This window comes from Psychrobacter sp. CMS30, from assembly GCF_904846565.1.
Lineage (GTDB): Bacteria > Pseudomonadota > Gammaproteobacteria > Pseudomonadales > Moraxellaceae > Psychrobacter > Psychrobacter maritimus.
This window is the reverse complement of sequence record NZ_CAJHBF010000003.1, coordinates 1-57671: the sequence shown is the minus strand read 5'-3', so window position 1 is coordinate 57671 and position 57671 is coordinate 1. Positions and strand designations below refer to the sequence as shown.

Annotated in this window: 47 protein-coding genes, 1 tRNA gene and 2 pseudogenes (1 of these 50 running past the window's edge); 24 read left to right on the top strand and 26 right to left on the bottom strand. The window is 43.7% G+C overall.

Annotated features, from left to right (window positions below; all coding sequences use genetic code 11):
- From JMX94_RS02335 to JMX94_RS02285, 11 genes are all read left to right on the top strand, one after another.
- Positions 1 to 133, top strand: the 3' end of a protein-coding gene (locus tag JMX94_RS02335) for an ABC transporter ATP-binding protein (RefSeq protein WP_201562864.1). It extends 740 nt beyond the left edge of the window; 133 of the gene's 873 nt are visible here — the last part of the coding sequence; the start codon falls outside the window, past its left edge; it ends in the stop codon at positions 131 to 133.
- Positions 134 to 841: 708 nt separating this feature from the next.
- Positions 842 to 1750 (top strand): urease accessory protein UreD, encoded by a 909-nt coding sequence (locus tag JMX94_RS02330; protein ID WP_201562862.1) that lies wholly within the window; start codon positions 842 to 844, stop codon positions 1748 to 1750.
- Between the two features lie 162 nt (positions 1751 to 1912).
- Complete coding sequence (gene ureA / locus JMX94_RS02325; RefSeq protein ID WP_201562860.1) at positions 1913 to 2215, top strand: urease subunit gamma; 303 nt, start codon at positions 1913 to 1915, stop codon at positions 2213 to 2215.
- Positions 2216 to 2226: 11 nt separating this feature from the next.
- On the top strand, positions 2227 to 2574 hold the full coding sequence (locus tag JMX94_RS02320; protein WP_068037174.1) for an urease subunit beta: 348 nt from the start codon (positions 2227 to 2229) through the stop codon (positions 2572 to 2574).
- A complete protein-coding gene (gene ureC / locus JMX94_RS02315) occupies positions 2571 to 4274 on the top strand; it encodes an urease subunit alpha (protein WP_201562859.1) in 1704 nt (567 codons plus the stop codon). The genes JMX94_RS02320 and ureC overlap by 4 nt, the downstream gene beginning before the upstream one ends.
- Before the next feature lie 21 nt (positions 4275 to 4295).
- Positions 4296 to 4856 carry an urease accessory protein UreE gene (gene ureE, locus JMX94_RS02310; RefSeq protein WP_201562857.1) on the top strand — a complete coding sequence of 187 codons (561 nt, stop codon included), beginning with the start codon at positions 4296 to 4298 and terminating at the stop codon, positions 4854 to 4856.
- On the top strand, positions 4831 to 5553 hold the full coding sequence (locus JMX94_RS02305) for an urease accessory protein UreF (protein ID WP_265088920.1): 723 nt from the start codon (positions 4831 to 4833) through the stop codon (positions 5551 to 5553). The genes ureE and JMX94_RS02305 overlap by 26 nt, the downstream gene beginning before the upstream one ends.
- A 100-nt stretch (positions 5554 to 5653) precedes the next feature.
- On the top strand, positions 5654 to 6292 hold the full coding sequence (gene ureG / locus JMX94_RS02300; RefSeq protein WP_068037166.1) for an urease accessory protein UreG: 639 nt from the start codon (positions 5654 to 5656) through the stop codon (positions 6290 to 6292).
- Positions 6293 to 6415: 123 nt separating this feature from the next.
- Positions 6416 to 7015, top strand: a complete 600-nt coding sequence (locus JMX94_RS02295) for a HupE/UreJ family protein (protein WP_201562855.1) — start codon at positions 6416 to 6418, stop codon at positions 7013 to 7015.
- Between the two features lie 155 nt (positions 7016 to 7170).
- Positions 7171 to 8433: a RidA family protein gene (locus tag JMX94_RS02290; RefSeq protein ID WP_201562853.1), complete on the top strand. Its 1263-nt coding sequence runs from the start codon at positions 7171 to 7173 to the stop codon at positions 8431 to 8433.
- Positions 8434 to 9355: 922 nt separating this feature from the next.
- Positions 9356 to 10378, top strand: a complete 1023-nt coding sequence (locus tag JMX94_RS02285) for a D-cysteine desulfhydrase family protein (RefSeq protein ID WP_201562852.1) — start codon at positions 9356 to 9358, stop codon at positions 10376 to 10378.
- Positions 10379 to 10436: 58 nt separating this feature from the next.
- On the opposite strand, the gene modB is transcribed toward JMX94_RS02285, so the two are convergent.
- From modB to JMX94_RS02205, 16 genes are all read right to left on the bottom strand, one after another.
- Positions 10437 to 11138, bottom strand: coding sequence for a molybdate ABC transporter permease subunit (gene modB / locus JMX94_RS02280; protein ID WP_201562850.1), 702 nt, complete (start codon positions 11136 to 11138; stop codon positions 10437 to 10439).
- Positions 11139 to 11274: 136 nt separating this feature from the next.
- Positions 11275 to 12123, bottom strand: a complete 849-nt coding sequence (gene modA / locus JMX94_RS02275; protein ID WP_201562848.1) for a molybdate ABC transporter substrate-binding protein — start codon at positions 12121 to 12123, stop codon at positions 11275 to 11277.
- 94 nt (positions 12124 to 12217) lie between these two features.
- Positions 12218 to 12709 (bottom strand): molybdenum cofactor biosynthesis protein MoaE, encoded by a 492-nt coding sequence (locus JMX94_RS02270; protein ID WP_201562846.1) that lies wholly within the window; start codon positions 12707 to 12709, stop codon positions 12218 to 12220.
- Between the two features lie 135 nt (positions 12710 to 12844).
- On the bottom strand, positions 12845 to 13135 hold the full coding sequence (locus tag JMX94_RS02265) for a MoaD/ThiS family protein (RefSeq protein WP_055125092.1): 291 nt from the start codon (positions 13133 to 13135) through the stop codon (positions 12845 to 12847).
- Between the two features lie 60 nt (positions 13136 to 13195).
- The gene (moaC, locus tag JMX94_RS02260) at positions 13196 to 13741 is read right to left on the bottom strand and encodes a cyclic pyranopterin monophosphate synthase MoaC (protein ID WP_201562844.1); all 546 of its coding nucleotides are present in this window, start codon (positions 13739 to 13741) and stop codon (positions 13196 to 13198) included.
- Between the two features lie 71 nt (positions 13742 to 13812).
- Entirely contained in the window at positions 13813 to 14598 is a 786-nt protein-coding gene (locus JMX94_RS02255) for a molybdenum cofactor guanylyltransferase (protein WP_201562842.1), read from the bottom strand.
- Between the two features lie 3 nt (positions 14599 to 14601).
- Entirely contained in the window at positions 14602 to 15132 is a 531-nt protein-coding gene (gene moaB, locus JMX94_RS02250; RefSeq protein ID WP_087814488.1) for a molybdenum cofactor biosynthesis protein B, read from the bottom strand.
- Between the two features lie 57 nt (positions 15133 to 15189).
- Positions 15190 to 16290 carry a GTP 3',8-cyclase MoaA gene (moaA, locus tag JMX94_RS02245; RefSeq protein WP_201562840.1) on the bottom strand — a complete coding sequence of 367 codons (1101 nt, stop codon included), beginning with the start codon at positions 16288 to 16290 and terminating at the stop codon, positions 15190 to 15192.
- Between the two features lie 334 nt (positions 16291 to 16624).
- Complete coding sequence (gene glp, locus JMX94_RS02240; RefSeq protein ID WP_201562838.1) at positions 16625 to 17920, bottom strand: gephyrin-like molybdotransferase Glp; 1296 nt, start codon at positions 17918 to 17920, stop codon at positions 16625 to 16627.
- 144 nt (positions 17921 to 18064) lie between these two features.
- Positions 18065 to 19075 carry a peptidylprolyl isomerase gene (locus JMX94_RS02235; protein ID WP_201562836.1) on the bottom strand — a complete coding sequence of 337 codons (1011 nt, stop codon included), beginning with the start codon at positions 19073 to 19075 and terminating at the stop codon, positions 18065 to 18067.
- 258 nt (positions 19076 to 19333) lie between these two features.
- Complete coding sequence (locus JMX94_RS02230; protein ID WP_201562834.1) at positions 19334 to 20515, bottom strand: globin domain-containing protein; 1182 nt, start codon at positions 20513 to 20515, stop codon at positions 19334 to 19336.
- 245 nt (positions 20516 to 20760) lie between these two features.
- A complete protein-coding gene (gene narI, locus JMX94_RS02225; protein WP_201562832.1) occupies positions 20761 to 21486 on the bottom strand; it encodes a respiratory nitrate reductase subunit gamma in 726 nt (241 codons plus the stop codon).
- 14 nt (positions 21487 to 21500) lie between these two features.
- Complete coding sequence (narJ, locus tag JMX94_RS02220) at positions 21501 to 22310, bottom strand: nitrate reductase molybdenum cofactor assembly chaperone (RefSeq protein ID WP_227673485.1); 810 nt, start codon at positions 22308 to 22310, stop codon at positions 21501 to 21503.
- Between the two features lie 58 nt (positions 22311 to 22368).
- Positions 22369 to 23907, bottom strand: a complete 1539-nt coding sequence (gene narH, locus JMX94_RS02215; protein WP_144297179.1) for a nitrate reductase subunit beta — start codon at positions 23905 to 23907, stop codon at positions 22369 to 22371.
- Positions 23908 to 24029: 122 nt separating this feature from the next.
- Positions 24030 to 27788: a nitrate reductase subunit alpha gene (locus JMX94_RS02210; protein WP_201562828.1), complete on the bottom strand. Its 3759-nt coding sequence runs from the start codon at positions 27786 to 27788 to the stop codon at positions 24030 to 24032.
- A gap of 407 nt (positions 27789 to 28195) precedes the next feature.
- A complete protein-coding gene (locus tag JMX94_RS02205) occupies positions 28196 to 29575 on the bottom strand; it encodes a NarK family nitrate/nitrite MFS transporter (RefSeq protein ID WP_201562826.1) in 1380 nt (459 codons plus the stop codon).
- Positions 29576 to 30078: 503 nt separating this feature from the next.
- On the opposite strand from JMX94_RS02205, the gene JMX94_RS02200 reads away from it, so the two are divergent.
- Both JMX94_RS02200 and narL read left to right on the top strand, forming a co-directional pair.
- Positions 30079 to 32142 (top strand): histidine kinase, encoded by a 2064-nt coding sequence (locus JMX94_RS02200; RefSeq protein ID WP_227673474.1) that lies wholly within the window; start codon positions 30079 to 30081, stop codon positions 32140 to 32142.
- 195 nt (positions 32143 to 32337) lie between these two features.
- A complete protein-coding gene (gene narL, locus JMX94_RS02195; protein WP_201562822.1) occupies positions 32338 to 32997 on the top strand; it encodes a two-component system response regulator NarL in 660 nt (219 codons plus the stop codon).
- A gap of 106 nt (positions 32998 to 33103) precedes the next feature.
- Here narL and JMX94_RS02190 read toward each other — a convergent pair whose 3' ends face one another.
- Positions 33104 to 34582: an MFS transporter gene (locus JMX94_RS02190; protein ID WP_201562820.1), complete on the bottom strand. Its 1479-nt coding sequence runs from the start codon at positions 34580 to 34582 to the stop codon at positions 33104 to 33106.
- Positions 34583 to 34878: 296 nt separating this feature from the next.
- On the opposite strand from JMX94_RS02190, the gene JMX94_RS02185 reads away from it, so the two are divergent.
- From JMX94_RS02185 to JMX94_RS02165, 5 genes are all read left to right on the top strand, one after another.
- Complete coding sequence (locus JMX94_RS02185; protein ID WP_201562818.1) at positions 34879 to 35328, top strand: DUF1971 domain-containing protein; 450 nt, start codon at positions 34879 to 34881, stop codon at positions 35326 to 35328.
- A gap of 141 nt (positions 35329 to 35469) precedes the next feature.
- A complete protein-coding gene (locus JMX94_RS02180; RefSeq protein ID WP_201562816.1) occupies positions 35470 to 36387 on the top strand; it encodes a CoA ester lyase in 918 nt (305 codons plus the stop codon).
- A gap of 681 nt (positions 36388 to 37068) precedes the next feature.
- On the top strand, positions 37069 to 39342 hold the full coding sequence (locus JMX94_RS02175) for a nitric-oxide reductase large subunit (protein ID WP_201562814.1): 2274 nt from the start codon (positions 37069 to 37071) through the stop codon (positions 39340 to 39342).
- Between the two features lie 409 nt (positions 39343 to 39751).
- Entirely contained in the window at positions 39752 to 40441 is a 690-nt protein-coding gene (locus JMX94_RS02170) for a DUF411 domain-containing protein (RefSeq protein ID WP_201562812.1), read from the top strand.
- 342 nt (positions 40442 to 40783) lie between these two features.
- The gene (locus JMX94_RS02165; RefSeq protein WP_201562810.1) at positions 40784 to 41548 is read left to right on the top strand and encodes a DUF305 domain-containing protein; all 765 of its coding nucleotides are present in this window, start codon (positions 40784 to 40786) and stop codon (positions 41546 to 41548) included.
- 157 nt (positions 41549 to 41705) lie between these two features.
- Here JMX94_RS02165 and JMX94_RS02160 read toward each other — a convergent pair whose 3' ends face one another.
- On the bottom strand, positions 41706 to 42221 hold the full coding sequence (locus JMX94_RS02160) for a hypothetical protein (protein ID WP_201562808.1): 516 nt from the start codon (positions 42219 to 42221) through the stop codon (positions 41706 to 41708).
- A 518-nt stretch (positions 42222 to 42739) separates the two neighbouring features.
- Between JMX94_RS02160 and recJ the strand changes: the two genes are divergently transcribed.
- Positions 42740 to 44593, top strand: a complete 1854-nt coding sequence (recJ, locus tag JMX94_RS02155) for a single-stranded-DNA-specific exonuclease RecJ (protein WP_201562806.1) — start codon at positions 42740 to 42742, stop codon at positions 44591 to 44593.
- A 21-nt stretch (positions 44594 to 44614) separates the two neighbouring features.
- On the opposite strand, the gene JMX94_RS02150 is transcribed toward recJ, so the two are convergent.
- The 7 genes and pseudogenes from JMX94_RS02150 to JMX94_RS02120 all read right to left on the bottom strand — a co-directional run bounded on the left by JMX94_RS02150 (position 44615) and on the right by JMX94_RS02120 (position 50728).
- The gene (locus JMX94_RS02150; RefSeq protein WP_201562804.1) at positions 44615 to 45277 is read right to left on the bottom strand and encodes a trimeric intracellular cation channel family protein; all 663 of its coding nucleotides are present in this window, start codon (positions 45275 to 45277) and stop codon (positions 44615 to 44617) included.
- A 73-nt stretch (positions 45278 to 45350) separates the two neighbouring features.
- On the bottom strand, positions 45351 to 45986 hold the full coding sequence (locus JMX94_RS02145; protein ID WP_201562802.1) for a trimeric intracellular cation channel family protein: 636 nt from the start codon (positions 45984 to 45986) through the stop codon (positions 45351 to 45353).
- Positions 45987 to 46000: 14 nt separating this feature from the next.
- Positions 46001 to 47183 (bottom strand): annotated as a pseudogene (locus tag JMX94_RS02140) (multidrug resistance efflux transporter family protein).
- Positions 47184 to 47299: 116 nt separating this feature from the next.
- Entirely contained in the window at positions 47300 to 48040 is a 741-nt protein-coding gene (gene queE, locus JMX94_RS02135) for a 7-carboxy-7-deazaguanine synthase QueE (protein ID WP_201562800.1), read from the bottom strand.
- A 241-nt stretch (positions 48041 to 48281) separates the two neighbouring features.
- On the bottom strand, positions 48282 to 49103 hold the full coding sequence (dapD, locus tag JMX94_RS02130; RefSeq protein ID WP_201562798.1) for a 2,3,4,5-tetrahydropyridine-2,6-dicarboxylate N-succinyltransferase: 822 nt from the start codon (positions 49101 to 49103) through the stop codon (positions 48282 to 48284).
- A 178-nt stretch (positions 49104 to 49281) separates the two neighbouring features.
- A complete protein-coding gene (locus JMX94_RS02125; RefSeq protein WP_201562796.1) occupies positions 49282 to 50220 on the bottom strand; it encodes an alpha/beta hydrolase in 939 nt (312 codons plus the stop codon).
- 432 nt (positions 50221 to 50652) lie between these two features.
- Positions 50653 to 50728: transfer RNA gene (locus JMX94_RS02120), tRNA-Asn, on the bottom strand.
- A gap of 359 nt (positions 50729 to 51087) precedes the next feature.
- Between JMX94_RS02120 and JMX94_RS02115 the strand changes: the two genes are divergently transcribed.
- From JMX94_RS02115 to JMX94_RS02105, 3 genes are all read left to right on the top strand, one after another.
- Positions 51088 to 51630, top strand: coding sequence for an acyl-CoA thioesterase (locus JMX94_RS02115; protein ID WP_201562794.1), 543 nt, complete (start codon positions 51088 to 51090; stop codon positions 51628 to 51630).
- Positions 51631 to 51931: 301 nt separating this feature from the next.
- Positions 51932 to 53020, top strand: coding sequence for a cation diffusion facilitator family transporter (locus tag JMX94_RS02110; protein ID WP_201562792.1), 1089 nt, complete (start codon positions 51932 to 51934; stop codon positions 53018 to 53020).
- A gap of 121 nt (positions 53021 to 53141) precedes the next feature.
- Positions 53142 to 53831 (top strand): DUF2059 domain-containing protein, encoded by a 690-nt coding sequence (locus tag JMX94_RS02105; RefSeq protein ID WP_227673472.1) that lies wholly within the window; start codon positions 53142 to 53144, stop codon positions 53829 to 53831.
- A gap of 144 nt (positions 53832 to 53975) precedes the next feature.
- On the opposite strand, the gene dps is transcribed toward JMX94_RS02105, so the two are convergent.
- On the bottom strand, positions 53976 to 54458 hold the full coding sequence (gene dps, locus JMX94_RS02100; protein WP_193031191.1) for a DNA starvation/stationary phase protection protein Dps: 483 nt from the start codon (positions 54456 to 54458) through the stop codon (positions 53976 to 53978).
- Positions 54459 to 55014: 556 nt separating this feature from the next.
- On the opposite strand from dps, the gene uvrB reads away from it, so the two are divergent.
- Complete coding sequence (gene uvrB / locus JMX94_RS02095) at positions 55015 to 57126, top strand: excinuclease ABC subunit UvrB (protein WP_201562790.1); 2112 nt, start codon at positions 55015 to 55017, stop codon at positions 57124 to 57126.
- 225 nt (positions 57127 to 57351) lie between these two features.
- Positions 57352 to 57671 (top strand): annotated as a pseudogene (locus JMX94_RS02090) (hypothetical protein); the annotation flags it as partial.

Genomic DNA, 57671 nt, shown 5'->3' with positions numbered 1-57671 from the left:
GGTCTTGTTAAATGGTGGACGAGTTATCGCCCAAGGAACACCCAACCAAGTAATGACTAGTGAGCAGTTAAGTGACGTTTATAATGTCAATATCAAGGCGCATCAAACTGAGGATGGCTTGGTATTTATATAGGTCTTATAATGAGAGCAGAATCAGTTGTTTTTCTATAGAACCTTTATTAATGAATATCTTTATTTAGCTGAGGTTGGTATCTGCCTTTTTGCAAGCGATGGCCAAGTTTTAACCATAGCAATAGGGAGATGATGTGATGATAGTCTCACATTAACTTAATTTAGAGAATCTGCACATAAAAAGCGCCATCTTATATACAATTGTTGCAAGTAAAAGAACCGCTCTAACCACTGTACAGTAAGCCTTCCTCTGATTATTTATTATGTTTTATTTCTGCAAGACAGGCTGTGTAGCTTAACCGTAATTAACGCTATCTTTCTCTGGATAAGGAAGTAAATAGTTTGACAGTCATATAATTTTAGTTTATAAGAGATAAATAGTATGGTTGTTTTCCTATAGGTACTTTTTAGCATTCAATATTTAAAGCAATACAACTTTTACACATACCAAGGGCAGAGTCTTCTACCCTGATTTTCTACAGTAATTTATCAGCAGTATTCGTATCACAGCTTCTAGGCAGTTAATGCCCACATAATATTGACACTCATTGACGGCTAATAAGCCAGTATTGTCAACCTGACCTCACCCGCGCACGTGAATATTTTGCTCATTTTGCTATCTGTAAGCTAATACCCTGCCTTTCAGGATGATTGGCTAACGATTCAGCGATATGTGTCGCGCTGGGCCTATAAAAAGGTGTTCGACGGAATGACGACTTTATCTCATAAATCTACAGTACAACAGCCTGCTACAGACTCAGGACACCAATTTGATGCCAACCGTCATTGGGCGGCATTTTTGACCTTAGGATTTGGTGCTCATACTGAAGCTGAGACTAGCATTACCCGCATGAATATAGCCCGCCATTATGGTCCCTTGCGTGTGCAAAGACCGTTCTATCCTGAAGGCCGCGATGGTTGCTGTCACGTCTATCTGCTGCATCCGCCTGGTGGTATAGCGAGTGGCGATGCACTCAATATAGATGTCACTGTGTCGGCAAACGCCCATACTTTGTTAACGACGCCTGCTGCCAATAAGCTTTATAAAGCCGACAGTAATGGCGTTGCTTGGAACCAGCATACCCACCTAAAAATCGCTAATGACGCTACTTTAGAATGGCTGCCGCAGGAAACGCTCGCTTTTAACGGCTCTCGCGGCGAGCAGACCATCATCATTGATTTAGAAGACAGCGCCAAGTGCTTGGGGTGGGAGATTCTTGGTCTTGGCCGTCCTGCCAGCAAGCTACCTTTCGTCAGTGGCCGTCTCGAACAGCGCTTTCATCTCACCCGTAATGGTCGCCCGTTATGGATAGAACGCCAATGTATAGACCCAGATCATCCAAGATTTTCTGGCATGTGGGGCCAGGGCGGTGCCACCGTCCATGCGACATTATGGGCGGTTGGATTGGACGATCCGCTAGAGGCCATCACTGCACTACGTGAGCATATTCCCGCTGCCAATCACTGGGCAGTTACCTATCGTCGCGGCGTATTGCTGCTACGCTATTTAGGCATAGAGCGTAACGAAGCTTGGAATATATTTCAGCAAGCGCGAGAAGTACTGCGTCCGCGATTGACCGGACACAAAGCCATCACCCCACGAATTTGGTTGACTTGACGATTGGTGACTGAGCTTTTGCTTAAGTGCTGACAAACGCTTTTATCTGTCTATTTATTAATAATTGATAATTAACAACTAATAACATAAGCCTTTTAATGACATAGGCTTTCCATAAAACGATAACGATAACGATAACCATAATATAAGAAGGAGTCAGCGATGGAATTAACGCCAAGAGATAAAGATAAGTTGCTATTGTTTACGGCAGGGCTACTTGCTGAGCGCCGCAAGGCTAAAGGCCTCAAACTGAATTATCCTGAATCAATAGCGCTGATCAGTTGCGCCATTATGGAAGGCGCACGTGAAGGCCGTACTGTGGCAGAGATGATGAGTGCGGGACGCGAAATCCTTACCCGAGATGACGTAATGGATGGCATCGCTGAGATGATTGAAAGCCTACAAGTTGAGGCAACCTTTCCCGACGGCACGAAGCTTGTGACCGTTCATAACCCTATTGTCTGAGGAGACTTGCTATGATTCCTGGTGAATATCAGCTAAAGAGCGATGACATTGAGTTATGTGTCGATCGTGAACCTATCACTATCAACGTCGCAAATACGGGTGACCGTCCTATCCAAGTTGGCTCTCACTATCACTTTGCCGAGACCAACGCGGCCTTAGACTTTGACCGTAAAAAAGCTTATGGGCACCGCTTAGCGATTGCGGCAGGTATGGCGATACGTTTTGAGCCGGGTCAACACCGTGATGTCCCCTTGATTCCTTTTTCAGGCTTACGCCATATTTATGGTTTCCGTGGTGAGGTAATGGGTCCCTTAGATCAAGGTCAGAATCAAAACTCAGACTCAGGAGCGAACTCATGAAAATTACTCGCCAAGCTTATGCAGATATGTATGGTCCAACGACCGGCGATAGAATTCGTTTAGGCGATACTGAGCTGTGGATCGAGATAGAAAAAGACTACACGCATTATGGTGAAGAGGTCATGTTCGGTGGTGGCAAGGTGATTCGTGATGGTATGGGTCAAAGTCAGCGCTGCGACGATACCGTGATGGATACTGTCATTACCAATGCCGTCATTATCGACTGGTGGGGTATCGTGAAAGCCGATGTGGGTCTAAAAAATGGCCGCATCGCTGCTATCGGAAAAGCCGGTAACCCTGATACCCAGCCTGATGTCGATATCGTCATTGGCCCTGGTACCGAAATTATAGCGGGTGAAGGTCAAATTTTGACGGCGGGCGGTGTGGACACTCACGTGCATTATATTTGTCCGCAGCAGGTTGACGAAGCATTAATGAGTGGCTTGACGACTATGATTGGCGGTGGTACGGGGCCAGCGACGGGCTCAATCGCAACTACCCATACGCCCGGCCCTTGGCATCTAGGCAAAATGATGCAAGCCGTAGATGACTTGCCCATTAATATTGGTTTTCTTGGTAAAGGTAGTGCCAGTACTCCAGAAGCGCTGATACAACAAGTAGAAGCTGGGGCGATGAGTCTAAAAATCCATGAAGATTGGGGCGCGACCCCAGCTTCTATCAGTAATGCACTAGATGTGGCAGACCGCTACGATATACAGATTGCTATTCATGCCGATAGCTTAAATGAGTCTGGTTTTGTAGAAGACACGATAGCAGCATTCAAAGACCGCTGTATTCATACTTACCACACTGAAGGTGCTGGTGGTGGTCATGCGCCTGATATCATCGTCGCTTGTAGTTTGCCCAACGTATTGCCATCGTCTACTAATCCGACACGTCCTTATACGATTAATACCGTCGATGAGCATCTCGATATGTTGATGGAGTGCCATAATCTAGACCCCAGTATTCCAGAAGACGTTGCCTTTGCCGATTCGCGTATCCGCCGTGAGACTATTGCTGCTGAAGACATCCTGCATGATATGGGTGTGATTTCGATGATCTCGTCGGACTCGCAAGCGATGGGTCGTATTGGTGAAGTGGTATGTCGCACTTGGCAAACTGCGCACAAAATGCGTCTGCAACGTGGTCTGTTACCAGAAGATGAAGAACGCGGTACGGATAACTTCCGCGTGAAGCGCTACATTGCCAAGTACACTATCAATCCAGCCATCACTCACGGCGTTGGTCATGAAGTTGGTTCTGTCGAAATTGATAAGCTGGCGGATTTGGTGTTGTGGAAGCCAGGCTTCTTTGGGGTTAAGCCATCAATTATCCTCAAAGGTGGCATGATAGCGGGCGCTGCGATGGGTGACCCTAATGCCGCTATTTCTACCCCGCAACCTGTGCATTATCGCCGTATGTTTGGTGCGCTTGGCCGTGCCGCTGCCGCAACACGAATCACTTTTGTCAGTCAAGCGGCTATGAATAATGGCCTAGAAGAAAAGCTTGGTCTAAAGAGCAGGCTGGTGGCATGTAAAAACGTCCGTCAAATGCGTAAGAGTGATATGAAGCTCAATGATGCCTGCCCAGAGCTAACAGTAGATCCACAAACTTATGAAGTTCGCGCAGATGGCGTGCTATTAACGTGTGAGCCACTTTCTGAATTACCATTAGCCCAACGTTATCATTTGTTTTAAAGCGCTTTTAAGGATATCAACATGCTTGAATTAATAAAAAGAATCGACGGCAGCACTCAGGCCGATGTACACGACACCCTGACTTTACCTTATGAGCTACGCATACGTGGCCGCCTAAAAGCTGTGACCGATAGCGGCCTTGATGTCGGCTTGTTCCTTGATCGAGGTCCGGTACTGCGCCACGGTGACTTACTACAAGCGAGCAGTGGCGAGATCATCCAAGTATGCGCCGCTGATGAGCCAGTCACTACAGCTTATGTTGAGGGCGGTTTAGCATTGGGACGACTTGGCTATCACTTAGGTAATCGTCATGTATCGCTCGCCCTTGGTAGCGACGAAGATGGGCGTCATTGGGTACGGTTCCCGCCAGATCATGTGTTAGAAGAATTGGCAGTGCTGCTGGGGGCAACCTTGAGCCATCACCAGGCGCCATTCGATCCTGAATCTGGTGCTTATGCGCAAGCTGGCCGTGAACACTCTCATGCCCATGAGCACGCACACGAACATGCAAATGATCACTCTCACGAACACAATCATGCCCATGGACATTCCCATCATGACGACCATAACCATGCACACTGACGTACAGCCAAACGCAACCAGTGATTTGGCGCTGCTGGGACTGATGCAACTGATTAGCCCTGCATTGCCAATCGGTGCATTCGCTTGGTCGCAAGGCCTAGAGAGTGCATTTGAGCTTGGCTGGGTATGTAATGAGGCTGAGCTTGGCGAGTGGTTAGAGGGCGTACTTGACGATGGTATGTCCCGCTGCGAATTACCAGTGCTGGCACGTTTGCAAACCTGCTGGGAGAATGGTGACAGTGAAGGTCTTGCCTTTTGGAATGACTGGATACATGCCAATCGTGAGACCGCTGAGCTCAGCGATGAAGACACACGTTTGGGCCAAGCATTGATGCGTTTGCTCAATAGTTTAGAGTTGCAACCGCAGACAGCCTTAGGTCATGCCAAGCTACCAGAAGAGCCTGGTTATGTGACCGTTTTTGCTTGGACCGCTCATCAACGCCAAGTGCCTATACGCCAAAGCCTACTCGGCTTTGCTTGGGGCTGGCTGGAAAACCAACTGGCGGTCGCCTGCAAAGCGATGCCATTAGGTCATACCGCTGCGCAACGTTTGAACGAGCAATTGCGCCCGCAACTGGTCGCTGCCGTTGATACTGCGCTGGCATTAACTGATGAGCAGTTAGGTCCGATTTTACCGGGGTTAGCACTCGGTAGTGCTCAACACGAAACCCAATATTCAAGATTATTCAGAAGCTAATCATTTTTATTTTGCAACCGTTTCTATTTTACGATCGCTTTAATTTTATAACAGCTTCGATTTTATAACAGCTTTTACTAATATATAAGGAAAGATAGCCATGAAACATTGTTTAAGAATAGGTGTCGGTGGGCCCGTTGGTTCTGGAAAAACGGCCTTGTTGCGCCAGTTATGTAGCGCTTTAAAAGATCACTACGACATTGCCGTGGTCACCAATGATATCTACACCCGTGAAGATGCTGATTTTTTACTTAAGCACGACGCCTTGCCTGCTGATCGTATTCTTGGTGTGGAAACGGGCGGTTGTCCGCACACTGCTATCCGAGAAGATGCTTCTATGAATCTGGCCGCAATCGATGATTTGCAAACGCGTCATCCTAATCTAGAGCTGGTGTTAGTAGAATCTGGCGGCGATAACCTAGCGGCGACCTTTAGCCCAGAGCTTTCTGATTTAACCCTATACGTCATCGACGTCGCTGCTGGTGACAAAATCCCTCGTAAAGGCGGCCCAGGTATCACCAAATCAGACTTGCTAATTATCAATAAAATTGACATCGCTGAATATGTACATGCCTCCCTAGATGTGATGGAACGTGACTCGAAAAAAATGCGCGGCGAGCGTCCTTTTATATTCACCAACTTGTATGACGGTGTGGGCGTAGAAGAAATCATTAGCTTTATTTTAAAGCAGGGCATGTTACCTGAGCGTCGTCCTGGCAAGCTAAGTGCTGATGCTTAATTATCAGTGCCTTGTTATCAGTGCTTTACTGCCAGTGCTGATACGCCTTTATAGTACAAGTAAGATATAAATAACAGTTATATACCAGTTAACAATAAACAAAAAGAACAGAGGGAGAACACCATGAATAAAATGACTAAGTTGCCAGTGGCGAAGCTATTAATGACCATCGGGCTGATGCTGACGGCCACTTTAGCCATTGCCCACCCTGGCCATGGCGAGCACGTGAGCAATGGTTTTCTGAGCGGTTTACTGCATCCAATGATGGGTCTTGACCACTTATTAGCCATGGGTGCGATTGGTTTTTGGAGTATTCGCCAAAACACCACGATGAAACGTGGCACGCCTTTATTCGTCGTCGGCGGCATGATAGCGGGCGCAGGTCTTGCTTGGGCTGGTGTCAGTTTGGCTGGAATAGAGACAGGTATTGCTATGTCAGTATTGCTAGTCGGTGTACTAATCGCGACGCTAGCAAAACTGCCGACTGCTATTGGCGGCACGTTGGTTGCGCTGTTTATGGTCGCACACGGTTATGCTCACGGAACTGAGATGACCCAAGGTTCAAGCTTACTGCTTTATATGGCCGGCTTCGTTGTCGCAACCTTAGCCATTACCTTTGTTGGTCGCGGTCTAGGCACAGCGATGCTCAAAGCCGATAACCGTATTACTCGTGCATTAGGCGGCGTGGTTGCTATCATTGGTGGGGTATTGGCTGCTGGCTAATCTCTACTAGTGCTGCAACCCAGTTATCATGATAAATCTAAAAAGCCGCACTGATTTTCTTGCGGCTTTTTGAGTTTAATTTTCTCGTCCTATTCCACAGCTATCTTTATCAAACTGAGACTATTAAAAACACATATCAAATAGGGAATATCGATATGAACGACACTATCATAAAAGTATCAAGAAACACGGACATTGCCCCGCAAAATTTACTATCTACGCAAACCGTTGCTTTTTCGCATTACAACTATATTTCAGCGCAATTACCTGTCAATATTACCACTGGTGATTTAGTCGCGAATGATATAAAAGTACAGGCCGCGCAGTGCTTAAAAAATATCAAAACCATTGTAGAAAGCATCGATCATGACATGAATGATGTAATCAAAATTAATATATTTTTGAAAAATATCGAAGATATTAAAGACATAGATACGATTTATCCTGCATTTTTTCAAGGCTATCTGCCGACACGGACGGTCATAGCAGTAGCAGCGCTACCGATGGATAATGCTTTGGTACAAATGGACGCTGTAATCTCGAACGGTGAAGGTACGTATCCACAAGCACCCGTTGAGCTGGTAAAAGTACCCAAAAACAATGAAAAAGTACCGAAGGATTCAGTATCGCCGCATACGGTCGCTTTTTCTCATTACAACAATATCTCAGCGCAACTGCCTGTAGACATTGAAACTGGTGAGCTGGTCGCTGGTGGCGTCAAAGAGCAGACGCAGCAATGCCTACAAAACATCGAAGCGATTTTAGAAAGTATCGACGTTCCTCTCCATGAAATTGTCAAAGTAAATATCTTTTTAAAAAATCTTGCCGATGTGGACGTGGTAAATGACGTTTATAAAGAATTCTTTCCAGAGTCAACCAGTGATGGAAGCGCGGGCTATTTACCTGCACTTACGATGGTTATAGCGTCAGATTTACAGCTGAATGCTTTGGTACAGATTGATGCTATCGTGTCTCACGGAAATGGCACACCGCCACAAGCTGTTGAAGATAAACATGGCATCACTATTAAGGCTAACAATACTGATAAAGCGCCGAAGAACCCGCTATCAACACAAACGGTGGCGTTCTCTCATTACAACCATCTCTCCGGTCAATTACCTATCAATCCTGAAACGGGTAAACTAATCGAAGGTGATATAAAAGCGCAGACCAAGCAGTGCTTAGAAAATATCAAAGCTATTGTAGAAAGTATCGACCATGTTATGGATGATGTGGTAAAAATGACTATCCAACTTACAGACATCACGGATATCGATGCAGTAAATGATATTTATAAGACCTTCTTCAATAGCGACTTGCCAGCCAGAACAGTGATTGGTGTCGCCGCTATTCCTAAGGATGCTTTGATACAGATTGATACTGTCGTATCCAACGCCGAAGGTACGCCACCAGCTTGAGAATAGTGATTCATGTTTTTCCGCAATAATTACTTTCATACTCACTTGCTAACGTCTCGCAATAGAGTTGTAATCAATAATTTACCTCAAATAGAAAAGGCCTTTAGATACTTGAAGGCCTTTGAATACTTAATTCGGTTGGATTGATTTCCATATTGTCAAACCCATATTAAGCGAGTCGCCTATATAAACTTAAAAATAGTAGATATCTCATAAGCCACAGTAGATAAATGTCATCGACAAATTTGTAATATCAGAGATCCTAAATTAATTGACCACAACACTTAGTTACTAGGTGTGATTTATCGCTTTATAAGATGGATTAGTAATTATGATTGACAGTAAAGATGATTGATAATAAGAAGGTAATTTCAACTTCTTAAAAAAGAGTAGTATTATTTTTAATACATTAATTTTATAGTCGTGTATTAAAAATAATACATTAATGTGACCAAAAATGATTATGTATACTCGGTAAAAGGCTTTAATATACGCTAAAGGTCATTGCTATATTTTAGACTAAACCTTTTGCTAGTAAGGCTTTGGGTGTTAATATATATTAAGGGTGTTTAAGATAGTTTGTTGTGTCTAGCCTGTCACGCCGGGGGTCGCGGGTTCGAGTCCCGTCCGCTGCGCCATATTTAAAACTTAGTTTTAATACAAAAGTTTCAACCTCAAGTATTAGTTTACTTGAGGTTTTTTTGTGTCTGATGGTTTTTTATGTACTTTTCATTAAAAGCCCACTCATTATTTTGTGAATCCTATTCATTGTTGATGATTAATTGAATAAGAAATATCGCCTGTTTTCCATGTTAAGTTTTATACTGGCTTTAAGGTAGCAGACAGCACAGCTCACTCTGCTTTTGTGGCTGTGCCAATATGCAAATTTTAGATAAATAATATAATAGGGATAAAATAAAATATGGACTATAACCACCTACCTAGAGAGCCGTTAGGCTTTTTTCCAACCCCTCTGGTTGAGCTGAAACGATTGAGTGCAGCCTTGGGCGGTCCCAAAATTTATATGAAAAGAGATGACAATACGGGGCTGGCATTGGGTGGCAACAAAACCCGCAAGCTTGAATTTATCCTCGGTGATGCGCTTGCCAAAGGTGCTGATACGATTATCACCGCAGGCGCGATACAGTCAAACCATTGTCGTCAGACGGCCGCAGCGGCGGCAAGCTTAGGGCTGGAATGCCATTTAGTCTTGGGCGGCGAAGAGCCGGCGCTGGCAAGTGGCAATCTGTTGCTAGATAAGCTATTCGGTTGTCATATCCACTGGGCAGGCGCCAATCGTAAAGGCGAAGATATTCCTAGCATCGTTGAGCAATTAACCAACCAAGGTAAGAACGTTTATGTGGTGCCGTACGGTGGCTCAAGTGAGCTTGGGGCGTTAGCCTTTGTAGAAGCGTTTAAAGAGTTAGAATCGCAGCGTCAAAGCATGGGCATCTCCTTGACGCATATCGTGTTTGCGTCGAGCTCTGGCGGCACGCAGGCGGGCTTGATGCTTGGCAACAAAATCTTTAACTCACCTTATCAAATCGTGGGCATCAATATTGATAAAGGCGAAACCGATAAAGTCTCTTTCGATCAATATACACTGGCGCTTGCTAATAGCACGGCAGAATTAATCGGTGCGGATTGTGAATTTATAGCGTCAGATTTAATCTTGAACTCAGATTATATTGGTGAAGGTTATGGCGTGGCGGGTGCATTAGAAAATGAAGCGATTGCTTTGACTGCTCAAACGGAGGGAATATTGGTAGATCCTGTTTATACCGGTCGCGCGATGGGCGGGCTCATAGATATGATTCGTACGGGGAAAATCAAAGAAACCGATAGTGTTTTATTTTGGCATACTGGCGGTGCGCCAGCTTTATTTGCTTATGCAACCGAGTTGGATTTGGCGAAAAAACCAGTAATTCAGAAGTTTGATTTTTGACATGAGAAGTTTGATTCGTTATTAATTGATGAGTTGAGTTAATTGATTGATTAAATGGTTATGGACGTTGATTAAGCCGGCTGACACTGGCTATCAGCGCCACCATAATAATACCCATAATGATAAGAATCCCCGACATCATGTGCGCCGCCTCATAATTTAGCGCTTCTACTTGCTCGTAGATAGCGATAGAGACAACCTTTGTCTCACCTGAAATGCTGCCGCCTATCATAAGCACGACGCCAAACTCGCCAATCGTATGAGCAAAGCTGATTAAACTGCCCAAAATAATTCCAATGCGCGCCTGTGGTAGGGCGACTCTTATAAAACGTCTAAGACGGCTGGGTTCTAATAAATGCGCGACTTCCATCACGCTTGCTGGAATGCGTAAAAACTGGGCGTAAACGGGCTGAATATAGAAGGGTAAGGAGTAGATAATGGAGCCGATAACCAGTCCTTCAAAGGTAAAAACTAAGGGGCTGATATTATGCTCGATAAGCCATTTACCAATACCGACGCTGGGGCTTAGCAGTAATAATAAATAAAAACCAATTACGGTAGGCGGTAAGACCAGCGGCATGGCAATGATGCCCATCAGTAGAACTTTAAGACGAGATACCGTTTGCCCGCGACTGGGTTTGGCAAGCCAATAGGCCACAGGAGTGGCGAACAGCAGCAAACATAAGGTGGTGATAGCAGCAAGCTTGATACTTACCCAAACGGGGCTTAGCATGTCTACTATCAGAGATTGAGCAATCATAGCGTCACTTATCAACTGGCTTAGTCCATGCTAACCGTTTCATTTATCCTAACCGTCTACTTATTAAACTTATTCGCAAGTGTATCAATAAACGCATGTATTTAATTTATTAATCAATCCGTCAATCCACAAAGCCTTATCGGTCAACCACAAGATAGCCGGCTTTAGAAAAATACTGCTGTCCAGCAGGCGCGCGCAGATAGTTGGAAAAATCTGTCGCGGCAGTAGCATCACTAAGCACTATTCCATCTTGCAAAATAGCTGGATAAGACTCTGGCGCTAACGTATAAAACTGCTCAGGCGTGGCTTTAATCGCCGTTAGCTGTGATTGGGCGACAAAGCCATAATCGACATTGCCAGTATGAGCATATTGAAATGCTTGCCCGATATTTTCAGCTTGTATAATACGATTTTGCTCAGTGAGCGTGTCAAAGATATTTTGCGCTTGTAGATACGCTTGTGCTGACTGGCCATAAGGGGCAAGTTCTGGATTGGCAATGGTGATTTTACTATCAGAACCCGTCGTCAATAATTCATTTAAGGCAGTAGGATTGAGTCCTTGTAGAGATTTAGTCGTGCTATACAGTGCCAGTTGACCTTGGGTATAGGTAAACGGCTGATAGGTTGTTTTGTCAGCAGACTTTAAATTATCTAGTTTTTCTTTGGCAAGTTTGGCAGGAAATTCTTGATTGGCAGATAAAAATATATCGTAAGGTGCGCCAGAGATAATTTGCGCATATAGCTTACCTGAAGAAGCGTAAGTCACCTCAATCTCTTGCGCCGGCAAGTTTTTATCCGTTTTATAGCCGGCGATAATCTCAGGCAATACATCAGATAAGTTGGCAGCAGCAGCGATACGCAGCGTTTGATTCTGCTCAGTGGTGTTGTCGGCATCTGATTGGATAGGCTGAGTGGTTTGCTCTTTGCTACAAGCAGTTAGCATTAATGCTAAGCAAGCTGAGGTTATGGTTATTATTTTAAGCATTATTATGGAACCTTCCTATTATTGCTCGCCATTATTGCTCATTGTTATTGCTAAAGGTTAGCCATCGCCTTGAGCAGTTATTTGAAGCGCATTTTTAACCGTTATTGCATAGCCACTTAGAGGAATCATCTTGGTAATATTCTTGCTTCCAAACTGGAATATCGGCTTTGATGGTATCCAATATCCAGCGGCAAGCATCAAAAGCAGGGTAGCGATGCGCTGAGACGACGCCAACCCAAACCGCCACATCACCAATCTCTAACGCGCCGATACGATGGATGGCAATCGCATGGGTAATCTCAAAGCGCTTTTTGGCCTCTTTAATAATGGCGCGACCTTGATTGATGGCGAGGTCTTCGTAGCCATAATAGGTCAAACGATTGACGCTACTGGCATTATTATGATTGCGAACGCGTCCCTCAAAGCATACAAACGCGCCGCAGCTGTCATCATCAAGGGTGCTTTTGAGCCGACTTTCATCAATATCGGTATCTAACAGCGCAAAACCATCACGTTCAGCGATGAGATACGCTTCATCGATGCTACGCTTGATGCTCATCGACTGCCCATGTACATTGTCTGTCATTTTTTCTGCCTATTATTTAACAATATTGTATAACGAGATTTTTAACTTTGAAGCATCGCGAAAAGTAACGCTGCTTATAAAAAGTAGATTTATAAAGGAAGATAAAGGAATAGGTTAATAAAAAGCTATTTTAAATTAACCACCAGCCACTGGCGTGATAAAAACCACGCTATCGCCGTCATAAATCTCATCCGTCCACTTGGCAAAATAATCATTTACCGCCACACGTAGCTCCGACTGCGGGCGACTAAAGCGATGCTTTTGGCGCAGCTGCTCATATAGCTCTGTTAGTGAAGTCGACTGTGGCACCTTGATTTTTTCTTCATGGCAATTGGCTTCATCGGCTAAGCTGGCAAAATATAAGACGTTAATATTCATCAAGGCATCTATCTCTGAATTTGTATTGCTTTCTACTAAAGTGCTCATAGAAATCTCCATTATTTATTCATTACTAAGCTTTTTGTAGATGGTATTCATAAAGCCAATTTAAGCATGCTGATAATCGGACTTACCGCCGGTTTTTTTCATGAGATGAATATTATCAATCACAATGTCATGCGAGATGGCTTTGGTCATATCATAAATGGTTAAGCAGGCGACGCTAACAGCGGTTAATGCTTCCATTTCTACCCCAGTTTTATGAGTAACTTTAACCGTGGCGGTCACGGCAATGCTATGGTTTGCATCATCGTATGCAAAGCTTAAGCTGATTTTATCTAAGGGCAGAGGATGGCAAAGTGGAATCAGGTCATGGGTGCGTTTGGCAGCCATAATGCCAGCGATATGAGCAGTTTGGGTGATGCTGCCTTTTTTGGTCATACCGTCCGCGGCTTTGATTTGCGTATAAATGTCTGCAGGAAAAACCACTTGTCCGCTTGCATGTGCTTCTCTGGTGCTCGCCGTTTTACCACTCACATCAACCATGGTGATATCACCGTCGCTGTCTAGATGAGATAAGCCAGATTGGTTGCTTGGTTGCTTGCTTGGCTGCTTGCTTGCTTGATTACTGTTTTTTTGACTGTCGCTATTCATTTTTTATTTCTCTTAAATGGCAGATTTTTCTTAAAGTTGCTTTCTTTAACTAAACCTTTAAATAAAACTTTTTATAAGTTGTTTAAGGCTAAACAAGCACGGGCAAAATCTTTAGGCGTATTGAAATTGGTTAAATTCTGCCACTTTTTCACGAAAGCTACAGGCTGCACAATCGGCTTAATAAACTTCATTACTTGCCGCTGCTCATCGTCAATATAACGCTTTAAATCAGGCTCCATATCCAAGCGGTATAGACCTAACAATGGATATAAATGACTGTCATCGGTCAGGCAAATGACAGATTTACCGTCAGCTTGCGTGATATAAGGTTGCAGTTTTTGCCATAAATCGGTGATAGGAATCAAGCTATCGCAGCTAATGACTAGCAGCCAAGATTGCTGCCAGCTTGCGTCTTTTGTTAATTGGTTTGAACTTACCAAACGCTTTAATGATTGCAGTGCTGATTCAATCGCTACCAACGCGCCGCCGGTTTCAATCGATTTGTCATCTTTATTAGAAAGATTTTTGCCAGATATATTTTTGCTAGAAAGAGCGTTAGCAGATAGATAATCCCTAATACGAAAGATTGGCGACTGCGCTTCTTTCTTAGGCAAATCTGCATTAACGCTAAAACCACGTCCGTTATCGGCAATCATAATAGGCATATAGCTCATCATCGCGGCACTTAATTCAAGCGCCTGTCTGACATGATAATCAAGCAAACGCTCACCTGTTGGTAAGATAAGCTCAGCTTTTGGCGACCCCATACGCTTGGAGGCGCCGCCCGCCAAAATAACGATACCTGCTAAATGATTGAATCCATCTGCTTTGGTTAAGCTATCTGCAACTTCAAGCATGAATTAATCGTGACCTGGATTGGTGCGCATAAAGTGCGGGACAAAATTACAAGGACGCGTGCGGCTATCGAGCTGCTCTTGTAAGATACCTTCCCAAGCAGTGCGGCAAGCACCTGATGAACCGGGTAGGCAAAAAATACCCGTACCATTTGCCATGCCAGCCACGGCGCGAGATTGAATGGTAGACATACCGATATCATCTTTTGAGATTAAGCGGAACATCTCACCAAAGCCATCGACTGATTTATCAAATAATACGCCAACTGCCTCTGGCATACTGTCGCGGATATAAAAACCGGTACCGCCCGTGGTGATGATAGCGTGCACGTTTGGGTCGGCAATCCAGTTACTGATGACGGCTCTAATTTTATAAATATCATCAATAATCAGCTGGCGATCGGCAAGTTGGTGCCCTGCTGCGGTCAGTTGGTCAACCAAATATTGCCCTGAGGTATCTTCTGCAATAGTACGACTGTCAGAAACCGTTAAAATAGCGATATTAAGCGGGGTAAAGGGGGCTTGCAGCTTACTCATGGATATTCCTTAATAAATACGCTTGCTGTGAAAATAAAAGTTTTTATTATTAATAAATTAACCACCAATCATCGACAAGTTATTCATCATGCCGCTGTTTGATTCGTGAAGATGATGATGCTCAGGTTTAATCGGCATAAAGCTATGCAGGGTATTAACCAGCCCTGCCACATCGTCTTGTTCGAGATACTGACGAATATCGTAGTTACCTTGGTCGAATAGACACAGATGCACCTTGCCTTGACTACTTACCCGCAAACGATTGCAGCTATCACAAAAATGGGCAGCATAAGGAGCAATTAGTCCGATACGCCCTTGATAATCTGGATGGCTATATTCTATCGCTGGACCGTCGTTGCTACCACGTATATGGGTTTGCCAGCCGTGTTTGCTTAAATAATTGGTGATGATATCGGACTGTGCATGCTGGGCAAAAAACAAATCGCTGTTGTCACTGGTCTGCATAAATTCAATAAAGCGATAAGTAACCGCTCTATCTTTGACATAGTCGATGGCATTCATCAGATTTTCAAAGGCGGTTTCAGCCATTAAAATACTGTTAATCTTTAGCTTAATATCTGTGGTTGCCAGTAAGGTATCCATATCAGCCAAGAGCTGCGGCAACATATCAAAGCCAGTCATCTTATGGAAGGTCGCGGCATCAAAGCTGTCCATACTGATATTCAGCTGATTCAGTCCAGCGGCTTGCCAGCTAGCTAAGTGCTTACCAAGCTTATAACCATTACTGGTCATGGCAACCGTTTCAATACCTTCGGTGTTTTTGATGGTTTTAATAATGTCTACCACGTCACGGCGTATAGAGGGTTCACCGCCAGTAATCCTGACTTTTTTAGTACCGACTTGGGCAAAGCCGCGGATTAAAGTAGCAATTTCGCTGACACTGAGCTCGTTTTGTGGTGGTTTGCCTTGATAGCCATCTGGCAGGCAATACTCACAGCGGAAATTACAGAAATCAGTAATCGATAGACGCAAATAGGTGAGACGTCGTGCGAAACCATCGGTTAATGGTTGAGAGAGCGTGGCCGGAGAATACGTCGACGTGATAGCAGTTTTCGATGAGTCAGCATCAAAAATAGCGGGTGCAGCGGCAGGCGAATACAATTGCGCATTACCTACGGTAGGGGCAAGATGGTTCATAGATGATTACCATTAATATTAAGTATAGTGTGTACTTTTAGGCGTTGCCTCAGGTTGTGAGTGGGAAAATCCATTTAAATACGATTATGACAGCTTGCTAGCAAATAACCATTCACCATAAGTGAGCTGAAAACTACCACCAAAGTAGTAGATGCTCATTGGTTATGATTTTTAAAATCAAGATACGCCCTAAGCAGTTTCTCATGATTCATGGCTAATCAACAGTATAAAGAATGATTAACTGTGTAACTCGTTATACCATTAATTAGCCATGCAACTTTTTAACTATACCGTTATTAATGATTCAATTGTTTAGCGGTTGTTTAGCTATTATTCAGCTATGCAACCAAGGGAAGGGTTGTACGGTTACTGTTTCGCCAGCAGCTATATTGCCAGAATCTTGTGCCAAGACAATAAAGCAATTGGCGTGGCTAAGCTGTTTGATACGGTGCGATTGTTGCTTGCTAAAGCTTTCAACTTCAAACTCGCCCGCTGCATTCTGCGACACAACTCCCCTTTGAAAATCTATCCGTCCTGCTGATTTTTTAATATCGTTTTTAAGCGTTGCGGTTAGGCTTAACTGCATGGGGCGCTCTTGTGGCGCAGCGCCTGCCATCTGCCATAAGGCTGGAATGACAAATTGTAAGCTACCAACGACGGTCGATAGCGGATTGCCGGGTAAGCCAAAATATAATACTGGCTTGGCAAGGTTTTGCGTCAGCTCGCCAAACACAAACGGTTTACCGGGTTTCATGGCGACTTTATAATGGTTAATTTGCCCTAGCTGCTCAATGACGGTGGTTAAAAAGTCATAGTCGCCAACCGATACGCCAGCCGTAGAGACAAGGGCGTCGCACTCTTGCATCGCTTGGGTTACGGCAGTGGTGGTTTTATCTAAATCATCAGCAATGATGCCATAATCACGAATAGTGATAGGCAAATCAGCGAGTAAGCTTTTCAAAGTAGGGGTGTTGGAGTTATAGATTTGCGCCAAACTTGTCAGCTCATTGCCAATTGCAACCAGTTCATCACCCGTTGCCAGTACCCCAACGATTAAAGGCTGATATACTTTTACTTTATCAAAACCTAAATTAGCCAGTAGGCTAATATCAGCAGGATTTAAGCGCTTACCTGTTAATAAGACCGCTTCGCCAGTTTCAATCTCTTCGCCTTGCTTGCGGATATTGTCATCAGGTTTAGCGTCTTGACTGAGGGTAATGGCATAAGGCTGTGATTTATCAATGCTGTCTTTTATGGCGGCAAAGTTGGTGTTTTCTTGCATAATGACCGTATCACAGCTATCAGGAACGACCGCACCAGTAAAAATGCGCACCCCTTGTCCTGCTGTGCTGTCACCATTATAAGGGCTGCCCGCTTGTGATTCACCGACGATATCAATTGTGCCGTCTGCTGAGAGTACGCTGTCTTTAGCAATCGCATAACCATCCATCGCCGATAGGTTTTGCCTTGGTATCGCAAAGGGCGAGACGATATCTTCTGCCAATATATGATTACGGCTGTCTAATAAATCGTAACTTGCGACGTCTCTTTTATGTAGCGGATAGTCGTTAGTATTATAAGTTTCTATGCGCTGCTGTATTTCAGAGATTAGCTCTGCAACCGTAATCATAAACGTCTACTCATTTTATTAATATTGAACTGTGTTATTGATATTGAACGACACATAGCATAAGAGGTGGCTTATATCTTAAGAACCTTTATACCATAACAGCTATTTTATAACATAAGAATTAAGTGACCGACAGCAGATTGCTTAGCCGCGGAAGATATTCTCTTGCTCAAGCGTCATCTCGATACCTTCGATATCCGCCTCATTCGCTAAGGTAAACAAATAATCGCATAATGCTTGGTGAAAAGCCTGCTGGCTCAGCTTATTGTGGATAGCAGGGCTAACTTGCTCATAAGTCATCTGAATACCAGATTCTTTATTGAGCACCTCAACGATGTGAAAACCGTAACGGCTCTCGATAGGGCTTGGGGCAAGTCCTTTATCTAGCTTAAATAACGTGCTTTCAAATTCTGGTACGGTTTGTCCTTTGCTAATAACCCCCAATTCGCCGCCTTGCTCTTTTGAAGGGCAAGCCGAATGCTGGCGTGCCAATTGGATAAACTCGGCATCAGGATTGGCGTTATTTTTGATTTGTTCGATAAACTCGTACGCGGTCTTTTTAAGCTTTAAGCGCTCATCGCCATCTTCAGGCGGGCATGCCAATAAAACATGGCGTACAGTCATGATAGGATCGGTCTTAAAGTCCGTAATATTCTGGCTATAATAGCGCTCACAGGTTGCCATATCTGGCATCGTTGCTTGAACGTTTTTGTCTATTAAAGTAGAAATCGCTTGCTCTTCATCGTTTTCCCATGCCGTCTCACCAAGACTTGGCTCATCTAACACAGCCAGTCTGAGTAATTCACGCACCACCAGTGCTTGCGTCGCTAAAAATACCGCATCTTCTTTGTTCTCCGCTGGATGATATTGCAGCTCTTGGGCGATATTGGTTCTATCTATCATCACCCCATTGACCGTCACTGAAGGCAGCTCATCACGGCTAGAGGCAATCAGGTTCTTATGATTGCTGCGTTCTTCCGCCATCGCTTTTTCGATAAATTCTTGGTCAGAATGTGGTTTTTGCAAGTCGGATAGGGTTGGCATGACTCGCAGAATATCATCCCCATTACCAGTTGCTATATGATTGGCAGCAGTAGAGGCATGAGCGTTTTGGTTGCTGGTATGATCGGCTGGATTGTAGGTACTAACAGTCATGGCTTTTGCTCCATTAAGGGTTCTGATAAAAGGGTTTTAATAATAGCTACTGATGATAAATATCGTTAAATACGATTAAAGTTTTACGTCAAAAATTAAATAAAAAAATAGAGCCGTCTTTAAATTATTCACGCACTGATGAAGCGTTTAAAGGCGGCTCTATGGCTGTTGCTAATTGACTTTATATTATCTTTAACCAAGTATTGAGAGCATTTTCTATCTTACTCAATGCTTAAATACTTAGTTAGACTGATAATATTAAGCCAACTCTAGGCTCATCTTCGGACCAAAGGGTTCGTAATGAACGCTATCAACGCCATGGTCGAGGGTCATTAAACCGTCGATGATGCTTTCCATAAACATCATAGAACCACAAACATAAATATCGGCAGGCTTCGGTAAATTGGCAAGCCACGCTTCGTCTAGAATTTGTCCAGACTCAAAGTAGAAGATATGCTTTTCTACATTCTCAGCGGCGGCAAGCAACTCATTAACCTTGCTGTCAAAGGCATGATGTTCCTTATTCTGACAAGCATAAACCCAAATAATAGGGCGTAGTGGATTGGCCGCTACTTGCGCCTCTAACATCGATAAAATTGGCGTGACGCCAACACCGGCACTGACGAGTACCAATGGGATTTCGTTTTGTTGTACTAGCTCTTGGTTAAGCTCAAAATCACCGGCAGGGGCAGATAGTAAAATCGTATCGCCAACGTCTAAGTGGTCATGTAAGTAGTTCGACACTAAGCCATTATGCTCATTGCGGTTGTCGCGTCTGACGGCAAACTGAATGCCTTTATCGCTATTCGCTGAATATAAAGAATAATGACGGAGGGCAATATGCTTACTGTCTTTTGGGTCAGTTTTAACCGTGATGTATTGACCAGCAGACAATTTGAGTTTGCTTAAATCAATATCAGCATTTACAGGAACGACAGTAAAGGCAGCAATGTCAGTCGCGGCTTCTGCTTTTTCGGTAATTTTAAACGGCGCAAAACCTGACCACATTTCTTGCTCGTACATGCCGTGTTCGATTTGGATGAATACTGAAGCGATTTCATCATAGGCTTCTGTCCAAGCATTGATGATGTCATCGTTCGCCGCGTCACCCAGTACTTCTTTAATCGCACCCAATAAATGATGACCAACAATCGGGTAGTGCTCTGGCAAAATTTGCAAAGCGCGATGCTTATGGCTGATTTGGGTAACTTGCGGCAATAATGTCGCCAATTTTTCCAAATGCTTGGCTGCGGCCAAAACAGTCATGGCAAGTGCGGTTTGCTGACGACCTAGTTTTTGGTTGGTCTCGTTAAAAATATCCAGTAGTTCAGGATGTTCGTTAAACATATTTTTATAAAATACGGTAGTAATCGCGGTTCCATGTTCTTCGAGTACAGGAACGGTTGCTTTCACGATTTCTAGGGTTTTTGGTGACGCCATGGTGGATCCTTTAGTGATATTTCACATTGATAAGTTTTGGGATTGAAGTTCAAATTATGAATCTGACAACTGTCATTAAGAAAACCATCATTAAACTGTTAAAAAAGCGCTGGGATTAAGCATTTAACCGTCTAATAATTGAGTGGTTTCTATAAGATTCATTAAAAATGAATCTTATAGTATCGTAACTTCATCCAAACATCAATGCTGTATCGCTATTGTGGCTATTTCTATTGGCAACGTTTCTATTGTGAACGTTTCTCTCTGACAATCTGATAACGGCGACCGAAATACCAGATTGGCGCGCTGATAATATGGATAAGCCGTGTAAATGGGAATATCGCAATCAGGGTGATGCCAAGCGCCATATGCAGCTGATAAATAAGGTCAGTTTGCTCAATACGTGCTGCTGCCTGCCAAGGTCTTAAAACGGTGATATCCTGTGCCCAGCCTGCCAGATTCATCATGGTGTAGCCATCTAAATGCTTTACTGAGGTAAAGATGGACAGCAGCCCTAAATTCAGCTGAATGAATAACAGCACCAGTACCAATTTGTCCGAGAACGATGAGGTGTTTGAGATGCGGTCATCGGTAAAGCGTCGCCACATCAACATGACTAAGCCAAACCAACAAAACACCCCCGCGATACCACCGACGACCACTGCTAAAATCTGCTTATGACCCGCGCTGATAAAACGGTCATAAAGAAAATGCGGCGTCAACATCCCAAATAAATGCCCGAGCAATACCACGATAATACCGACGTGGAAGAGGTTGCTGGCAAGGCGCATGTTTTTGGTTCTGAGCATCTGGGTCGAACCTGCCTTCCATGAATACTGAGATAAATCAAAACGCACCCAAGTACCGATGATAGCGATGGTTAATGCCACGTACGGATAAACGCCAAAAAGGAAAATTTGCAGCCAATTTAGGTTGGCTAAAGACTGTACACTAGGATCTGCGATATTCATGTCCTTTCTCCTTATTAGGGTTTAACCGGTTGGTTGGTTTTAAAGTCTACCCAGTGCACAGGGGCATCGACCGCATGAGCAGCAGCGGCGTTTTTTATCCCCGCTTTTGCCGCAAGGTTTTGGGTACTCGTCTGTGACGGGCAGCGCTCTTCTTGTTGCGCATCCAAAAACGTCACCACTTCTTCTTCCCATTCTTTATCTAACGCTTCAAAGCTGTCATCGCGCTTTTCTTTGCTGATTTTTTCTTGATACTCTTCAACAATCTCAAGCGGTTTACCCGCGATTTGCAATAGCGCATTAAAGCAGCCTTTATACAGGCTACCGCGATCCTCTAATCTGGCAGCAAGCAAAGCGATGATATGGCTAACGTCAGCGATATCCATACGAATTTGAATATCGTCTTCGATAATGGTCGCTTGATAGGCTAAAAACTCGAGATATAAAGGCAGATAATCAGGCAGCTCTTTGACACTAATCTCAAAGCCAGCCTCTTGATACTGACCCATCAAATCGACCATTGCTTGACCACGGTCGCGCGATTCGCCATGTACATGCTCAAACAACCACAATGATAAAGAACGACCGCGCTCAAACAGACCGTCATAACGCGCTTGCGCCTCAAGAGAGCCGGTATCGATTAAATCTTCAATCAAGTCGATAATTTGCGTGCGTACTTCTGGGCTAATCAGCGTTGATTTGGCGACAATCTCGGTGCAATCGGCAAGCGTATCGCCTAAAAACAGCTCATTACTTGGATAGTCGATAAGTAAGCTTAAGACCTTGAGTAGCTTCAAATCCGAGTTACCGATAGTTGGTGACTCCATCGATGAAGTAATAGGTTCATGCACCGAAGTATTATTATTAAATTGAGTAGTTTGCATCTTATGACTCCCACTTTTGGACAGTATCGATGAAATCGCGGCGATTGGCTTTACGTTGGCCAAACATACTGTTGTCAGAATGTCCTGAACAGCCCTCGCCAAAGGTAAAGCCGCAACCATTACGCTCAGCAAAGGCATCACTTAAGGCTTCTTCACGATGGGCGGTTGGAATCACAAAGCGGTCTTCGTAATTGGCAATAGCTAAGTAGCGATACATCTCTTCAACTTGCAGCTTGGTCAAACCAACATCATCCAAAATACTTTGGACTTCTTGCTTTTCGACCAGTTGCATACGCTTGTAGCTACGCATCGCAAGTAGACGCTTTAATGCCAAACGCACTGGTTCTTCATCACCTGCAGTAAGCATATTGGCAAGATAGCGCAGTGGAATACGTAAGCTATCGACGTCTGGAATGAGGCCATCCATACCGACTTTACCCGCTTCAGCAGCGTTTTGAATCGGTGATAACGGCGGCACATACCACACCATAGGCAGCGTGCGGTACTCAGGGTGTAGCGGTAGCGCAAGTTTCCAATCCATCGCCAGCTTATAAACTGGTGAGCGCTGCGCTGAATCAATCACCGATTGCGGGACGCCGTCTTTTAATGCTTGGGCGATAACGGCAGGGTCATTAGGGTCTAAGAATACGTCCAACTGCGCTTGATAAAGGTCTTGCTCGTTAGGGGTGCTTGCCGCTTCGGCGATTTTGTCTGCGTCATAAAGCAAGACGCCTAGATAGCGGATACGACCAACACAGGTTTCTGAACAAACCGTTGGCAAGCCTGCTTCAATACGCGGATAACAGAAAATACATTTTTCAGATTTACCCGATTTCCAGTTGTAATAAATTTTCTTATAAGGGCAGCCTGAGATACACATGCGCCAACCGCGACATTTTTCTTGGTCAATCAAGACGATGCCATCTTCTTCACGCTTATAAATCGCGCCACTTGGGCATGAAGCGACGCACGTAGGGTTCAAGCAATGCTCGCACAGACGCGGCAAATACATCATAAAGGTGTTTTCGTATTCGCCATAAATCTCCGCTTGAATGTTGTCGAAGTTCTTATCTTTGCGACGTTTTTCAAACTCGGAACCTAAGATTTCTTCCCAGTTAGGACCCCATTCAATCTTTTGCATACGTTTGCCGGTGATGGCTGAGCGCGGGCGAGCAATAGGCTGATGGTTGCTGATAGGGGCGGTATGTAGATGCTGATAATCGAAATCAAACGGCTCGTAATAATCATCAATCTCTGGCAAGTCAGGGTTGGCAAAGATATTGGCCAATACTCTGAATTTACCACCGATGCGCGGATTGATGGTGCCGTTGGCATTACGTATCCAGCCGCCTTTCCATTTGGTTTGGTTTTCCCACTCTTTGGGGTAGCCGATACCGGGTTTTGACTCAACGTTGTTAAACCACGCATATTCCATACCTTCACGGCTGGTCCAGACGTTTTTACAGGTGACTGAGCAGGTGTGACAACCGATACATTTATCAAGGTTAAGCACCATGCCGACTTGCGAACGAATTTTCATGGATCTGTGCTCCAAATATTAGTAGAAAAAGCAGCCTTTATTCTTCAATCATGTCGTTTCAAAAGATGTCGTCTTAAAAAAATGTCTTTTAAAACGACGGATTTTCAATAGAAGAAAACGCTTTAATCCTCAATGGTGGTTGGTAATGGGCGTGGTAATTCGTTATCGGGTTTGTCCTCGAGCCAGTCGATTTTTGACATTTTACGAATCACGACAAACTCATCACGGTTACAACCAACGGTGCCATAATAGTTAAAGCCATAAGACTGCTGGGCATAGCTACCAATCATGTGGGTCGGCTTCAAAATCGTCCGAGTGACCGAGTTATGAATACCGCCGCGCGTGCCTGTTTGCTCAGAACCGGGAATATTGACCAGTTTTTCTTGGGCGTGATACATCATGGTCATGCCTTCTTTGACCCGCTGGCTGACGATGGCACGAGCGGTGATAGCCCCATTGGCATTGAACAGCTCAATCCAATCGTTATCGACGATGCCAGCTTTTTGGGCATCGACTTCCGACATCCAAACACAAGGGCCGCCACGGCTTAGGGTTAGCATGAGCAAGTTTTCAGAGTAGGTACTGTGGATACCCCACTTTTGGTGCGGTGTTAAAAAGTTCAGTACAATCTCTTTATTACCATTTGGCTTAGCGTCTTTGAGTAGCTCAGTGGTCTTAGTATCAATCGGTGGACGATACTGCTGCATTTGCTCGCCAAACGCCTGCATCCAAGGATGGTCTTGATAAAACTGCTGGCGACCAGTAATCGTGCGCCAAGGAATTAGCTCATGGACGTTGGTATAACCGGCGTTATAACTGACTTCATCTGACTCAATACCTGACCACGTTGGGCTTGAGATAATTTTTCGTGGTTGGGCGACGATATCTTTAAAGCGGATTTTTTCATGTTCGCTAGATTTGGCAAGGTGAGTATGGTCGCGACCGGTGAACTCAGAGAGTGCAGCCCAGCCTTTTACCGCCACATGACCATTGGTTTCAGGCGCGAGCATCAAAATCATCTCAGAAGCGTTAATAGCCGTATTAAGACGCGGTCTGCCTTCAGAGATACCCGTTTCAGTCACACGGTGATTTAAATCGCCAAGCTGTTTGACCTCGGTTTTCATATCCCAATTCAGACCTTTTGAGCCATTGCCTAATTTTTCTAGGGCAGGGCCAAGCGAGGTAAATTTGGCATAAGTATTCGGATAGTCACGCTCAATCACTTTAATCATCGGGCAGTTTTTACCCGGTACAGGTTTTTCGCCAGCGGTTTTCCAGTCAGTGCCACCAAATGGCTGTGCAAGCTCGCCCGGCGTGTCATGTTGCATCGGCAAAGTGACGACGTCGGTTTCAACGCCTAAGTGACCTTTTGAGACTTCAGAGAAGCTCTTGGCAATGCCTTTATAAATTTCCCAATCGGTTTTAGATTCCCATGCAGGGTCAGTCGCTGCGGTTAATGGGTGAATAAAGGGATGCATGTCCGAGGTATTCATGTCATCTTTTTCGTACCACGTTGCTGTTGGTAGTACGATGTCAGAATACAAGCAAGTAGATGACATACGGAAGTCTAGGGTGACAACCAAATCTAATTTGCCAGTAGGGCCTTTTTCTACCCAATCGACTTCTTTTGGTTGCAGGTGACCCTCTGCATTTTCCTTATTGAGCAAGCCGTTTTTGGTGCCCAAGAAATAATGCAGCATATATTCATGGCCTTTACCTGATGAGCCCAATAAGTTTGAGCGCCAGATAAACATATTGCGCGGGAAGTTGTCAGGATTATCAGGGGATTCACAAGCAAAGCGTAAGCTGCCGTCTTGTAGAGAATCGACCACATATTCTTCCACATCTTTACCGCAATCGGCAGCTTTGGCGGCGATGGTCAGTGGGTTACGATTGAGTTGCGGTGCTGAAGGCAACCAGCCTGCGCGCTCTGCTTGAATGTTGTAATCAAGCATATGCTCAGGGAAAAACTTTTTATCAACGAGAGGCGAGAGGATTTCATGGGCAGAGATGGTCTCATGACGCCACTGTGAGCTGTGATTGTAAAAGAAGCTCGTGCCGTTCATATGACGTGGCGGACGATGCCAATCAAGCGCAAATGCCAATGGCAACCAGCCGGTTTGAGGGCGTAGTTTTTCTTGACCAACATAATGCGCCCAGCCGCCGCCAGATTTACCGATACAGCCACACAGCATCAGCATGTTAATCACGCCGCGATAGTTCATATCGAGGTGATACCAGTGGTTCATACCCGCGCCGATGATAATCATCGATTTACCATGAGTCTTATGGGCGTTTTCAGCGAATTCACGTGCGACTTGAATGACGCGCTCACGGCTCAGACCGGTGATGACTTCTTGCCAAGCAGGCGTGCCCGGTACGGTCGCATCGTTATAATCGTCGGTGACGTGCTCGCCGCCAACGCCATTATCAACCCCAAGGTTGGCAACGGTTAAATCAAATACAGTGGCTACGATAGCGGTGCTGCCATCGGCTAAAGTAATGGTTTTACAGGGGACGGTTTTTTGCTGTATCGCTTCGCCTGGTACTGAGGTGAAATGCGGATGATCCACATGACCAAAGTAATCAAAGCCGACTTTGCAGGTTTCATTACTGTCTTTTAAAGTCAGCGTTAGGTCAATATCTGCGCCTGTGGTGCCATTTTTTTGCTCAAGATTCCATTTGCCTTTTTCGCCCCAACGGTAGCCGATAGAGCCAAGCGGAGAAACCAGCTCGCCATCACTATTTAGACCGATGGTTTTCCATTCTGGGTTGTTTTCTTGACCTAAATTATCGATTAAGTCAGAAGCACGCAGATAGCGACCAGCATGGCGTGCGCCTTCTTCACCTTCTAGCATCACTAGCACAGGTAAGTCGGTATAACGCTTGGCGTAATCTAAGAAATAGTCACTAGGCTGCTTAAGATAAAATTCTTTGATAATGACATGACAAAATGCCTGCGCGACTGCCGCATCAGTACCCTGTTTTGGGTTTAGCCATAAGTCAGTTAATTTAGAAACCTCAGCATAGTCAGGTGTGATAGAGACGGTCTTAGTGCCTTTATAACGTACTTCGGTAAAAAAATGCGCATCAGGTGTACGCGTTTGCGGAACGTTTGAGCCCCACGCAATAATATAGTCAGAGTTATACCAATCGGCTGATTCTGGCACGTCAGTTTGCTCGCCCCAAACCATCGGCGATGCTGGCGGCAGATCACAATACCAGTCATAAAACGATAAGCAAACGCCGCCAATTAATGATAAATAACGACTACCAGCAGCATAACTGACCATCGACATGGCAGGAATTGGAGAGAAACCGACGATACGGTCAGGACCAAAGGTTTTGGCGGTATACACATTACTGGCAGCGATGATTTCATTGACTTCCGCCCATGTAGAGCGGATAAAGCCACCCAAACCGCGCTTAGATTTGTACTGTTCTGCTTTGATAGGGTCTTGGACAATACTGCCCCACGCATCGACTGGATCAGGATACTGCGCTTTGGCTTCACGCCATAACTTTAGTAGCGGTTTACGCACTTTAGGGTATTTCACACGGTTCGCTGAATACATATACCAGCTGTAGCTTGCGCCACGAGGACAGCCGCGCGGTTCGTGGTTTGGTAAGTCAGGACGGGTTTCTGGATAGTCGGTTTGCTGCGTCTCCCACGTCACCAAGCCGTTTTTGACGTAGATTTTCCACGAGCAAGAACCGGTACAGTTGACGCCATGCGTTGAGCGCACAACTTTGTCATACTGCCAACGGCTACGATACACATTTTCCCAATCACGAGACTCATCGCGTGTCTCGCCATGCCCATCTGAGAATTCGCCCTGTTTACGTTTAAAAAAACGGAATTGGTCGAGTAAATGGCTCATTTCGCTATCCTCTGTTTTATTGCCTAAGATGTATCTAAAGCTGAGTGCAGAATGCTTCTATCTTGATAGTGCTTGATATCGGTATGCAGCTAAGCCGTAAATATTATTTCGATAGCGTCATTTTAAGTAAGCCGTCACCCTCTTACTATCAGCTAACATGAGCAGGTCACTACCACCTTAGTAGTAGCGGCAAGTTATCAAATTTGCTTAAAAAAACTGTTAAGTGTCTAATTATTGAGCGTCTAATCGTTAAACATCCATAAGCCATGCTTATTTAGCAGCTAAAAATTACTTAGCAAAAATTTAAAACAAAAAAAAGTGCTACTCACATCAGCAAGTAGCACTTCATAGGGTAGGTTATTGCTCATTCAAAAGATGGTTGTTAAAGGGTTGTTATAAAAGGCGCTTTAACAAGGAATCTCAGCATTAGCACGGCTGTAATACCACCAAGTCAATACGATACAGAGAATGTAAAAGACAATTAAGGCGATAAAGGTGCCATCAATACCCAGTCCTGAACCGAACATTTTTGGCACAAAGAACGCGCCATAAGCGGCGATTGCTGAGGTGAATCCAACCACCGCCGCTGACTCTTTACGTATTTCAATAAATAGCGGCTCTGTCCCTGCTTTCTCAGGCTCAAGGCGTTCGTGAAAGGTTCTAAAAATAACTGGAATCATGGTAAAGGTAGAGCCGTTACCGATACCCGTGGTAATAAACAACACCATAAAGGAGATAAAGTAGCCGACAAAGCTGCCCTCATTGGTCTCGCTAGGTAGGAAGTACATCACCGCCAATACTGCCAATACCATCACGATATAGTTCCAAAAAGTGACTTTTGCGCCGCTGGTTTTATCAGATATCCAGCCACCTAGTGGACGAAATAGCGCGCCAACCAAGGGACCTAAAAAGGCAAATTTAAGCGCATCAATGGCAGGAAATGAGTTTTTAATCAGCATCGGGAATGCGGCGGAAAAACCAATAAAGGAGCCAAAGGTTGCCATATAAAGAATACACATAATCCAGTTATGTTTGCGTTTAAAGATAACCGATTGGTCTTTAAACGAGGCTTTGGCGGTGGCAATGTCGTTCATGCCAAACCATGCCAATGCTGAGAACAGCAGGATAAAGGGTACCCAAATAAAGCCCGCGTTTTGTAGATAAAACAGTTTGCCGCTGGCAGAGACTTGTGGGTCGCCGCCTAAGCTACCAAAGGCCGCTACCAATATAATCATCGGGACGACGAACTGCATGACCGACACGCCCAAATTACCCAAACCAGCGTTTAGCCCAAGCGCTGTACCTTGTTCTGCTTTTGGATAAAAGAATGAGATATTGGACATAGACGAGGCAAAGTTACCACCGCCAAAGCCGCAAAGCAGCGCAATAATGGCAAATATCATAAACGGCGTATCAGGATTTTGAACCGCAAAGCCCATCCATAATGCCGGAATTAATAAAGACAAAGTCGATATCGCTGTCCAACGCCGACCACCAAAAATTGGCACCATAAAAGAATAAAAAATCCGTAGCGTCGCCCCTGATAGTCCGGGCAGCGCCGCTAACCAAAACAGCTGCCCACCATCAAAATCAAAACCAATCTCAGGTAAGCGCACGATGACCGCGCTCCATACCATCCATACCGCAAACGCCAGTAGCAAGGATGGAATGGATATCCATAAATTGCGAGTGGCGACTTTTTTGCCGCCCCCTTTCCAGAACTCATCTATCTCAGGTCGCCAGTCAGTGATGAGCTTACCACCTTTGAAGTTGTAATCATTGCCCATACTATTCCTCACTTAATATCATTTATGCTTGGTTATAATGGATAGTTTTATAACCTTCAGCCGTTATAAAACTTACCGTCTGCAGTCGCTTTGATTGTTGTTAATGACCGCTCGTATATGGGTTAGGTTGATGCGGTAGATTGATGTCTGTCACCAATGCGCCCTTGATAACAGCAAATCATCACAATCAATGGTTTTATAGAAACGATAACTCACGGTACTGCGTTATCCCGATGATGAGTATTCATACATAGTGGTATACTGATGGCTAAAAGAGGTATGTTGCGGGCAGAATGATTACTAAAAGTTTGCTCTGAATGGAATGATATGGTTTTTATTTTTTGAAAAGTGTGGAGTTTTTAACCAGAACTGGTTTGAGATTGGTTAGGCGCACTTGGCTGTTTTTAAGGCTTTTTTTAAGATGCTTTTAATACTTTTAGTAAGTTGTTAACGCTGATACTGAACGCCTCTTTTTTACTAATTTTGATGGGTAAATGCTATTCATGAAGTCTATTCAACGCCGCCAGTCTTTAACCCTGCATGCGTGGGGCGCTATTATTATCATCGCCATCTTATCCTTGATGTCAGCGTTGGGGAGTGGGGCGCTGGCTTGGGTAGCACGGTCTGATGCGGAGGCGATTAATACCGCAGGTTCGATACGCATGGCCACTTATCGCATTAGCTTTCAGATTGCGACTGGTTTTTCCGATGACCATCCTTTTAGCTCAAGTTTAAATATTAACCAAAACGGCGTCAGCGACCAAGAAAATGAGACGTCTGTTAAACAAGATAAATTAGATTTTTCTAATAAAAACACCGCCGAAAAGACAGCTATCTTGATTAAGGATATGGAAAATCGGCTGGCAGAATTGCAGGTCTATCAGCTAACGAGTGCCAATAGACATACGCTCATCAATGAGCAGCTTAATGAGATAAAAGACCAATGGTATCAAGACTTAAAGCCGACTTTATTGGTGCAGGATAAACAGGCGTTTTATGGCGTTTCTGCCAGTTATATCGAAGATGTGAACCGCTTTGTTGGTGAGCTGCAGTACCGAAACGAGCAGCGCCAGACATGGCAGCAAAACCTGCAAATCCTCTCGTTGATACTGACCATCATTATTGTACTGATTGGCATGCGCAGATTGCATCAATTGGTGCTCACGCCTATTTATCAATTGATTAAAGCCAATAACCAATTTAAAGACGGTCAGTTTAATACCAGAGTATCCATCGCAGGCTATCGAGAGTTTGAAGTGCTTGGCAATTCTTTTAATGACATGGCAAGTACGATTGAGACCTATCAGCGCTCGCTTGAGAGTGAGGTGCAAGTAAAAACCCAGCATTTGGTTAAAGCCAACCAAGTACTGTCACTATTTTATGACTTTTCAAAATCGCTGACCACCAGCCAAGTGAGCTTATATCAGCTCGATGCCTTGATTGCAGATTTCAGCAAAACCTTGCCGCATTTAGAATTTACCTTGTGCATACAGAATAAATATATCACCAGTAAAAATGCCATCGTTCTGCATGGCGAAAAAATGAAAGAGCTGTGCAAAAAGCTCAACTGTGATAACTGCGCAACTAAAAATGGCGAACATACCAAGTCTTATCCTATTGTTCATCAACAAGAAGAATTTGGCGAATTGCGCGTGCGACCTAAGTCGGCGCTAATGATGAACTACTCTTTTATTGCTGATGATGGCCTTAATGATGATGACAGTAATAAGACTGGTCATGGTATTGCGCCAGAACAGCGTATAAACATGACAGAGGCGGGGAGTGTTTTCCCATTTAGCAGTCCTGAATTGGATGCGCAAAATAACGAGCTCATCGTGGCGCTGACCAACTTAATCAGTACCGCCTTATCGCTACGTAAGCAAAAACAGCAAGAGCATCAGCTGATTTTATTTGAAGAGCGCTCGACCATTGCGAGAGAGCTGCATGACTCCTTGGCGCAGTCGTTGTCTTATCTAAAAATCCAAGTCGGCGAACTTGAAAGACACCTTAAAAACGCTGGCAGCGAGCCCGTCAAAGCACCGGTAGCGCAAAATATCGAGCAGATAAAAATGGGGCTAGGCTCCGCTTATCAGCAGTTAAGAGATTTATTGGTGACCTTTCGCTTGACCATCGATAATGATAATTTCGACGAAGCCTTGCACGATGCTGCCAGTGAGTTTGCCTTAAAAGGCGGTTTTAATATAACGGTACACAACCATATTATGACGCTTAATTTGAGCGCCACTGAGCAGATAGATTTGATTCAGATTGCTAGAGAAGCGCTGTCAAATATTAGCCGCCATGCAAAAGCACAAAACGTCGCAATTCATTTGGAATACGAGGACGGTGATAAATATATCGTCATGAGTATCATCGATGATGGCGTTGGCATATCTGGCGGTGTCGATCAAACCCAGCATCACGGCTTGATGATTATGAAAGAGCGCGCCCATAATATCGGCGGCGAACTTATCGTGACTGATAACGAGCCACGCGGCACTATCGTTACGGTCAGATTTGAGCCCAATTTCTTTGATGAAGAAAGTAATAAAGATGCTTATTTATAGCCTAGTAAAATCGTGGTTTTAAGCGATTGAATGGTCTTTTATGAAGTTGTTGATTGGCATTTTTTTGGCGGATTTTTCTAACCAGTTTCATTTTTAAATATGATTTCCGCTAAGCAGTTTTTAAGCACTGTAATACTGAATTATTAAATTTAAATCATTAAATTCTTGTACCATTTTTTTATTTGTGAGTATGTTATGAGCACCAAAGTTTATACCAGCACCTCGCCCGCTCGCCTATTATTGGTCGATGACCATCCGATGCTACGCCGCGGCATATCCGAGTTATTAAGTCTTGAAGACGATGTCAAAGTCGTTGGCGAAACCAGTAATGGTCAAGAGGCATTAGCCTTTTTAGAAAATAATGACGTCGATTTGGTGATACTTGACCACAAAATGCCGGTGCTCACCGGTATCGAAACCTTGAGAGAAATCAAAGCCAGAAATATCAATACCAAGACCGTCCTGTTCACCGTTTCTGATAGCGGTGAAGACGTACAAGAGGCGTTAAAATTGGGCGTCGATGGTTATCTGCTAAAAGATATGGAGCCTGAGCTGATTATTATTGATATCAGAAAAATACTCCGCGGTGAGTTGGTCATCAGTCCCAATCTAGCCTCGATACTTGCCCAAACGTTGCGCACTCCAAGCATTCAAGATATCGCCAGTAATCTGACCAGTAGAGAGCTACAAGTTATTCAGATGATTGCTGAAGGGATGAGTAATAAGATGATTGCCAATAATTTGGATATTGCCGAATCAACGGTAAAGGTACACGTCAAGCATATCCTCAATAAAACTGGTCTGCGGACACGGGTAGAAGCGGCGGTATGGACGGTTAACCATTTATCTAAGTAGCTTTTTTATAAGCAAGATAAAAATATCTATCGCCTTTATCTAAAACTAAAAACCCACTTAACTTTTGCTAAGTGGGTTTTTTTTGGTCAAAAGGTATTATGAATAACTAGCCTTGTTCTGCCGCAATCTGCCGATCAACGGATGACATTTTATATTCATCACCAAAGGCGTCTTCTGGTTCTGCCAACCAAAAATAACAGACAACCCATGCAATCAGCGCGCCAACTGCAATGATATAAAAGAATTGATTGGGCTCTACAAAGGTATAAATAAATAAGTAGAATACCGCGCCAACGTTACCATAAGCACCTGCCATGCCTGATATTTGACCGGTCAAACGACGTTTAATTGAAGGAATAATCCCAAAGGTCGCGCCTTCTGCCCCTTGTACAAACACCGAGCATAGAATGGTAAAGACCACGGCGATAAATAGCGGCCATTCGGCATTAAGCATACCCATCAGCGCAAAACCAATACCAATACCGAACATATAAATCAGCATCACCAAACGACGATTACCGACTTTATCAGAGATATAACCGCCAAGTGGCCGCGCCCATAAATTGACAAAGGCAAAGGTAGAGGCAATCAAACCAGCCGCAGTCGGATCAAGTTTCCAAGTCGCAGCAAAGAACATAGGTAACATAGAAACCACCGCTAGCTCTGCGCCAAAGTTAGCAAAATAGCTGACATTCAGCGCCGCCACCGATTTAAACGGGTATTTATCATCTTCTGGAATACCAGCTTTAAGCATAGGTACATTGACGCTGATGGCTTTATAAATCTGATAAATGACCATCAATACAATCACGCTATAAGCAATGATAGCGCCCGTGGCACTTAAAAATCCCATCGCTTGGGTGCGATAAACCAGCAATCCCAATACACCGTATAAAGGAACGATAAATAAGCAATATAACCACAAGTCTTTCCAAGTCGACACTTCTAACGCGCCAGCTTTACGGGATTTTTTATGCGTACCGACTTCCGGTCCATCGGTGATTAAAAACCAATAAGCCACGCCGTATAGCGCCATTAATAGACCAGATAGTGCAATTGCCCAGCGCCAGCCATCATCGCCGCCAAAGAATTGTAAAGCGACAGTAGGTATGGTAATCGCCGCTGCTGCTGAACCAAAATTTCCCCAGCCAGCATAAAAGCCTTCGGCAAAGCCAATGTCTTTTGGTTTAAACCATAACGCCGTCATATGAATACCGACGACGAAGCCTGCACCGACGATAGACATAAATAAGCGCGAGACGAATAGTTGCATGGCAGAGTCGCCAAACGCGAAAAACCACGTCGGTATCGCCATCACCACCATTAAGATAGAAAACACGCGCCGCGGACCAAAGCGGTCTAATGCCATGCCAACGATGACGCGCCCCGGAATCGTCAACGCCACGTTGGCAATTAAAAATAATTTGATGTGATCAGGGGTTAAATAGCTTTCCGTCTGTAGCATCGAGGTTGCCAGCGGCGCCATATTAAACCAGACATAAAAGGTGAGAAAAAAAGCAATCCACGTATAGTGAAGCGCCCTTATCTCACGGCGTTCAACCTCGAGTAATTCTTTTGCATGCATGATAATGTCCCCATTATAAATTCTGATGCCGGTAATGGGCACAAGATAGCAATAAAGGGGGCGTCATAACTATTGAGCGAAAGCAGTATAGGGTCTACTTTCTATACTACTTAATGGGGAGTAGGCAGGCATTTTCGGGCGTTATATTTTTATTAATAATCAAACTCCTACAAGGCTGGTAAAGCCTTTTAAAAAGTGCTATTTTATATTAATGATAATTATTCTCAATTGAATATTAACCTTTAAGGCAGATTGAGATAAAAATCTACAGCAAGCAAACTAGCCAAGGAGTTATCATGAGTGCCACTAACCATACTGATACCAATATCACGAACACCAACAATACCACTAGCACCACCAATCCCAATCCCGTCATTCCAAGTCATTGGAAAATAAAACGTTCAACCCATTTCTTCACCAAAGATAAAGTGCCTAACGCCTTGTTAACCCATCACAATACGGCGGAAGGCGTCTACGGACAAATTTGTGTCATGCAAGGGACGGTGACCTTTTATGGCTTTGCTGATGAAGCGGCCACTGAGCCAGAAAAAACAGTGGCTATTAACGCTGGACAGTTTGCGGTCAGTCCGCCTCAATATTGGCACCGCGTAGAATTAAGTGACGATGCCCAGTTTAATATCAACTTTTGGACAGAAGGTGATAGCGGTAATAAATCACTGTTTAATAGCTCTAAAATCCATAGTAAACCTATCGAGAAGTTATTTGATAAACCACAGGAGTCATAACTCTATAGGTAATTATCCTATACAGTGATTGTGCTATGACAAGCGCTTTTGTCATGGCACAATCATGCTAAATGTTGCTAAGATGACTATTTACCTATTCATCTATTTATTTACCTACCTACCTATCTATGGGAACTAAGCATGTCAGCTTTTAGCAATCAGCCTGTCAATAAAAACACGAGCAGCGATACCCATACTGAATCGCAAAATTACCGAGCTGTTATTAAATCGCTTGCTGATACCAAGACGTGGTTATTTGTTCCGGCAACGCGAATAGATCGGGTAGCAAAAGCTTTTGCTAGTGGGGCAGATGCGGTGATTGTTGATTTAGAAGATGCGGTGGCGCAAGTAGATAAAGCCCAAGCTCGCGCGGCGGTAAAAGAATATTATGATGCTGAGCATGACGCTAAAAGCTATCGTCCGATTTGGCTACGTATTAATCAAGCGAGCAGTGCAGAATTTGTTAAAGATTTAGCGTTATGTCAGCAGCTGCCTAAGCTAGCAGGTGTATTACTGGCAAAAGCTGAGCAGCCAGCGGATATCGAAAGGGTGTATCAAGAAGCGGGGCTGCCCGTGATTGCGTTGATAGAAAATGCCATGGGCTTATACCGTATTGAGGAGATGGCAAAAGCTTCAGGGCTGCTTGCATTTAGCTATGGCTTTTTAGATTTATGCAATGATTTACAAGTGCAAGTGGGCACAGCATCAGCGGATATTATTGCCAATCAAATTCGTTATCAGCTTATCCTGACCTCAAAAGTCCACCAATTGCTCGCGCCGATTGACAGTGTGTATGCAGATTTTAATGATAATAAAGGGCTGCATCATCGTGTGCAGCTATGGTCGCAGATGGGCATGTCCGGCATGCTTTGTATCCATCCTAAGCAAGTTGACGTCGTCAAGCAGTCACTGCAACCAACGGTTAGTGAGCTTGAATTTGCGCAGCGCGTGGTCACAGAATATGAGCGCAGTGGGCAGGCAGTCTTTAAAGTTGACGGTAATATGGTTGATGCGCCGGTGATTGAGCGTAGTTATCAGGTGTTATCAAACGCTAAATAATTAGCACGATATTGGTTTTAGAGTAATTTAACCACGTACCAGATAGTTCAATGCTATCTGGTTTTTTTATGCCTATTCATTATGCACAATCCATTAACTGGCTTTGATATTCGCCCCAATGTTTTGGAAGTTTATAGCGAGGTTAATGGGTTGTTTTATAAAGAATGAGCGGTACAGTTTATTATGATTATAAGAATAAATAGAAATAACTCTTAACATTCACATTAAATGAATGTTATTATGTTTCCAGTTTGATGCTAGATGTAAATACTCATCAAATACTTTTAGCCATCGAAGCGATAGAGTCTATCAATTGGTCAGTGAGGTAATCTTAAATTTAAGTTATTAACCTTTATTCTTACCTAAATATCAAGACTAAGACTAAGACTAAGACTAAGGCAGTAGGCTTAAGATTTGCAGAACTATTAATCAGAACTATTAATCAGAACTATTAATCAGAACTATTAATCAGAGCTATTAATCAGAGCTATTAATCAGAGCTATTAATCAGAGCTATTAATCATAGCTATCAATCATAGCTATCAATCATAGCTATCAATAGACTTATCGCAACGGGCAACATTATTTTTTTTCATTTTTGGAATCATGACGCTTATAAAGATTCATTTTAAATGAATGTTTAAGTGTTCAAATCATCTATCTAGCCAGTAGGAGCAAGATATGGGCGAGTACAAGAAGTATTGGTGGGGCTTAATCGCCGTCCTCGTGGTTACCTTTACCTTTTTAGGCTGGGGCGGCGTGGAAGTGTATCGTACCGCACCTCCTATCCCTGATCAGTATATTGACAGCAATGGGAAGGTTTTAATCACAGAAGAAGATATTTTAGATGGTCAATCTGCTTGGCAGCGTACCGGTGGGCAGCAGCTTGGCTCAGTGCTCGGGCATGGTGCCTATCAAGCGCCTGACTGGACGGCAGATTGGTTACATAGAGAGCTTGTGGCATGGTTAGATATCAGAGCACAAGAATTATATGGGCATGATTTTGCCGCCACCACAGACGATCAAAAAGCGGTACTTAATGCGCAGTTGAAAAAAGAATACCGTGGTAGCAATACCAATGATAAAAATCAAGTGGTGTTGTCAGATACGCGTATCGCTGCCATCGATGAAGTCGCGCCTTACTATATTGGCTTGTATGGTAATGAGCCGTCCTTGCAAAAGTCGCGTGAAAACTTTGCCATGAAAAACAATACCTTGGCAGACATTGAAGACAGACAAAAACTGACCAACTTTTTCTTTTGGACCGCTTGGATGGCGTCTACCGAACGTCCGGGTACCAATGCCACTTATACTAATAACTGGCCGCATGAGCCGCTAATTGATAACGTCCCAACCTCAGAAAATATCATGTGGTCTATCGCCAGTGTGGTGTTCTTAATTGCTGGGGTGGGTTTCCTTATTTGGGGTTGGTCATTTTTACGTAAAGAAGAAGACGTTAAGGAAATCACACCAAACGCTGACCCATTAACCAAAATAGCGTTAACGCCGTCGCAAAAAGCCTTGGCGAAATACGGTGTTTTAGTCATGGGGTTGTTTGTCTTTCAGGTATTTATCGGCGGTTTCGTCGCGCATTATACCGTTGAAGGACAAGAGTTTTATGGTATTGCCGTCGCCGATTACTTCCCGTATTCGCTGGTGCGTACGTGGCATATTCAGGCAGCTTTGTTTTGGATTGCCACCGCTTTCTTGATGGCAGGCTTGTACTTAACACCGCTTATCAATGGCGGTAAAGATCCTAAGTATCAAAAATTGGGCGTTGATATACTTTGGGTGGCGTTAATTATCGTCGTCGTTGGCTCATTTATTAGCCAATACTTTGCCATTGCTGGCATTATGCCGGCGAAATACAACTTCTGGTTTGGTCATCAAGGCTATGAATTTATTGACCTTGGTCGCTTCTGGCAGATTTTAAAATGGGTCGGTATATTGTTCTGGTTGGTATTAATGACCCGCGGTTGCTTACCAGCATTTAAACAACCGGGCGATAAAAACTTATTGGCAATCTTCTTTGCATCAGTTGTTTGCGTTGGTTTATTTTATGGTGCTGGCTTGTTCTACGGCGAGCGTACACATTTAACCATCATGGAATACTGGCGCTGGTGGGTGGTACATTTATGGGTAGAAGGCTTCTTTGAAGTATTTGCCACCGTATCATTGGCTTTCATTTTCTATAACTTAGGCTTGGTTAATAAAAAAATCGCCACAGGTTCTGCCATCGCTTCTGCGGCGCTATTTATGCTCGGCGGTGTACCCGGTACCTTCCACCATTTATACTTCTCAGGCACAACCACGCCAGTCATGGCAATCGGCGCCTCATTTAGTGCCTTAGAAGTGGTACCTTTAGTTGTACTAGGTTATGAAGGGTATGAGCATTGGTCTATGCAGCGTCAAGCGCCATGGATGGATAAGCTCAAATGGCCTATCATGTGTTTCGTTGCCGTCGCGTTTTGGAATATGTTGGGAGCAGGCGTGTTCGGCTTTATGATTAACCCACCTGTGTCACTGTTTTATTTACAAGGGTTAAATACCACAGCTGTTCACTCACATGCTGCACTGTTCGGGGTCTATGGGTTCTTAGCAATCGGCTTTGTCTTACTGGTCATGCGTTATATCCGTCCAGACTATGTGTTTAGTGAAAACCTTATCAAAACGGGTTTTTGGGCGCTAAATGCAGGCTTGGTATTGATGATTGTCACCAGTTTATTACCGATTGGTATTTTCCAAGCGCACGCATCAATGACCGAAGGCTTATGGTATGCTCGTAGTGAAGGCTTCTTACAACAAGATTTCTTACAAACACTGCGTTGGATTCGTACCTTTGGTGACGTGGTCTTGATCACTGGTGCCGTTTGTGTGGCATTGCAGGTGGTTAAGTTTGCCTTTGCAAAACCATCACATTCAAACTACCAACCTGAAAACCCTGTAAATGATTAATATCTAAGTCATTAACAAGGTTAAAGAATGAAAAGGCTCTGCAATGGCAGGGCTTTTTTAGGGCTTAATTAAAGATGTTTTCTAATAAAAAACGGTTAATAAAAAGCGGTTAATGAAAAGGCGGTTTAACTTCAGACTCTTTGCTTTTTTTATGCTAGCGCAGTTGCGATATGGCTGGATTTTCAGCCATCAATCATAGAGTAATGTGAGCGCTATTCCTATGCTAAGCTGGCAAGATGACAAAATTGTCATCTTAGCGTCATCTGCTTGTCAGGCTGATGTTGTTATACTTTTTATTTAATATTTTAATGCTAGGCTTTATTGCTCTAACTATTACTACAACTACAACTATCAACGCCATGCATTTCTAAAAATACCTGCCATTTTTATCATTAACGAGACATTTACTATGGTTATCCTTGCCACTAAATTTAGTCGTCAATCTAAATCGCGCCAGCTAAAACTTAATCAGCTAACGAAAAAATCTCTACGCGGCAGCTTTATAATATTAGCGGCGTCGACACTTTTTGCCTGTAATCAAGCAGATATTAAGGCAGATACTAATGCTGATAGCAGTGCTGCTGATACGAACTCGGCGCAAACCCAAGTTTCGCTGAATAATACGTCGACGGATAATTTAGAAAACACTAACCAGTCTGCTACGATAAGTGCTAAAGCCCAACATTCTGATTTACTCAAAAACGTTTCAGCGACCGTCTATAAAGATGTCAATTGTGGCTGCTGTAAAGACTGGATAGAGCATGCGCAAAATCATGGCCTTACAGCGACAAGCCAGCATCCAAAAGACTTGTCATTATTCAAAGACCGTTATGGCGTGCCGACAGAGATGCGCTCGTGCCATACTGCAGTCACAACCGACGGTTATGTATTTGAGGGGCATGTACCAGCTAAATATGTCGCTCAGTTTTTAGCCAATCCACCGGCACAAGCAATCGGGCTCGCTGTTCCTGGTATGCCAGTCGGCAGTCCAGGTATGGAGTATCAAGGTCAATTTGCACCTTATCAGATTATGCAAATAAACAAAGACGGTACAAACCAAGTATATGCAGATATTGAATCTGCTGAGCAGCAGTTATAAGCTCATACAATATGAAACTTATAAAAGAAGCTAATAAAAGAAGCTAATAAAAGAAGCTAATAAAAGAAGCTAATAAAAGAAGAAGTACCTTTTGCAATAGGTTGACTTTTAAATAGCCTAAGCAATATAAAGGCAGTTATAACAACAATCATAACGACCTGAGTCGTGTAGAGGAAGACTGCTTTATGAATCATTCAGAACAAGAAAAAATGAATCCATAGGTAAAATTCTCACTGATGACTCTAACGTAGCGGCGTTTAGCACATTCGTTTAATAGTTTTTTATTGGTAAATCTTAAATGATTTGCCATTTTTTATTGTCTACTTACATAAAGGATATACCATGAAAATTACTCATCATTCACGTCTTGTTGTTCTCACCGCTAGTATCAGTGCGGCATTATTAATCAGTGCCTGTCAGCCTACCAATGACAAAGTTGAAACTTCAGCTGCTACAGAAGAGACAGCGGCAGTTAATGATACTGATAATGTTAACGATACTGCAGCCGCCACAGATCCACACACCGGTCACGATATGTCAGCGGGCGCGATGGCAGGTGCTGAACATATGACGCCGATGCATCAAGCATATAATGACTCTATGGTAAAGATGCATGACGAGATGATGGTTGGGATGGAGTATAACGATCCAGATGCCGCCTTTGCCAAAGGGATGCTAGGTCATCACATTGGCGCCGTTGATATGGCAGAGATTCAGCTGAAATACGGTACTGATAAAGAGATGCGCCAACTTGCACAAGAAATCATCGATGCTCAACAAGCTGAAATTGAGCAAATGCAGGCGTGGCTAGCCAGTCATCCTGATGCAGCTGAAGCCACACCCGATACCAAAGCCATGCAACAAGCCTATGCCGATGGTATGGATGCTATGCATGATGAGATGATGGCGGGTATTGCTGATCCTAATCCTGATATGGCGTTTGCACGTGGTATGTTGCCGCATCATGTTGGCGCGGTTGATATGGCAAAAGTACAGCTAAAATATGGTAAAGATGCTGAAATGCGTAAGCTAGCGCAAGCTGTTATAGATGCTCAGCAGTCTGAGATTGAGCAAATGCAAAACTGGATTGCCAAACAAGGTGGTTAGAAGTTTGGTGTAAAAAGTAGCTAGAAGTTTGCCGTAATATACTGATTATGTAATTAAATTTAAATAAAAAACCCAGCTAAGAGGTTCTTAGCTGGGTTTGTTTTTAGCTTATTATTAAGTTGTTAATTAGTTATTAAGCTTTTAATTTGTTATGCTTTTAGACATTTTTACCATGCTGCTTTTGCTGAATATCTTTTGCCAAGTTATAGCATTCATTGATATGGTCGGTAGCGATTTTTTTGAAAATCATATAACCCATGGTTGCCGCAACCATTTGTCCGCCAAGTGGGATAAATTTGGTCACTTGCTTGGCTGCGATACGACCACCGAAGCCTTGGACGGTCTTTTTCACGATACCACGTGTTGCCATTAAGCCTGCAAAGTCAACGGTACGGTCTTTTAGCGCCGCCCAATGAATGGCACGCGACTCTAAATCAATGGCAGATTGACGACCTTCAATCAGACCAAAACGTTCGCTAATCTCAGGTAACAGCATGGTTAGCATGCTGGCATCAACTGCCACGTCAAAAAATGGTACTGGAACGATGGCAACACCCGCTGACAGCTTGGCGCGTTTTTTGACCAATTTTTCGCAGTCTTTTTTAACTTTTTCAAGATCTAAATTTGGATCGATGGTATTAGGCAGTTTTTCAGCAAGCGGAGTGGTTTTCATAAAGCGTCCTTAAAATGTTTAAAAAACAGAAAATGGTTAATATATTAAAAGAAAAAATTGCAAAAATGATAAGTATCTTATGATTTTCTAATAAGTCATCTTAGATGTTTACCATTTTATGGATTTATACGCCCCATACAATCATTGCTTTGTAGCAAAATGCAGAAAATTACAGTCACTCTGCACCGTTTTTGTAAATAAGTAACGGCTTAGCAAGCAGGGATTTAGAAATGCGCCATATATAACCCTTGTTTGGCATAGAGTAAATTTAATACACAAAAAATACAGTGGCGCTTGAATATGTTTTTTGCAGCCTCTGTCTGCGTAGGCACAGCAAGCAAGAAAAACGTATTCAAGCCGCGCTTAATAATTTAGTAGATTCATTTTATTTAAAGTTGACGATAAAATACATGGAATATAAATTACGCCATCAGACCCACCAACGCAATCGCTAAACCTAAACGACAATGCTAAAAATTCCCATTGTGGCCATCTGCCAAAGCCAGTAGAATACCAACATGCTAAATTTAACCCCCCGTTATACCAGCACTCGCATCGACGAGTTGCCCGCCGCGTTGCAACCACTTGCCGCCCAATCATTTACCCTTGCTAGGCTTTATGCTGGTCGCGGTATCACTGCGCCTGATGAGCTTGAAACAGGACTGTCTGGTTTACTGCCAGCCGAAATGCTGCATGGCGTCACGGAAGCGGTGCGTCTATTAGATGTTGCTATCGATGAAGGGCAGCGTATTTTAATTGTCGGTGATTTTGATTGCGATGGAGCAACCAGTACCGCATTGATGATGCGTGCGCTGACAAAGATGGGCGCAGTCGTTGATTTTTTAGTACCTGACCGTTTTAAATATGGCTATGGTCTGACGCCAGAGATTGTCGAGTTAGGTATCAAGACTTATAAGCCCGACATGATTGTGACGGTGGATAATGGTATCTCAAGCCACGACGGTGTGGCGCGGGCGCAAGCTGATGGTATCACTGTCATTATTACTGACCATCACCTGACCACCAAAGAGACACCGCCTGCCGAAGCGGTGGTCAATCCTAATCAGCTCGGCTGTCACTTTAGCAGTAAGGCATTGGTCGGCGTTGGCGTGGCGTTTTATGTGCTTGGACGCTTAGCAAAATTACGCCGCGAAGCAGACAAGTCTAGCGTACAAGTGAGCCAGTATTTAGATTTGGTCGCGCTTGGGACGATTGCCGATGTGGGTGTACTTGATAAAAACAATCGCATTTTAGTGCATCATGGACTGAACGCCATTCGTCAAGGGCGCTGCTCGCTTGGCATATTGGCACTGCTTGAACAAGCGGGTCGTGACCCTAAGCAATTACAGGCGCAGGACTTTGGTTTTGTTTTAGGTCCGCGTATCAATGCCGCTGGGCGTATGGACAATATGCGTATCGGTATCGAGTGCTTATTGACCGATGATTGGAGCACCGCACAGCGTTTGGCGCAAGAGCTCGAACAGCTTAACCGTACGCGCCGTCATGTCGAAGGCGAGATGCGCGCGCAAGCAGATAACATTGTACAAGCGTTAGCTGCTACTGATTCTAAAGCTGATGTTAATACTGGTGATGTGAATACTGATGCTGACGAGAGCGATGAAACTCTTATTCAGCCTAAAACTGAGAAACAGGTGGCTGATAATCAAAATCGCAGTATTATTTTATATCAAGACGATTGGCATCAAGGGGTTATCGGTATCGTCGCTGGACGTTTAAAAGAAAGCCACTATCTGCCCAGTATCGTTTTTGCGCCAGCGGATACAGAACGCACGGGTGACGACGATGCCATCAAAGGCTCGGCGCGCTCTATCGCAGGCGTGCATATCCGTGATGCGATTGAGCAAGTTGCTGAACGTTATCCTGATTTAATCAGCCACTTTGGTGGTCATGCCATGGCGGCAGGTTTAACCATCAAACGTCGTAATTTTGATGGCTTTGTGACTGCATTTAACGAAGTGATGGCGCAGATGGATGATGAGGTATTTGCTGAGCAGAAATTTACCGATGGACCATTGCAAGCGGCTGACTTTAGCTTATGGTTTGCGGAGCACTTAGCCAATGCCAGCATTTGGGGTCATGGCTTTGCGCCGCCGATATTTGACGGCGTGTTTGAGGTATTAAGCTTTAAGATATTAAAAGACAAACATCTTAAGTTGTCGCTACGTTATCCCGATGTGCAATATCCGATTGAGGCTATCCAATTCAATTTTGATAGTAGTGCTTGGGATTACCGCGCCGAAAAAGTGCATTTATTATTTCAGCTAGACATTAACGAGTGGAACGGCAAACAAAGCTTACAGTTGATGGTTAAAGATTTGGCGCTGGTAAAAGAAACAGTAGAGGAAAGCTAGTAGTTGCTAGGCTTGAATACTTTAATATTTCCATTCAATAGTTGGAAATTGCCAGTCATAACGAATGGCAAGCATACGCAAAGTAAAAATCGTCGTCATTGCCGAGATATCAGCAATCCAAGCGGTCACGCCAAGATTGAGCAGCGCAAAGTAGAGGATACCGCCCGTTAAAGCGGCGGTAATATAAATCTCTTGCTGTAGCACCAGCGGAATCTCATTACAAATCATATCGCGGATGATACCGCCGACAATAATGGTAATCACCCCGAGTAATAATGCCACCGGCACATTGGCACCCATACTATCAGCAACCTTGATGCCGATTAAGGTAAAGGCTGACAGCCCAATAGTATCGGAGAGCTTGAGGAATTTATCAACACGTCTAGAGTTGGGATGAAAGAATATCTGCATCACCAGCGAAGAGATAGTAATAACCGTCAGGTAACTCATGTCTACCATCCAAAACAGCGGATGACGATCCAAAATCACATCGCGCACCGTACCGCCGCCGATGGCAGTCACAATCGATACCAGTAAGCAGCCGAATACATCGAAATTCTTATGCTTGGCTAATATCGTGCCTGAAATACTACAAGCGACAATCCCAATCATATCAAACAGATAAATCAGCGAGCGCGGGTCAAAAGTAGTAATCAATTCAGAATCTAAAGCAATGGTGAGCATGCGTTTTTCTCATTAAAGCCCTGCTATTAAAACAGTACTATTTTTTCGCTAATCATGAAAATCGGCTAATTCGTTAATCAACCAAGCGAATAGAAGGCAGGTGCCAATCGAATTTAAGCGCCAGCATACGCACGGCAAAGATGATAAATAACATCATAAACTCATTGGTAACCGCGTCAACGCCCCAGTAATCAAGCGCCAGATACGTTAAAGACCCTGCAATACTAGCAGTGATATAAATCTCACGCTGCAACAGTAACGGTATCTCATTACAGATAATATCACGTAATAAACCACCAATAATCGCCGTCCAAACCCCCATCATAACCGCAATAACCGGCGACACATCTTGCGCCAAAGCCACTTTAAAACCAATCACACTAAAAGCCGCCAGCCCAATCGCATCAAAGAACTTAAGCGCTTTATCAATCTTATGATACAAATGAAAGAAAATCTGTAGAATAAGCGAGGTAACGGTAATGACGATGACATAGTTAAGGTCAGTCATCCAAAATAGCGGATGACGATCAAGCGCCATATCACGTAATGTACCGCCGCCAATGGCATTGACCATAGAAACCAAAATACAGCCAGCAATATCAAAGCCTTTATGCTGCGCCAGCAAAGTGCCGGCAATGGCACAAGCAATGACGCCCACCATATCCAATAAATACAGCAGAATATCAGGAAAAATAAAGTTACTTATCATGATTTATTTGAGCCTCAACCATCTTTTGCAAACAATATAAGCCCTAGCATAATTAGCCCAATACCGACCAATCCCAATGCTGAGGGTAGCGTGTTATTCAACAATAGTATACCGCCAATTAAAGCAAAGATTACCTCGCTGGCTTGGGTCGAGTCAACGCCTGCCACTTCACTTGAGGTTACCGCTTGTTCACGTGCATAAAGAAATATGCTCGTCGCTGCCACTCCAGCCAACAGTGCGACTAATAATGTATTAAATATTTGTGTGGTTGCGGGTGGCTCGGGATGTATAAGTACGCCTAAAACCACCCAGAACGGCAAGCTACCGAGGGTCATGAGCCAGATTTTGTTAAAGGCATTTTGTAGGAGTGTCGTCTCGATAGCAGGAATACGAGCAATGAGGTTTTGTAAGGTAGAGGCGGGTTTAGCTTCGATAGTAGGATTTGTATTTAACGTCATGCTATTATCTACCGGACTATTTATAGCAGTAGATAAATCGTAAGCTTCTGAGATAAGCGCTTGGTTAGCATCGACGTTATAATCTTTATTGTTATGAAGCTTACTATCAGCTTGTCTAGCTTGCTGCAGTTCAGCCTTATCTTCACGAGAATTATGTTTACGCGAATTGTGGGAGACTTGCCAGACCAGCTGATTGCCAATTGGGTAGCTAAAGGCGGCGATTAGTGCAGGTAGGGCACCGTAAAGCAGCATTTCTGCCATCGGCGCGCTATCAATATCGGCGAGGGCAGAGGCGCGTAAGCCTTCGCTGACATTGACCAATACCACCCCGATAAAGACCAAAAAGGCATAAATGATAAATTTCTTGTCAAACCTTTGTCCAAATGCCATTAATACAATAAGGCTTGTTACCACGGTAAACATAAAGGTAGCGGCAACGACCCAGCCTGCGACGTGGTCGCCCGCATAGCAAATGCCTGTATAAAATAACCCAAAGCCAATACTGCCGGTAAGGCACCAAAAACCCCAGTGCTGACGAAAGATAAGCGCAAGCTCTTTGATGCGAGCAAAACCGTGTTGCAGGATAATAATGGCGGTAATAATCAGCCACATAAAAATATAGCGCAGGCTTGCTGACCAAAACCAATGACCACCGGCATTAACTCATCAGCTCATTTAAAATAAATGTCGAGCTAAAGAATGCCCCCGCCAATAAGCCCAATAAAATCAGTTTGACCATTCATGCGTCCTTGCAGTTGGCTCGTTAGCTATTTAGAGTGTATTTATCTTTAGGTTGCTGATTTATCTTATCTACTTGGACTGTCGTTTTGCATGACTTATGCAGATGTTAAGTGATTATTTACCTTTGGCATCGGCCCAAATAATCTTATGTAATTGCAATTGAAAACGTACCGGTAAGGCGTCTGCCAGCATCCATTCAGCCAGCTCACGTGCCAGTACGGGCACCTCAGGGCTGCTTATTACTTCACTATCGGCTACATCGTCTGCGACATTAAACATCGGTGAAAACCAAACCGTACCGACCAATTTATCCAGCTGATGCTTAAGTAGTTTTTCTTTCGCCCACTCATAATCAGCGCGGTTCATAATGACAAATTTGATTTGGTCGTGCGCCGTAAGATAGTCAAGATTTGACCAAAGGTTTTTATCGACTTCACCTGAGCTTGGCGTTTTCAGGTCCATCACTTTGCTGACCGCGGGCGGCACATTTTCTACCGTCAGCGCCCCTGCGGTTTCAAGTGAAATCTCATAACCCTCATTTAACAAACGCTGCATTAATTCAATGGCATTTGGCTGCGCTAATGGCTCGCCACCAGTCAAGCAGATACGCTTACACGGATAGCTTTTTATGGTCGTGATAATGGCTTCTAGCGACTGACGTTCGCCGCCACTAAAGGCATATACGGTATCACAATAGACGCAGCGCAGCGGGCAGCCGGTCAAGCGCACAAATATCGTCGGCAATCCTGAGGTCAGCGCTTCACCTTGCAGCGAATAAAAAATCTCGGTCAAACGTAACCCTGCTTCAGGGTCGGTGACAGGAATCAATGATGTGCGTAAAGATAACTCACTCATAATATTTTCAAATACGGTTAGAGATTGATAATGCCGTGAGCATTTATCAAATAAAAAAGGTTTAATAATCTGTCTAACGCTCGGAGTTTCAGTGTCAAAACGAGATGCAGATTATAACGTAATGTCTTACATTAAACTTGCCATTAAGCTGTTATTAACCTGCCATAAAGCATTAAAAAAGATGCTGGAGTCAGCCCCAGCATCTTTTATGATAAAAACAATTAACGTAATAAATAAAGCATTAGGCTAAACGTAATAGCTCATTGACTGATGTCTTAGCACGGGTTTGCGCATCGACTTTTTTCACGATAATAGCAGCATATAAGCTGTGAGTGCCGTCTTCTGATGGCAAGCTACCGGGCACAACGACTGAGCCTGCTGGTACACGGCCGCGATGAATCTCGCCCGTTTCACGGTCATAAATGCGCGTTGATTGCCCGATAAACACACCCATAGAAATCACTGAGCCTTCTTCTACAATCACGCCTTCAACGATTTCAGAGCGCGCACCGATGAAGCAATTGTCTTCAATAATCGTTGGATTGGCTTGTAGAGGTTCTAAGCCACCGCCGATACCAACGCCGCCTGATAAATGCACATTTTTACCGATTTGGGCACACGAACCAACCGTAGCCCACGTATCGACCATCGCCCCTTGGTCGACATAAGCGCCAATATTAACGTACGATGGCATCAAGACGGCACCCGCTGCGATGTATGAGCCTTTACGAGCAACCGCTGGTGGTACCACGCGTACGCCGGCTTCTTTAAACTGCGCTTCTGTCCAGTTGGCAAACTTCGTTGGCACCTTATCATAAAACTGCACGTGTTCGCCCGCAGCTTGGACATAGTTATCATTTAAACGAAATGATAATAAAACCGCTTTTTTAGCCCACTGATTGACCACCCATTCGCCATCTTTTTTCTCTGCCACACGCAAGCTACCGTTGTCTAATTGCTCAAGCACTTCATTGATGGCATCGCGTACGTCTTTTGGCATGGTTGCTGGGCTATATTCGTTACGATTTTCAAAGGCTTGTTCAATGGTTTGTTGCAATGACATAAATATTCCTAAAATTGATGGAAGGTAAATAAAAACGAATAAAAAGAGCGGTGCTAATAAAGTGAATAAAAGCGTTTTAACTAAAAAACGGGCTTGCTGTATTGTCGCTAATTTAGCGGCTTTTAGCAAATAACTTAAGCGCCAGTAGCAGTGCTGTTATTGATGACTAATGCTGCTATTAATTAGGAGTATGGCTCGTTATCCATTCTAAGATGTCTTGATAAACCAATGCTTTATTCTGCTCATGAAGTGGCTCATGGCGCATGTGCGGATAAAGCTGAAGCTCGACATCACTAAAGTTCTGTTTTTCTAAACGGCTGGCAATTTTGCGGATGCCTTTGCCCATATCACCAATAGGATCGTTCTCACCACTGACCAATAACATAGGAAAGCCTTTGGCAATCGTTGTCGCCCAGTTTTTATTGAGACCAGCGTCCATTAAGGTGAACAAGGTCAAAAAGCCATTATTGGTAAAGTCAAAACCCGTCAATGGATCGGCTTCGTACGCTTCGATAGCCGCAGGATCTTCATTTAGCCACGCAAACTCTGAAGAAGAAATACGATTATCAAGCTTACTATTGAGTACTTTATTCATTACGTTGGCAAAGACAGTATTTGGCTTTCTAGGAGCGGCTTTTGCTAAGATTTTATTAATCGGCAGCAGCACTTTGGTCAATGGATTGGCATCAGCCGTGCCCATTAGAATTGCACCAGTAAAGTTCTGTGCATGATGCTTGAGGACGTTACGCACAATAAACGAGCCCATCGAGTGACCCATGACAAAATGCGGGACGTTAGGATGGCGCGCCTTTAGGCTGTCTGCCATGATAATAACGTCTTTTAATAATGACTGTACCGGATGCTCTTCAGCAAAAAAACCCAAATCATCGGCTGATTTAACGGTCTGCCCATGACCAAGCTGATCATAAGTGGCGACTGCAATACCATTATCCGCTAAAAACTGCGCAAACTCTGCATAGCGGCCACTGTGCTCCGCCATCCCATGCACAATCAGCAAGGTAGCAGTAATCGCCGTACTAGTATCGCTTGGCTCAAAAAAAGTATGGTGTAAATAATGGGTGTTATCAGAAGAAGTAATTTGTTCAGTGTGACTCATAAAAATCCAGTCCTTGAATGGTGAAGGGTTAACATACAGACAGTATATCTAGGTATAAAGGTTTATTATAAAAATAAATAATGGGGACGAACACTCTAATCGCCAAGCGTTACTTGCTCAAATTGTTTGCTCGTTTAAGGTTATCGTACAATAGTCTGGGTATAAATGCTTTTGTTTTATGTTTTGATGGTTAATAAAGGTCGAGTGGAGTAGGGCAAAATCTATTTGCGTGCATTGCCTATATTTAAGAATGTAGCTGAGGTTATAAGCTCTGCAGAACTAAGAGAAAAGGATATTGGATTAACGATTTTATGCGTTAGATATTTATAAAATGGAAAAACAGCCATAAAAAAACCCCCATCAAAGTGATGAGGGTCTTGGCAAATGCCATAATCGAATCAAAGATGACTCAAAAAATTTACTACTAAAATATGGCTCTCCAACCTGGGCTCGAACCAGGGACACACGGATTAACAGTCCGTTGCTCTACCAACTGAGCTATTGGAGAATAAGCGGTAAGTGTTTAATGGCTTACTGCGAGCTTAGAAAGTCTCTAACGAGTTCTTGCTAAGTGGGGCGTATTCTAGCAAAGATAAAAAATACGTCAAGCTTTTTTTGCATATTTAGCAAATATTGTTCTTTTACTTGCTAGATAAGCCCTTTTATAAGGGTTTTAGCTAAAAATTGTCAATTGAGATATCAATAAAATCTATATGCCTATAAATAAACTAACAAGCCAATACTGTGCTGAATCATTACCTTTTCATAAATAGTATCCTCTAATAGGCATTTATTTGCGATTTATCAGAGGCTGCTGTATAACGGACATTCAAAATAGATAGGTCTCTGATAACGGTAAGGAATATTATGTCGCAATACAATACCAGCTCCACGGCCAAAAGCGCCCCTTTAAACCATGAATTGTATATGTCGGTACTGATGACGCCAGATATGGCAAACTTTATAGGCAATGTGCATGGTGGTGATTTGCTCAAGATGCTCGATCAAGTCGCTTATGCTTGCGCCAGTCGCTATAGTGGTAGTTACGTTGTGACGCTATCGGTCGATCAAGTGATGTTCCGTGAGCCTATTTACGTCGGTGAGCTGGTTACCTTTGCGGCAAGTGTCAACTATGTCGGTAGAACCTCCATGGAAGTGGGTATTCGTGTGGAAGCAGAAGACGTGCGCGCCCGTACGATTCGCCATACCAATAGCTGCTATTTTACCATGGTGGCGATTGATGATAACGGTAAGCCAACGCCGGTCCCTGCGCTTGAGATTAAAAATGAGATGCAGCAATGTCGTTTTGATGCCGGCTTAGCGCGTAAAAACTTGCGTATGGAAGTCTCGCATCGTCCTAGCTGCGATATTAATAAGATGATTGGCGACAATTCAGATAGTAAGAGCTAAACTCTAATCGCATGACGGATAAATCATGTCATCGAAAATGTATGATAGGCGAGTTTTCTTAGCATCGCCATATCCAGTAGAGTGATCCTAAGATGGGACAATCACAGACCTTTAAAGCTATTAAGACCATCAATACTTAAACAAAGTCTCACGAAAACCTTACTGACCAAGGCTAGGTTTTTGGTTAAATTTAATGGTAAACAAGGCAGGTAAATAAACAGTTAAAACCATTCATACTTATGGTTCGACTGTGTTATTTGACTGCTTTAACCCATTAAATAGACCATTGACCGAGACTCACATGAGTTCAAAACCTGCAAAGCCATCAGAATCCCATTCTCCAAAGCAATCAATACCGCAAGCTGGTCGTGCGCGCGGTGTTGATAGCGTGCCCCTTGATACTACAAGCACTTCCTCCTATTCTGCAACCAATGCTGATAAAAAAGAGGATGACAAAAAATATTCCTCATTAATCACTGTGCTGATTGCGGTTGGGGCAAATCTGATTATTGCGATTGCTAAAACGGTTGCGGCATTTATGACCGGTTCAGCTTCTATGATAGCGGAGTCGGCGCATTCGTGGGCAGATGCAGGCAATGGCACGTTGCTGATTGTTGCCGAGAAAAAAGCGGTTAAGCCTGCCGATAGGAGTCATCCATTAGGCTATGGTAAAGAGGCGTATGTGTGGTCGATGATTGCTGCCTTTGGCGTTTTTATGGCAGGTTCTATTGTCTCCATTTATACCGGTATTACCGAATGGAACGCGCCCGAGACCGAAACCAACTATACCATCGGCTTTATTATCTTAGCAGTGGCTTTTGTGCTTGAAGGATTCTCGCTAACGCAAGCTTATTTGCAGAGTAAAAAGCATGGCGAGGCTATCAATGTCAGCGCCCTTGGTTATGTTGTTGATACCTCAAACCCAACGTTGCGCGGTGTCTTCTTTGAGGATTTAGCCGCGGTTATTGGCTTGGTGGTCGCGGCGGCGGCGATGGGGATGCATGCTTATACGGGACAGCCGTTTTGGGATGCGCTTGGGTCGATTGTGGTTGGTATCTTATTGGGTATGGTCGCCATCTTTTTAATCAATCGTAATCGCGACTTTTTGGTTGGTTATAAAGTCTCAGAAACAATGCATGACTACATATTAACTGAGCTATTAAATCATCCTGATATCGATAGTGTCTCTTATTTACACTTAGAATGGGTTGGACCCAAGAAAATATTTATGGTCGCCGCAGTAGACATCGCCGGTAATCAAAAAGAGCAGCAAATCGCGCAAAAATTTGAAGATATTGAAAATCAGTTCCGTGCCAAGCCGCTATTTCAAGAAGCTATTATAACGTTGTCAGTGCCGAATGCTGAGATTTTACGCTTGCCAAATAGCTGATACTGTTTAAAGCGTTCATTTGCTCACTGAACATTAATAACTGAAAACTGATATCCATAATATTTAAAAAATATAATACCGAAAACTATAATACCGAAAACGATAATAATGAGAGCCTAATATGAAACGTTTTAATAACGCTACGATAAAAAAATCACGCCAGCGTACTACCATTATAAATCCGTTACTTAGCTTGGTTGTGGTAACGCTGATGTCAGCTCCTATCGTAAATGCCAATGCAGAATTGATTATCCATAGCGAGCCCAATACAGTTAATAAGGACGTCAATAAGATTGCCAATCAGCATAATAATAAACAAGCACCAACCGATGTATCTATCATTAAGCTGATGCAAGTGATGCATATTGACGAGCAAATCCAATCTATCGTCAACGGCCAACAGGCGGCTATCGATGCCATCAATATGCAAACGCAAAATCAGGTTCAAAAGGGCAGCCAGCAGATAAATGATAAGTCGGTAAACAAGCGTCAACGTCAGCTACAAGAGCAAATCCAAAGTGTTTTAGGTCAATATGCGAAGATTATGAGTAATGGAATAGGCGATGCGACAGACGCGCAAACCTTGACCCAAGCTTATATCAGCGCAGCGAAGACTTACTATACGCAAGCGGAAGTTGATGCCCAAATTAAATTTTACGACACTGAAATGGGTCAAAGTATCCTTGCCAAGCAACCACAAATTACCGCTGCCTTTTTACAGCAATCATTGCCTGAAGATACCAGTGCAACCGAAGCACAACTAGGCGAGCTGTTGCCGCAAATGAAGCAGATTATTAAAGGTATTTTTTAAACCTGTTATTTTCAAATCTGAGTTAAACGTACCGCTTTTATATCAAATGACTGTATAGAACTAGCACACATAAAAAAGGTCACTCTCAAAGTGACCTTTCTATTTCTATAACTTATTATAATATTTCATTTTTCTATAAAATGCTTATTTCTTTGGCGCATTGGCACCGATAAACCAAGCATCTTTATCGACAATACGACTAACTTCAGTCAATAAGTCGGCGGTATCTTCATCGCCCGCATCGCTAGCAACATCAATCCCTTCGCGCAATGAAGCGGCAATGGTTTTATAGCGGTTGGTAAGCTCGCGCACATGCTCATCCACTGCTGTAATATCAGTCGGGTAAGTCTCTAAAATAGAGTCCTCAACGACACGCTTAGAGATACCATTGGCTTTACCACCAAGGATAACAATGCGTTCAGCAACCGTATCATAAGCTTCTGTTAGGCGCTCATAAGTGTCATCTAATAGCTGATGCACCCCGATAAAGCCAGTACCTTGCAAGTTCCAATGGCACTGTTTGCTATCCATACTTAGGTCAATCAAATTTGCCAAGTTGGCATTTAGTAAATCGACCATTTTTTTAGCTGTTTTGTCATCGATACCACTTGCGTAACGTTCTCTCATGTTTTTCTCCATTGTATTATTTTACTGAATTTATATCGTTAGTAGATAAGCCGTTAATGAATAAATTGTTATTAATATTTTTCTAAATGGCTATTCATTAAATGCTGACTAGCCAATTCAATATTTACTAATCGTGTTGCTGCTTATATGTTGCTACTTATTTAATTCACTACCGATGATAGCAGCTTAAATTCTCTATAGAACCCTTGCGCGTTAGGCTTTATTGAGTGGTCGTGTAATGAGTTTGTTAATCGTGAAAAGCTTTGTAAATTTAGCCGTCGCTCTGTGCGTTTTTTATAAATAAAGCATACTTATAGTGCAGGCAGTATTCTAGAAATACTCAGCTTAATGCTTCTGTCTTGGATGTTATTTGCTTATTTACACTGAGCTGACTTGACCTTTTACTTTGGCTTTTAGATAGCATGACCGTTAAAGGATAAACCCAGATATTATCCTTTAAAAACTGTAGTTTAGACCCCATATTGTTATAAACCTAAGCTCTTATAACCTTTTATAACTATTATAACCTTTTATAAAAATCAGGAAGAAAACCATTATGCGAATGCCTGAACCGCGCTCGTCGCGTCAGTTAAACCAATTGGCCACTCAGCTCCAAGGCGAAGCTGAAATTAGTGGTGTCAATGCGTCTGGGACGCAAATATCGAGCCGCGCCTTTGAGATGGTCACCGAATTTGAGCCAGCAGGCGACCAACCCCAAGCGATTGAAAAGTTAGTCAAGGGTATTAATTCTGGCATGGATGAGCAGCTATTACTCGGTGTGACGGGTTCTGGTAAGACGTATACCATGGCAAAGGTAATCTCGGAATGCCAACGTCCAACGATTATTATGGCGCACAATAAAACGCTTGCCGCGCAGCTTTATGGTGAGTTTAAAGCGTTCTTTCCAAATAATGCGGTCGAGTATTTTGTCAGCTATTATGACTATTATCAGCCAGAAGCTTATGTCGCCGCTAGTGATACCTTTATCGAAAAAGACAGCGCCATTAACGACCATATTGACCAAATGCGTCTGTCAGCCACGCGTGCGCTACTTGAGCGTCGTGATGCGATTATCGTCGCTTCGGTATCCTGTATTTATGGTTTGGGGGACCCAGAAAGTTATCTAAAAATGCTGCTGCATGTCGTCGTTGGCGATAAAATCGATCGTACTGCTACGATTAAGCGCTTGGTTGAAATGCAATATACGCGTAACGAGCTGGACTTTGGGCGTGGTACATATCGCTTGCGCGGTGAGCTGTTGGATATCTATCCTGCTGAATCTGAGCAGCTGGCGGTACGTGTGCATTTGTTTGATGATGAAGTGGAGAAAATCACTTGGTTTGACCCTTTAACGGGAAAAACCGTCCGTAGTGTGCCGCGTATTACCATTTATCCAAAATCGCATTATGTGACCCCACGTAATAAACTAGAAGCGGCGAGCCATACTATTCGCGCGGAGCTTGAGCCGCGTCTTGAGTATTTCCGTGAAAATAATAAACTGGTTGAAGCGCAGCGTCTGAAAGAGCGTACCCAGTATGACCTTGAGATGATCCAGCAGCTTGGCTACTGTAATGGTATCGAAAACTACTCGCAGCATCTCTCTGGTCGTCCATCGGGGGAAGCGCCGCCGACGTTGTTTGATTATATTCCAGAAGATGCACTGTTATTCCTCGATGAGTCGCATGTGACGGTATCGCAAATCGGTGCGATGTATAAAGGCGATAGGTCGCGTAAAGAAAACCTTGTCAATTACGGTTTCCGTTTACCAAGTGCGATGAACAACCGCCCGATGAAGTTTGAAGAATGGGAACGTATTAAGCCCAAAACCATTTATGTCAGCGCTACGCCGGCACAATATGAGCTTGAGCATAGCGAGCAAGTGGTTGAGCAAGTCGTGCGTCCAACCGGTTTGATTGACCCTGAGATTGAGATTCGTCCGGTATTGACCCAAGTCGATGATGTGCTATCAGAGATTACCAAACGCCGAGAAAAAGACGAGCGCGTGCTGATTACCACTTTGACCAAGCGTATGTCAGAGGATTTGACCAGTTATCTAAAAGAGTACGATGTCAAAGTGGCGTATTTGCACTCGGATATTGATACGGTTGAGCGTATGCAGATTATTCATGAGCTGCGTACTGGCGTCCATGATGTGCTGGTTGGTATTAACCTCTTACGTGAAGGGCTTGATATGCCAGAGGTGTCGTTAGTGGCGATATTTGACGCGGATAAAGAAGGCTTTTTGCGTTCTGAGCGTGCGCTGATTCAGACTATCGGTCGTGCGGCGCGTCATATTAATGGCAAGGCCATTCTCTACGCTGATCGCATCACACCCAGTATGGAGCGTGCGATTGAAGAAACTGACCGTCGCCGCGAAAAACAAGTCGCCTTTAACCTTGAGCATAACATTACGCCAAAAGGCGCGCGCCGTAGTATCACCGATAAAATCGATACGGGCGAAGATCAGAATGCCAATGACAATCAGGTGATTCCTATCAAAAGTAATCTGCCTGATGTCGATATCAGTATTTTACGCAGTCCTGATTTGCTCGCCAAAGAAATTAAGCGTTTAGAGAAGCAGATGCAGCAAATGTCACGGGATTTGAAATTTGAAGAAGCGGCAAAAACGCGTGATAAAGTTTTGGAGTTAAAAGCGCATTTAATCTAATAGGTCAATTTCGACTGAATGTAAACGTAGAGAAGGTGAGTTGCATAGGTTGCAGCTCACCTTTTTGTATTTAACACTTAAACCAAGAAGGCTTTCACCCATTAAAATTGATAACTAATAATTTGCCGTTAGATAACTTGTAATTATACCAAATGCCACTTAATATGATATTAAGCAGCTGCATGCGCTTTATTACTCACGGACGACTTAGGCGGACTATCTACCATGCATACCAGTACCCATAATAAAACCAATGAAATTAAAACCAACGAATTACTCAGATTAGACTTCAATGAAAACTCCTTAGGCATGTCAGACTCTGCCAAAGTAGCCATCCTCAATGCTTTAGATGGCGCTGCTCGTTATCCCGATAAGCCGCGCGCTCAACTGCTGAGCAAAGTAGCCGAAATCAACGGCGTACCTGAAAAGCAGGTCTTATTGGGCAATGGCTCAATCGAGAGTATCAGGGCTGTCGTGCAAATGCTGTATGACAAAGCCTTAAAGACAGATAAAGGGTTTCAGCTAGTCATTCCAGACCCAACCTT

What these genes read in the sequence shown, in the direction of transcription:
- JMX94_RS02330 (WP_201562862.1), top strand. Translation starts at nt 842, where the DNA reads ATGACGACTTTATCTCATAAATCTACAGTACAACAGCCTGCTACAGAC.
- ureA (WP_201562860.1), top strand. Translation starts at nt 1,913, where the DNA reads ATGGAATTAACGCCAAGAGATAAAGATAAGTTGCTATTGTTTACGGCA.
- JMX94_RS02320 (WP_068037174.1), top strand. Translation starts at nt 2,227, where the DNA reads ATGATTCCTGGTGAATATCAGCTAAAGAGCGATGACATTGAGTTATGT.
- ureC (WP_201562859.1), top strand. Translation starts at nt 2,571, where the DNA reads ATGAAAATTACTCGCCAAGCTTATGCAGATATGTATGGTCCAACGACC.
- ureE (WP_201562857.1), top strand. Translation starts at nt 4,296, where the DNA reads ATGCTTGAATTAATAAAAAGAATCGACGGCAGCACTCAGGCCGATGTA.
- JMX94_RS02305 (WP_265088920.1), top strand. Translation starts at nt 4,831, where the DNA reads ATGACGACCATAACCATGCACACTGACGTACAGCCAAACGCAACCAGT.
- ureG (WP_068037166.1), top strand. Translation starts at nt 5,654, where the DNA reads ATGAAACATTGTTTAAGAATAGGTGTCGGTGGGCCCGTTGGTTCTGGA.
- JMX94_RS02295 (WP_201562855.1), top strand. Translation starts at nt 6,416, where the DNA reads ATGAATAAAATGACTAAGTTGCCAGTGGCGAAGCTATTAATGACCATC.
- JMX94_RS02290 (WP_201562853.1), top strand. Translation starts at nt 7,171, where the DNA reads ATGAACGACACTATCATAAAAGTATCAAGAAACACGGACATTGCCCCG.
- JMX94_RS02285 (WP_201562852.1), top strand. Translation starts at nt 9,356, where the DNA reads ATGGACTATAACCACCTACCTAGAGAGCCGTTAGGCTTTTTTCCAACC.
- modB (WP_201562850.1), bottom strand. Translation starts at nt 11,138, where the DNA reads ATGATTGCTCAATCTCTGATAGTAGACATGCTAAGCCCCGTTTGGGTA.
- modA (WP_201562848.1), bottom strand. Translation starts at nt 12,123, where the DNA reads ATGCTTAAAATAATAACCATAACCTCAGCTTGCTTAGCATTAATGCTA.
- JMX94_RS02270 (WP_201562846.1), bottom strand. Translation starts at nt 12,709, where the DNA reads ATGACAGACAATGTACATGGGCAGTCGATGAGCATCAAGCGTAGCATC.
- JMX94_RS02265 (WP_055125092.1), bottom strand. Translation starts at nt 13,135, where the DNA reads ATGAGCACTTTAGTAGAAAGCAATACAAATTCAGAGATAGATGCCTTG.
- moaC (WP_201562844.1), bottom strand. Translation starts at nt 13,741, where the DNA reads ATGAATAGCGACAGTCAAAAAAACAGTAATCAAGCAAGCAAGCAGCCA.
- JMX94_RS02255 (WP_201562842.1), bottom strand. Translation starts at nt 14,598, where the DNA reads ATGCTTGAAGTTGCAGATAGCTTAACCAAAGCAGATGGATTCAATCAT.
- moaB (WP_087814488.1), bottom strand. Translation starts at nt 15,132, where the DNA reads ATGAGTAAGCTGCAAGCCCCCTTTACCCCGCTTAATATCGCTATTTTA.
- moaA (WP_201562840.1), bottom strand. Translation starts at nt 16,290, where the DNA reads ATGAACCATCTTGCCCCTACCGTAGGTAATGCGCAATTGTATTCGCCT.
- glp (WP_201562838.1), bottom strand. Translation starts at nt 17,920, where the DNA reads ATGATTACGGTTGCAGAGCTAATCTCTGAAATACAGCAGCGCATAGAA.
- JMX94_RS02235 (WP_201562836.1), bottom strand. Translation starts at nt 19,075, where the DNA reads ATGACTGTTAGTACCTACAATCCAGCCGATCATACCAGCAACCAAAAC.
- JMX94_RS02230 (WP_201562834.1), bottom strand. Translation starts at nt 20,515, where the DNA reads ATGGCGTCACCAAAAACCCTAGAAATCGTGAAAGCAACCGTTCCTGTA.
- narI (WP_201562832.1), bottom strand. Translation starts at nt 21,486, where the DNA reads ATGAATATCGCAGATCCTAGTGTACAGTCTTTAGCCAACCTAAATTGG.
- narJ (WP_227673485.1), bottom strand. Translation starts at nt 22,310, where the DNA reads ATGGAGTCACCAACTATCGGTAACTCGGATTTGAAGCTACTCAAGGTC.
- narH (WP_144297179.1), bottom strand. Translation starts at nt 23,907, where the DNA reads ATGAAAATTCGTTCGCAAGTCGGCATGGTGCTTAACCTTGATAAATGT.
- JMX94_RS02210 (WP_201562828.1), bottom strand. Translation starts at nt 27,788, where the DNA reads ATGAGCCATTTACTCGACCAATTCCGTTTTTTTAAACGTAAACAGGGC.
- JMX94_RS02205 (WP_201562826.1), bottom strand. Translation starts at nt 29,575, where the DNA reads ATGGGCAATGATTACAACTTCAAAGGTGGTAAGCTCATCACTGACTGG.
- JMX94_RS02200 (WP_227673474.1), top strand. Translation starts at nt 30,079, where the DNA reads ATGAAGTCTATTCAACGCCGCCAGTCTTTAACCCTGCATGCGTGGGGC.
- narL (WP_201562822.1), top strand. Translation starts at nt 32,338, where the DNA reads ATGAGCACCAAAGTTTATACCAGCACCTCGCCCGCTCGCCTATTATTG.
- JMX94_RS02190 (WP_201562820.1), bottom strand. Translation starts at nt 34,582, where the DNA reads ATGCATGCAAAAGAATTACTCGAGGTTGAACGCCGTGAGATAAGGGCG.
- JMX94_RS02185 (WP_201562818.1), top strand. Translation starts at nt 34,879, where the DNA reads ATGAGTGCCACTAACCATACTGATACCAATATCACGAACACCAACAAT.
- JMX94_RS02180 (WP_201562816.1), top strand. Translation starts at nt 35,470, where the DNA reads ATGTCAGCTTTTAGCAATCAGCCTGTCAATAAAAACACGAGCAGCGAT.
- JMX94_RS02175 (WP_201562814.1), top strand. Translation starts at nt 37,069, where the DNA reads ATGGGCGAGTACAAGAAGTATTGGTGGGGCTTAATCGCCGTCCTCGTG.
- JMX94_RS02170 (WP_201562812.1), top strand. Translation starts at nt 39,752, where the DNA reads ATGGTTATCCTTGCCACTAAATTTAGTCGTCAATCTAAATCGCGCCAG.
- JMX94_RS02165 (WP_201562810.1), top strand. Translation starts at nt 40,784, where the DNA reads ATGAAAATTACTCATCATTCACGTCTTGTTGTTCTCACCGCTAGTATC.
- JMX94_RS02160 (WP_201562808.1), bottom strand. Translation starts at nt 42,221, where the DNA reads ATGAAAACCACTCCGCTTGCTGAAAAACTGCCTAATACCATCGATCCA.
- recJ (WP_201562806.1), top strand. Translation starts at nt 42,740, where the DNA reads ATGCTAAATTTAACCCCCCGTTATACCAGCACTCGCATCGACGAGTTG.
- JMX94_RS02150 (WP_201562804.1), bottom strand. Translation starts at nt 45,277, where the DNA reads ATGCTCACCATTGCTTTAGATTCTGAATTGATTACTACTTTTGACCCG.
- JMX94_RS02145 (WP_201562802.1), bottom strand. Translation starts at nt 45,986, where the DNA reads ATGATAAGTAACTTTATTTTTCCTGATATTCTGCTGTATTTATTGGAT.
- queE (WP_201562800.1), bottom strand. Translation starts at nt 48,040, where the DNA reads ATGAGTGAGTTATCTTTACGCACATCATTGATTCCTGTCACCGACCCT.
- dapD (WP_201562798.1), bottom strand. Translation starts at nt 49,103, where the DNA reads ATGTCATTGCAACAAACCATTGAACAAGCCTTTGAAAATCGTAACGAA.
- JMX94_RS02125 (WP_201562796.1), bottom strand. Translation starts at nt 50,220, where the DNA reads ATGAGTCACACTGAACAAATTACTTCTTCTGATAACACCCATTATTTA.
- JMX94_RS02115 (WP_201562794.1), top strand. Translation starts at nt 51,088, where the DNA reads ATGTCGCAATACAATACCAGCTCCACGGCCAAAAGCGCCCCTTTAAAC.
- JMX94_RS02110 (WP_201562792.1), top strand. Translation starts at nt 51,932, where the DNA reads ATGAGTTCAAAACCTGCAAAGCCATCAGAATCCCATTCTCCAAAGCAA.
- JMX94_RS02105 (WP_227673472.1), top strand. Translation starts at nt 53,142, where the DNA reads ATGAAACGTTTTAATAACGCTACGATAAAAAAATCACGCCAGCGTACT.
- dps (WP_193031191.1), bottom strand. Translation starts at nt 54,458, where the DNA reads ATGAGAGAACGTTACGCAAGTGGTATCGATGACAAAACAGCTAAAAAA.
- uvrB (WP_201562790.1), top strand. Translation starts at nt 55,015, where the DNA reads ATGCGAATGCCTGAACCGCGCTCGTCGCGTCAGTTAAACCAATTGGCC.